Source organism: Noviherbaspirillum sp. FW303-A3 (genome assembly GCF_058788695.1).
This window is the reverse complement of sequence record NZ_JBYTAZ010000001.1, coordinates 1-57,487: the sequence shown is the minus strand read 5'-3', so window position 1 is coordinate 57,487 and position 57,487 is coordinate 1. Positions and strand designations below refer to the sequence as shown.

Here is a 57,487-nt window from a genome sequence, read left to right as displayed (position 1 = left end):
GTCCGGTGACGATGGAGCCCAGGATGGAACCCATGCCGCCGATCACCACTACCGCGAACACGACGATGATCAGGTTCGAGCCCATCAGCGGCGACACCTGGATCACCGGTGCGGCGAGCACGCCGGCGAAGGCAGCGAGCGCCACGCCGAAGCCGTAGGTCAGCGTCACCATCATCGGCACGTTGATGCCGAAGGCTTCCACCAGTTTCGGGTTTTCCGTACCTGCGCGCAGGTAGGCGCCGAGCTTGGTCTTCTCGATCACGAACCAGGTGGCAAGGCAGACCACCAGCGAAGCCAGCACCACCCAGGCGCGGTACTTCGGCAGGATCATGAAGCCGAGGTTGAATGCGCCGGAAAGTGCCTCAGGCACCGAATACGGCTGCCCCGACACGCCGTAGAAGGAGCGGAACAGGCCTTCCAGCATCAGGGTGATGCCGAAGGTCAGCAGCAAGCCGTACAGGTGGTCGAGCTTGTACAGGTGCTTGAGCATGGTCTTTTCGATGACCACGCCGAAAGCGCCGGTCAGGACCGGGGCAGCCGCGAGCATCACCCAGTAGTTGGCGTCGAAATAGGTGAGCCCCATCCAGGCGAGGAAGGCGCCGACCATGTACAACGCGCCATGGGCGAAGTTGATGACGTTGAGCAAGCCGAAGATGACCGCCAGTCCGAGCGAAAGCATGGCGTAGAAGGACCCGTTGACCAGGCCGAGCAGAAGCTGGCTCAGCATGGCCTGCAGGGGAATGCCGAATATTTCCATGTTAGTAAACCCTAATGAGAGATCGCGGACAGCGTTACACGCCGAGCAATTCGTTGAGCACATCCATCTTGCTGTCCAGCTGGCTGGCTGCAAAGTGCTCGACGATCTGGCCGTGCTCCATCACGTAGAAGCGGTCGGCCAGCGGGGCGGCAAAGCGGAAGTTTTGCTCGACCATCACGATGGTGTAACCCTTGGCCTTGAGCGTCGTGATCATGCGCGCCAAGGCTTGCACAATGACCGGGGCCAGGCCTTCCGAGATTTCATCGAGAAGCAGCAATCTCGCTCCGGTGCGGAGGATACGCGCGACTGCCAGCATCTGCTGTTCGCCGCCTGACAGGCGTGTTCCCTGGCTATGGCGCCGTTCGGCGAGATTCGGGAACATCGCGTAGATCTCTTCGACCGGCATCCCCTTGTCGGTCCTGGATACCAGTGGCGGCAGCATCAGGTTCTCTTCTGTCGAGAGCGAGGAAAAGATGCCGCGCTCTTCCGGACAATACCCCACTCCCAGGTGCGCCACCTGGAAGGTCGGCAAGGAGATGGATTCGACGCCATTCACCTTGACGGAGCCGGTGCGGCGTCCGGTCAGGCCCATGATCGCGCGCAAGGTGGAGGTGCGGCCGGCGCCATTGCGCCCCAGCAGCGTCACTACCTCGCCGCGTTGCACGCTCAGGTTCACGTCATGCAGGATGTGCGATTCGCCATACCATGCCTTGAGATCCTTGATTTCGAGGGCATTGAGCCTGCTCTCGCAGCGGCCGGCGGTGAAATTTTCAGTGACGGCATTCATCAATGCGCTCCTTCCAGTACGCCGGTGGTTGTGCCCATATAAGCTTCCATGACTTGGGCATTGCCGGACACGTCGGCATAACTGCCTTCCGCCAGTACTGCGCCGCGCTGCAGTACAGTGATGCGGTCGCAAATGCCTGACACGACCGCCATGTTGTGTTCGACCATCAGGATGGTCCGCCCGGCCGACACTTTTTTGATCAGCTCGGTGACGCGGTGCACGTCTTCATGCCCCATGCCTTGCGTCGGCTCGTCCAGCAGCATCAGTTCGGGTTCCATCGACAGCGTGGTAGCGATTTCCAGCGCACGCTTGCGGCCATAGGGCAAGTCCACCGTCAATGCGTCTGCAAAGCGCTCAAGATCGACCTCGGCCAGAAGTTGCATCGCACGGTCATTCAACTGCGTCAGCGTTGCCTCGCTCTTCCAGAAGTGAAAGGTCGTGCCCAATGTACGTTGCAGCCCGACCCGCACGTTCTCCAGCACGGTCAGATGCGGGAACACGGCTGAAATTTGGAACGACCGGATGATTCCGCGCCGGGCGATCTGTGCTGCAGGAACGTCGGTGATGTCCTCTCCGTTGAACAAGATCCGGCCTTCAGTCGCGGTCAAGAACCGCGTGAGCAAGTTGAAGCAGGTCGTCTTGCCCGCCCCGTTGGGTCCGATCAACGCGTGGATGTCACCACGCCGCACCCGCAGGTTCACATCGTTTACCGCTGTGAACCCCTTGAATTCCTTGGTGAGATTCCTCGTCTCCAAGATGATGTCTTCTACCATCACTTCTCCTGTTCTCTCTCTTGATACATATTGCTTGCAGCTAAGCCGATGCCGGGATTGCAACAAGCATGCCAGCGCCGAGAGCAATATGCCGTCACCTCTTCCTCGATTGGCGTCATCAGCGGTGGCGGCTTTTGACGTTGCGCATCCCCAAGGCAGCGATCCAAGGGAAGTGTCATCTCCGTGAACATACAGCCAACATGAATGTGTATGCGCCAAACACACTTGCCGCATATCGAAGCCGAAAACTGGCGATTTACCGTGGTTCCGGCGGATGGAACGGTATTTGCAAACCATCACGGCAGGCAACTGCCTCAAGCCAGGCGGCGCCGAACTTCCTGAGGAACGCAGGAGACATCGCGGATAAGGTGCCGGGCATCCGCGAACGGATCGCGCGAGAAAACGCTGGCAAGCTGCACCATCTCGCGCAAGCACCCACTCAACTACAACACGGAGAGCACTTCATGAAGCAGGTCGCACGTATCGCAATGACCGCAATGGCCACTGCAGCCGCCACCCTTGTATCGGGTACCGCAGCAGCACAGATTTCCGACGATGTCGTGAAGATCGGCGTCATCGTCGACAAGACCGGCGTCTATTCCGCCAATGGAGGTCCGGGCGGCGTGAGGGCCGTCGAAATGGCAGTCAAGGACTTTGGCGGCATGGTCAACGGCAAGAAGATCGAGATTGTGTCAGCCGACTACCAGAACAAGGTCGACATCGCCCTGTCCAAGGCCCGCGAGTGGCTCGATGTCGACAAGATGGACATGATCATTGAATCCACCGATTCGGCGGCTTCCATCGCGATGCAGAAGCTGGGCGCCGAAAAGAAGCGCGTCATGATCTTTGCCGGTTCGGCCACCACCGCACTCACGAACAAGGAATGCTCGCCATACGGCGTGCACTATGTGTATGACACCTATGCATTGGCTACCGGCACCGGGCGCGCGGTCGTCCAGGACGGCGGCGACAGCTGGTATTTCATCACCGCCGATTATGCCTTTGGCTCCTCGCTCGAGAAGGACACCACGCGCGTCGTCCAGGACCTGAAAGGCAAGGTTCTGGGCACCATCAAGCATCCATTGTCGGCCCCGGACTTTTCCTCCTTCTTGCTGCAGGCGCAGGCGTCCAAGGCCAAGGTGATCGGCCTGGCCAACGCCGGCAAGGACACACAGAATTCAGTGCGTCAGGCTGCCGAGTTCGGCATCGTCAATAGCGGGCAGAAACTGGCCACGCTGCTGGTTTTCGATACCGACATCAAGGGACTCGGCCTGAAGACCGCACAGGGGCTGCTGTTTACCACAGGCTTCTACTGGGACTACAACGACGAGACGCGGAAGTGGTCACGCCGCTTCTATGATGTGCACAAGGCGATGCCTACCATGATCCAGGCCGGCATGTATTCCGCCACCATGCACTATCTGAAGTCCATCCAGGCAACCGGCACCGACAACGCCGATGCGGTGATGAAGAAGATGAAAGAGACCGAGATCAATGACTTCTTCGCCAAGGGCGGCCGTATCCGGGAAGACGGACGCATGATCCACGATATGTATCTCGCCGAAGCCAAGAAGCCCAGCGAGTCCAAGGAAGAGTGGGACATCATGAAGATCAAGAGCGTCATCCCGCGCGACCAGGCTTTCCAGCCCCTGTCGGAGAGCACCTGCCCGCTGGTCAAGAAGTAATCCAATTGACGGCGGCGCAAGGCGCCGCCGTCATCTTATCGATTGCACGCCATCGAATGAAGACGAAAATTTCGACACCACCACCGAGCAAGGAGCAGGTCAGGAACTGGTTGTGCCAGCGCCGCCTCTCCGCCGTCCCGCTGCCCGATCCGGAGCAGATACGCCGTGAGCTTGGATGGGTAGTGCGGGTGGAACATACTTCAACGGGGGAAATGCATGGGCATGGTCGAAGCGAATGTTGACGCCCCGCCATCCACGTCAGGACAACACCGCCGGCCGGGCGTGCTGTTTGTGTTGAATGACGTCCCGAAAGGGATGGATGAGGAATTTACGCGCTGGTACCAGCAGGAACACCTGACTGAGCGCCTCGCACTTCCTGGTTTCCGGCGAGCGAGGCGTTATCGCTCGGTCGACGGACAGCCCAATTACATGGTCGTCTATGACTGCGATACCGTACAGACACTGGCGTCGCAACCGTACCTCAATCGTCTTGCGCACCCCTCGTCGTGGACGCAGAAAATCATGCCGCATTTTCTCAACATGGAGCGATCCGCCTGCAGCGAGACCTGGTCAACCGGCGAGGGCATGGGTGGCTCGGCAATCGTCACCCACTGCAAGCCCATTCACGGCCGGGAAGAAGATGCCCGGCGCTTTATCCGCGACGAGCTCGGACCGCGCCTGATGCAGAACCCCTGTATCGTCCGCCTCGCATTGTGGGAAACCGATGCCGGCGTGACCGGCAAGCCGAGCGGGGAGCGCAAACTGCGCCCCGGCAAAGATGCCATCGCCGACTGGGTGCTGTTTATCGAGTGTACCGATCTCGGCCAGGTCGCGCTGGCCCTGCATACCCACGTGCTGGCAGGCGAGGGCGCCCGCACAGGACTGCTGCTGGGATCCTGGCTGCGTTACCAGTTGATTTACGAGCGCCATTCGACCGGTGCGTCGCCTGCATAGCAAGGCTGGCAGCATCGGTACGCCTACAACCTAACTTCGTTATTGCAAAGGAACGCCATGAACAAGGAACTCTTCGACAAAGGCCTGCAGACGCGCCGTGAAGTGCTCGGCGCGGAATATGTTGATGCTTCGATCAAGAATGCGGACGACTTCAACATGCCCATGCAGGAACTCGTCACGCAATACTGCTGGGGGGATGTCTGGAACCGTCCCGGCCTCGACCGCCGCACGCGCAGCTTCCTCAATCTCGCGATGTTGACAGCCCTCAACCGTCCGCACGAACTCAAGCTGCATGTGCGCGGAGCAATCAATAATGGCCTCACCAGGGAAGAGATCAAGGAAGTGTTCCTCCAGACCGCGATTTACTGCGGCGTGCCGGCGGCCATCGATGCCTTCCGCACTGCGAAGGAAGTGTTCAAGGAAATGGGCATCTGATGAATATCGGCTTTATCGGACTGGGCATGATGGGCGCCCCGATGGCCCATTTGCTGGCGCTGGGTGGGCACAGGTTGCGCGTGATGGATTTGAACGCAGCAGCGACGGCGCGCTTTGTGGCGGAGCACGAGGGGGCCAGTGCGGCTGCCACGCTTCAGGATTTCAGCGACGCGCAGGTTCTCATCACCATGCTGCCCGACTCCAATGCCGTGGAGTCTGTCGTGCTGGGCAAGGATGGGATGCAAGGACTGGATGGCATCCTGCGTCCGGGAAGCGTCATCATCGACATGAGCTCGTCCGAACCGGTCCGCTCGCGCCAGCTGGCAGGACTCCTGGCTGGCCGCGGCTTCCGCTTTCTTGACGCGCCGGTCTCGGGCGGCGTGAAGAGGGCGGTGGCGGGCACCCTGGCTATTATGGTCGGAGGCGACGAAGAGGTTCTGGCGGCCATGGCGCCGGTGCTGAACCTGCTGGGAAAATGCACCCACGTCGGCGCCGCGGGCGCCGGCCATGCGATGAAGGCGTTGAACAATTATGTATCGGCTGCCGGCCTCGTGGCCACGGTGGAGGCATTGCATGCGGGCCAAGCCTTCGGTCTGGACCCGCGCGTGATGGTATCGGTGCTCAATGCATCGACCGGCAAGAACAATACCACCGAAAACAAGGTCAACCAGTTCATGCTCTCTGGCGCGTACAACTCGGGCTTTTCCCTGGCCCTGATGGCCAAGGATCTCGGCATTGCCGTGGACCTTGGGAAGTCGCTGGGCGAGCCCATGCCGCTCGGCGAAGAGGTGCTGCAGATCTGGCGGGATGCCAATGAGGCGCTGGGCAAGGCCGCCGATCACACCGAGATGTATCGCTACTCTCCACCGAAAAATTGACCGAACCATGGCGACCGGCCTGCCAGTCTATGAAGTGTTCGCACTGCGTTACGCGACGGTAGCGCGGCGACGTCCCGAAAATTTCATGGTGCATGACCCGCACGATGGGCCGATGCCAATGGACTACTATGTCTGGGTCATCAGGGGGGATGGGCGCACTTTGCTGGTGGACACCGGTTTCAACAAGGCAGCCGCCGACGCCCGCAAGCGGATCTTCCTGCGTTGCCCGATCGGTGCGTTGTCGGCGCTTGGCCTTTCGGCGGCACAGGTGAGCGATGTGATCATCACCCACCTGCATTACGACCATGCAGGCAACGTCAACCTGCTGCCGGGAGCGCGCATTCATCTTCAGGAAAAGGAACTGCAATACGCCACCGGCCGCTACATGACGCATCCGCTCCTGCGCCACGCGTTCGCGGTGGACGATGTCGTGGAGGTCGTGAGGGGCGTGTTCAGCGACCGCATCTGCTTCCATGACGGCGATGCAGAGGTCGCGGCAGGGATCCAGCTCGTGCTGGTTGGCGGGCATACTGCCGGATTGCAGGCCGTGCGGGTGCATACCGCGCGTGGCTGGGTAGTGCTGGCGTCGGATGCCTCGCATTTCTACGAGAATATCCATTGCGCTTCGCCTTTCCCTATCGTGCTGCACGTGGGCGAAATGCTTGACGGTTATCGCCGTCTGCTGTCGTTGGCGGAAACGCCGGACCACCTCGTGCCCGGCCATGATCCACTGGTGCTCACGCGCTATCCGCGCGTCGGCGACCCCGCCAACGAGGTGGTGAAACTGCATGCACCACCGCTTGCGCCGTTAGAGGGTGTTATGAACTAGGGAAGGGGGCGCGTTCGGTCGAGAAGGGATGCAGTGCTAGGCGCGGCGCGCCGCTCAGACTGGGCGTCTGAGCAAGCGGCGCAACAACGCAATGCGTCCCTTCTCGACCGAACCCGGAGGGCAGCCCCGAGAACCGGCCGCCTGCGGTGTTGCAGCTCCTTGCCGTGGAACCACCACGGCGCGTCGCTGCGCCTTGCATTCGGCCGGTTCTCGGGGCTGCGCGCCCCCTTCCCTAGTTCATAACACCCTCCAGAACTGCTCAGCTAGGTTCCGCCTCTTCGTCCGAGAGCTTCTTGTAGAGGTAGGCGCGCGAGATCCCGAGTTCCTCCGCGACCTTTTTCTTGTTGCCCTTGTGCCTGATCATTGCATCGCGGATCATCGTCTTTTCCATTTCATCGATGGCATCCTGGATCTTTCCTGGGGCGGCGGTTCGCGGGGCGGCATCCGCAGCCGGTGCCGGACGTTCGATGACCTCCTGGGACATCAGGCGGAAGTTGTCGAGCGTAATTTCCGGACCATCGCAGAAGATGGCTGCCTTTTCGACTTCATGCAGCAACTGGCGCACATTGCCCGGCCACGGCAATTCCTTGAGGTAAGCATAGACGCGCGCGTCTACCCCCTTGATCGAGGTGCGATGTCGATCGGCAAATGCGGCCAGGAAGCTCTGCACCAGTTCCGGAATGTCTTCCGGGCGCTCGCGCAGGCTCGGCATGCGGATGGTGACGCCACTGATGCGGTAGTACAGGTCGAGGCGGAACTCGCCGTTGGCAATCATTTCCTGGAAATTGCGGTTGGTCGCGCTGATGAGGCGGAAGTCCGAGTGGCGCGGGCGGTCGCCGCCCACACGCTCGAAGATGCCGTCCTGCAGGACGCGCAACAGCTTGACCTGCACCTCGGCCGGCATATCGCCAATCTCGTCGAAGAACAGCGAGCTCTGGTCGGCGAGTTCGAACTTGCCCTTGCGGCCCTTCTTCTCGGCGCCGGTGAAGGCGCCGGCTTCATAGCCGAACAGTTCGCTTTCGACCAGCGAGGCGGGCAGGGCGGCGGCATTCACGAACACCATAGGATTTTCGCTGCGCTGGCTCAACGCATGGATCGCGTGCGCGGCCAGTTCCTTGCCGGTACCGCTCTCGCCGATGATCAGCACCGGTACAGCCAGCGGCGCAACCTTGGCAATGTCCGCCTTGAGCTGGCGTATGGCGTCACTCTTGCCGACCATCTTGTCCAGGCCGAAGGTCCGGCGTTTGAGACCGGTAAGTTCGCTGCGGTAAAACTCGACCTCCGAGCGCAGCTTGACCACTTCCTTGCTGAGTTCGACCAGGGTTTCCGGGCCCTTGAACATCACCCGGCCCAGCGCGCCGACTATCTTGCCGTTGTCAGTCAGAGGGATGCGCGCGACGACCCGCGTAATGCCCCCCATTTCCTGCAGCTTGCCGATCTCGGCCTTGCCGGTACGCACCACCTCATGCAGGTTGGTGTTCTCGATGACGTCGGTGACCTTCTTGCCGATTGCCTCGCCATGTTCGATGCCGAAGAAGCGTTCATGGACCGGCGGGATGTACCGGAGCCGCGCCTGGTCATCGACCACCACGACCGACTCGTAGGGATTGTTCAGGAAGTAGTCGAAGACCACGTGCGCGAAGTCGACGTTGGCGACGAAATCAAACAAGGTGGACTTGCTGGATGCATTCTGAATGAAGAACAGCGTCGCATCCTCGCTCGACCGGAAGCTTGCAATCAGCTTCGGATCGCCATCGATTGCCATCATTCCCCGGCGGCGACCATCGTTGCGGTAGCGCATGAGAACGCGCTGCTGGACGGCATCGTCGCGTGCAAAGCCGGTGGCGCACGTTACTTCGCCCTTGTTATCCAGAACCAGCACGCCGAAGGCGAAGGGATCGATGTTTTTTGTCTCCATGTTTATACGACTGTCTTTATTGAATACAGAACGGGTTGCGATGATTGTCTCCCAAAAAGACACTTTCTGCTGTTGCTCCGATCGCTCGCGGGACGGATTCACTCCGGGAACGCCATCTCCGCAGGGCGTCATTCCGCGTATTTGCAGTGAAAACAGGCAGTTTTCATGCCACGCACAGCAAAGCCTGGATCCGGTGGCATGGACGTTGCAATGCAAGGGTGAACACACACCCGACACACACTCTCATGCTACCTGCCGATCAACTCGCTCCTGCTCCAGACTCCACCCCGCTTGACCTGCTTGGCGGTATCCGTGTCCTCGACCTCACGACCTCTATCGCCGGCCCATATGCTTCCCTCCTGCTGGCCGACCTCGGCGCCGAGGTACTCAAGATCGAGCGCCCGGGACGCGGTGACGATGCCCGAGCCTGGGGGCCGCCCTTCCTGGACGGCGAATCCCTGTGGTTCCTCAGCGTCAACCGGAACAAGCACAGTGTTACCCTCGATTACGCGCAACCGGCCGGACTCGAAGCACTCCATGCGCTGGTGAAGGTGGCCGACGTCATCCTCATCAACCAGGTCGGCCGCAGTCAAAAAAAGCTTGGCATCGACTATCCGCGATTGAAGGAGATCAATCCGCGCCTGGTACACGTATCGATCACAGGCTTCGGACTCGGCGGAGCGAAAAGCGACCAGCCTTGCTATGATCTGATCGCGGAGGGGTACAGCGGCGTGATGGACCTGACCGGCGAGGCCCCCGACCGCGATCCGCAAAAAGTGGGCACCCCGGCCGCCGACCTGCTGTCGGGCGCCGACGCGGCGATGGCCGCGATGGCCGCCCTGATCGACCGGAACCGTACCGGACAGGGACACGAGATCGATATCGCGATGGTCGAGAGCATGACACGATTCATGACGCCGAGGATCATTCCCTATCTTGGTTCGGGCGAACTGCCGCGGCGCAGCGGCGGGACGGACAGCGTGATCGCGATCTACCAGACCTTCCATACCGCGGATCACCCGATCACGCTCGGCCTCGGCAACGATGCGATCTGGAAGCGTTTCTGCGAATCAATCGAACGTACCGACATGGCCGAGGATGCCCGCTTTGCCGACAACGTCGGCCGCCGCGCCTGCCGTTCCGAAATCGTGCGGGAAGTGCAGGCCATCCTGCTCAAGAAACCGCGTGCGCACTGGCTCGATCTCTTCGCCAGCGCACGCATCCCTTCCGGCCCGATCAACCGCCTCGACCAGGTCGTCACCGACTCCGCACTCACCGAACGCGGCCTGTTTTATGCGACCCGGCGCAATGGCGTCGCCATACCGCAGGTCGGCCTCGGCATCCGGATCGACGGCAATTTCAACACATACCGCAAGGACCCGCCCCGCCTGGGCGAAGACACCCGCCGCGCCTTTTCATCGTGGCTGGGCTGGAACGACGAAGCGATTCAAAAGCTGGACGACGCGGGACTGCTTTGAAACGGAAACGCACCCCGATCCATACATATCCTAGGAGAACGACACCATGACACGCGAGTTCGAGACCATCATCTATACCGAAGACGGCCCCATCGGCACCATCACGCTGAACCGTCCCGACAACGGCAACATGTTCAACGAAACGATGTGCCATGAAATCCGCGACTGCATCAACGACATCCGTCGCGAGACCCGTACGCGCGTCATCGTCATCACCGGTGCCGGTGAACGCTTCTTCTGCATCGGCGGCGAAAAGACCGGCATGCCCGACACCCACCTGTATCCCGGCGTGCTGCCGGTGCTCGACATGTACGAAGCCATCGACCGCCTGCAAAAGCCGGTGATCGCCGCAGTGAACGGCTTCGCCGTCGGCGGAGGCAACGTGCTGCAGGTGATGTGCGACATCACCATTGCCAAGGAAAGCGCGGTCTTCCGGCAGGTCGGCCCGATGATGGGAAGTTTCGATGCGGGATTCGGCACGTGGTACCTCGAAGACCTGGTCGGAAAGAAGAAGGCCAAGGAAATCTGGTTCCGCAACCCGAAGATCAGCGCAAGAGAAGCGCTGGAGATGGGGCTGATCAACAAGGTCGTTCCAGATGACCAGCTCGCCGCGGCCACGCGCGAAATGGCGCTGGAAATTGCTGACCGCGGCGCCTTCGCGCTGGCCTCGATCAAGGCAGCCTTCGGAGCGCGCCATGGCGGCGTGGGCGGTTTGTCGCGCGTGACGCATGACCTGCTGCTGCGCCTGAACCTGGATACAGAGGAGTCGAAGGAACTGTCGAAGTCCTTCAACGAGAAACGCGCTCCGGACGCCTCCAAGTTCGGCCATTGAGCGGGAGCCACGGAATGAACACGGTTCTTACCCTCCATGATCCGCAACAGGCCCGCGCCTACTATGCGCAGGGTGTCTGGCAGGAGCAAACGCTGTACATGCTGCTGCAGTCGCATGCGCAAGCGCGCCCGGATGCATGGGCACTGCGTGACAGCGCCCGCCGCCTGACATGGAGCCAGCTCCTGGAATGGACGGATGCGGTTGCCGCCGATCTTGCGGCGGGAGGACTGCGCAAGGGCTCGCGAGTGTCGGTGTGGCTGCCCAGCAGGGTAGAGTCGGTCATCATCTTCCTCGCCTGTTCGCGCAACGGCTACATCTGCAACCCCTCGCTGCACCAGAACTACACCGTGGCCGAGATCGTGCGCCTGATCGAGCGCATCGACTGTGAAGCCTTCTTCGGGCAGAAAGGCTACGGCGCCGATGCGAGCCGCGACGGCGTGGCCGGCGAGATCGGAGCGGTCAAGAGCCTGCGCCGGTCTTATTGGCTCGAACCATCGCGCGACGGCGCCGGGGAGTTTCCGCGTGCGGGCGGAACCCGTCCGCAGGCTGCTCCCGATGCCAATCCCGACAAGGTGGTTTATCTGGCCTTCACTTCCGGCACCACCGGCCTGCCGAAGGCGGTCATGCACAGCGACAACACCTTGTTGGCCAACGGGCGGGCCATGGTGAAAGACTGGGGGCATGATTCCGGCACCGTCCTGTTCAGCCTGAGCCCGGTGAGCCATCACATTGCCACCGTCTCCATCGAGCAAATGCTGGTCGCCGGCCTGGAACTGGTGGTGAACGACCTGCCGGCCGGAATGAAGCCGATCGACTGGATTCTCGAGACCGGCGCGACGTATGTGATGGGTGTGCCGACGCATGCCATGGACATCCTGGCCGAGGCCAAACGCCGCGGCCTCGAAAAGCTCGGCAAGGTGAAGGTGTTCTACATGGCCGGCGCTGCCATCCCGCGCGAGATCGCCCAAGGCTTCCTCAACCGGGGCATCCTGCCGCAGAACGTGTACGGCATGACCGAGAACGGCTCGCACCAGTACACCTTGCCCGGCGACAGCGCCGACACCATTGTCGGCACTTGCGGTCGCGCCTGCGACGCCTACGAAATCAAGCTCTGGAACCAGGAAAACCCCGACATCGAGGCGAAGCCCGGCGAAATCGGCGAGATCGCCGGACGCGGTGCCTGCCTCATGCTCGGCTACTTCAACAACCAGTCGGCGACGGAGAAGTCGTTCAACGCGCACGGCTGGTTCCTGAGCGGCGACCTCGGCATGCTCGACAGCAACGGCTGCCTGGTCATCATGGGCCGCAAGAAGGACCTGATCATCCGTGGCGGCCACAACATCCATCCGTCGACCATCGAAGACCTCGCGATCACGCATCCGGCAGTGCTCAAGGCGGCGGCCTTCCCGGTGGCGGACGACCGGCTCGGGGAAAAGGTCTGCCTGTCGGTCACCTGCACCGAAGGCGCGACGCCGCCGACGGGCGACGAAATCCTGCAGCACCTGCACGGCGCCGGGCTGTCGAAGTTCGACATGCCGGAGTACTACATCGCCCTCGATGAGTTTCCGCAAACCGCCAGCGGCAAGATCCTGAAGCGCGAGCTGGTCGAGTGGGTCAAGCAGGGAAGGGTGAATCCCGCTCCGGTGCGATGGGCCGGCGGCGACAGCAAGACGAACGACAAGGGGAACTGACCATGCCCATCACATTAAGCTATCGCGACGAGTTCGCCATCCTCACCCTCGACCGCCAGGAGGCGCTCAATGCGCTGAGCTTCTCGCTCATCGGCGACATCGGCCGTTGCCTCGATGAAGTCGGGCAGTCGACAGCACGCGCACTGCTGGTCACCGGCGCCGGATCGAAGGCATTCTGTGCCGGCGCCGATATCGCCGAGCTGACCAACCGCGACCTCGAGGCCCAGAAGCGCGGCGCCGAGTTTGGCCAGCAGGTATTCGCCCGTCTCGACACCTTGCCCATGCCTTCCGTCGCCATCCTGAACGGCTATGCCTTCGGCGGCGGCCTGGAACTGGCGCTGGCCTGCACGTTCCGCCTCGCCACGGCGAATGTCAAGGTCGGCCTGCCGGAGATCAAGCTGGGCCTCATCCCGGGCTACGGCGGCACGCAGCGACTGCCGCGGGTCGTCGGCGAGGCGCGCGCGCTGGAAATGATCATGACCGGCCGTACCGTCGCCGCCGAGGAGGCCGCCCGCATCGGCCTCGTCAACCGGATTGTCGAAGGCGATCCGGTCGAAGCCGGCATCGCGTTTGCCCGCGAGTTCAGCGGCCACGGCATGGTGGCGCTGCGCCTGGCGCGCGGCGCCGTGCAGCGCGCGCTGCAAACATCCCTTACCGAAGGTCTCAAGGTCGAGGCCGATCTCTCCACGCTTGCTTACCAGACGAAGGATGCCAACGAAGGCATGGCGGCCTTCCTCGAAAAGCGCAAGCCCCAGTTCAAGGATTGCTGACCATGGCAGAAAAAGGAACCATCATCGTCACCGGCGCCAGCCGCGGCATCGGCGCCGCCATCGCGATCGCGCTGGCGGAACTCGGCTACACCGTCGCCTGCCTGTCGCGCCGCGGCGAACTGCCGGCCGTGACGGGCGTGAGCGAAGAAGTGCTTGCGCGCTGCAAAGGCTTCACCTGCGACGTCACCAGCAGCGACAGCCTGCGCGATGCGTTCGCCGAGGCGGCAAAGCTGGGCGGACCGATTGCAGGCCTGGTCAACAACGCCGGCGTCCACCTGGAAGGACCGAGCACCACGTTCTCCCGCGAGGATTACGAAACGGTGTTCGCCACCAACACCACTTCGGTCTTCATGAGCTGCCAGCACATCTATCCGCACCTGGTGGCGTCCGGCGGCGGCCTGATCGTCAACATCGGCTCCTTCTTCGACAAGATGGGCGTCAAGCGCAACCTGGCCTATTGCGCGTCGAAAGCGGCGGTGGGTGCGATCACCCGTTGCCTGGCGGTGGAGTGGGCGGGGAAGGGCATCCGCGTGATCGACGTCGCCCCGGGGTACATCGAGACCGACCTGAACAAGGAGGCCATGTCCGCAGGGCCGCTGCGCGAATACCTGGAAAAGCGCATTCCCGGCCGCACGCCGGGCACCTCGGCGGATGTGGCGAAGCTGGTCAAGGCGCTGTTCCTGGCAGATTCGCCGTTCCTGTCGGGGGAAACCATTTACATCGACGGCGCGCAGGGCGTCGCACACTAGAAGGTGCCATGAACATTTTTGAACGGCTCGATGCGAGCATTGAACTCTCGGACGACGAAAATCAGCTGCTGGACAGTGTGCGCGCATTGGCGCGCACCGAGCTGATGGCCCGTGCCGAGCATTACGACAAGACGGGCGAGTTCCCCTGGGAAAACGTCAATGCGATCAACAACCTCGGCTTGAATGCGATGTTCATTCCGGAGGAGTACGGCGGCGCCAGACTTTCCTACACCGCCTACCTCGAGTGCGTGCGCGAAATCACGAAGGCGTGCGCCTCGACCGGCATCATCTGGGCAACCAACTTCCATGCCATCAAGCCACTGATCGATTTCGGTTCGGAAGAGCAGAAGCAGCGCCTGCTGCCGCGCATCGCCGAAGGCGGGCTTGCGGCGCTGGCGATCACGGAACCGGATGCCGGCTCGGACGCAACCGGCATGCGCACCCGGTTCACTCCCGATGGGGACGACATCATCATCGATGGCGGGAAAACCTTCATTACCAACGGTGACGTGGCGGACGTCTATGTGCTCTTCGGCAAATGGAGCGAGATCGACGATCCGAAGAAGGCCATCTCGGTGGTGATCCTGGAAAAGGGCACGCCCGGGCTGTCTGTCGTGCGCACCGAGCAGAAGATGGGACACCGTGCATCCAGCACCGCGACCATTTCGTTCGATGGCTGCCGGGTGCCGCGCGCCAACCTGCTGCGCAATCCGGGAGACGGTCTGAACATCCTGTTCTCCTCGCTCAACAAGTCGCGTCCCAGCGTGGCTGCGCATGCGCTGGGCATCGCCCGCGCCGCGTTCGAGGACGGCGTCGCCTACATCAACGAACGCAAGCAGTCGGGCCGCAAGATCATCGAATTCCAGGGCATCCAGTTCATGCTGGCCGACATGGCCACCGACCTCGCCATGTGCGAATCCTGGCTGTGGCGCCTGGCCAGTCTGGTAGACAGTGGCGGCACCGATTTCAGCATTGACGCCTCGATGCTGAAAATGCGTGCCTCCGACATCGCCATGCGGATCACCACCGATGTGGTGCAGCTCTTCGGCGGCTATGGCTATTGCCAGGATTTCCGCGTCGAGCGCCTGATGCGGGACGCCAAGATTACGCAGATCTGGGAAGGTACCAATCAGGTGCATCGCCAGCTGATTGGCCGCAGTTTCCTGACTAAATGAGAGGAATCCAATGAGTGAAATCAAAACGATCGGTGTCGCCGGTTGCGGCACCATGGGGGCTGGCATTGCCATCGTTGCCGCCCGCGCCGGTTTCCGCACGGTTGTGTACGACACGCGGCAAGAGGCGCTCGACAAGGCGCTCAAGCAGACGCGCGACTTCTTCGCGAAGTCGGTCCAGCGCGGCAAGATGACCGAGGAAAAGATGGCCGTGGCGATCGCCAACCTCGTGGTGACCACTTCACTGGATGGCCTGGAGAAATGCGACCTGGTGATCGATGCGGTATTCGAGGACCTGAAGGTGAAGCACGACCTGTTCTCGAAGCTTGACAAGGTTTGCCCGCCGCACACCATTTTCGCGTCCAACACCTCCACGCTGTCGATCACCGAGATCGCCGCCGGTTCCGGCCGCGACGACCGCTTTGTCGGGATGCACTTCTGCCTGCCGGCGCAGCTGATGAAGCTGGTCGAGATGTCGCCCGGCCTGAACACTTCCGAGGAGACGTTTGCCAGGACCTGGGCGGCATGCGAGGCGATGGGCCAGCGTCCGGTCAAGACCAAGGACAACCCCGGCTTCATCCTGAACTACTTCCTGATCCCCTACAACAACGATGCGATCCGCCTTGTCGAGGCGGGCGTCGCCGCGCCGGCCGACATCGACCGCGCCATCAAGGAAGGCCTCGGCTATCCGATGGGACCGCTGGAACTGCTCGACCTGATCGGGCTCGACACCCAGCTGCTGCTGTGCGAGGCCATGGTCGGCATCACCAACGAGCCGCGCGCCGCCTGCCCGCCGCTGGTCAAGCGCATGATCGCCGCCGGCCACCTGGGCCGCAAGTCGGGACGCGGATTCTATACCTATGAAGGCAACGCGATGTTCGGGAGCTGATAGATGACTTATTCCATTATTGATACCGGCAACAGCCGCTCTTTCCCCGCGAGCCATGCGCTGCTGGAAGGCAAGTCCGCAGACGGCGACGTCGTCATCCTGATCGGCGAGAAGGCCGGCGAAGCGCTCGCCAAAGTCGACGCCGGAAGCAAGACGGCCGTCCTGATCGAACTGGGCAGCGAATGCCTCGGTGTGCATACCGGCGAAAGCCGCGCGAAGGAAGGCTCCAATGTCCTCGGATTCGCACGCTTCCGCCTCGGCGACGGCGATCCTTCCAATCTCGTCGAACTGGTCCGGCAACCCAATACTCCTGACTCGGCGATCAATGCCGCCAAGGCCGTCCTGGAAGGCGCGGGCCTGAAGGTGGCGGTCTGCTTCGACTTCGCCGGCCGTATCATCGACCGTCTCGTCCGCCCGTACTACAACGCCGCGCTGCGCCGCCTCGATGAAGGCCTGGCAACCGCCGACGACATGGACCTGACGCTCAGGCTCGGCCTCGGCTATCCGGAAGGGCCGATCGCGCTGCTGGAGCGAACCGGCCTCGCGCATCACTTCGATGTCACGCAGTCCTTGTTCGAGGCGTATGGCGAATCGCCTTATGCCCCCGCACGCCGCGCCCGCGTCGCCAAGGCCCGCGCGGAAAAGAAGGCGGGCTGACATGATGCGACCACTGGAAGGCGTCCGCGTCCTCGATTTCAGCACGCTTCTGCCCGGACCGATGGCCACCCTCATCCTCGCCGAGGCGGGCGCCGATGTCATCAAGATCGAGCGCCCGGGGCAGGGCGACGAGATGCGCAGCTACACGCCGAAGTTCGGCGACGACAGCATCAACTTCGCCCTGCTCAACCGCGGCAAGCGCAGTCTCGCCATCAATCTCAAGGAGGCGGGTATCGTCGACCGGCTGCGCGGACTCATCGAAAGCGCGGATGTCGTGGTGGAACAGTTCCGCCCCGGCGTGATGGACAGGCTGGACCTCGGCTACGAGGCGCTGTCGAAGATCAATCCCGGGATCATCTACTGCGCGATCACCGGCTACGGCCAGTCCGGCCCGAAGGCCGACATGGCGGCGCATGACCTCAACTATGTCGCCGACGCCGGCATGCTCGGCCTGTCGGCGGGCAGCGACGGCGCGCCCGTCCTGCCGCCCGCGCTGATTGCCGATATCGCCGGCGGGACCTATCCCGCCGTGGTCAACATCCTGCTGGCGCTTCGCCAGCGCGACCGCACCGGCAAGGGCTGCAAGCTCGACATCGCCATGGCCGACAACCTGTTCTCCTTCCTGTACTGGGCCATCGGCAACGGCCAGGTGGCAGGGCAATGGCCGGTGCCGGGCGGCGAACTCGTCACCGGCGGTTCGCCCCGCTACCAGGTCTACCGCACCAGCGACGCCCGCTTCGTTGCGGCCGGTCCGCTGGAAGAAAAGTTCTGGAGCAATTTCATCGACGCTATCGACGCACCGCGCGAACTGCTGGATGACAGCAAGGACCCGGCCGGTGTGCGTGCCGCGATTGCCGCCATCATCGCTGCCAAACCGGCTTCCCACTGGCGTGCCTGCTTTGCCGGCAAGGACGTTTGCAGCGTCGTCGTTGCCTCCATGCAGGAAGCAATGCAGGACGAGCACTTCCGCGCGCGCGGCCTGTTTGCCAGGGAACTGGAAAGCAATGGCCGGCGCACCACGGCATTGCCGGTACCGGTGGCGGGGAATTTCCGCTCGGATGCCACCTGCGCGACTTACCCGAAGCTCGGTGAAGCCAACCGGGACTTCGGCTTCGACTAGGCCCACATCCCATACAACCCGGGCGGCATTGCCGCCCGTCGAACCCTGTAAAGAAAGAACCATGCGAGCCATTCTCATTCGGGAGCACGGAGAACCCGAGTCCCTCAAGATCGAAGAAATCCCCACTCGCGCGGTCGGCGGCGACGAGGTACTGGTCGATGTTCATGCAATCGGCATCAACTACCCCGACCTTCTGGTCATCAGGGGCCAGTATCAGATCCTGCCGCCGCGCCCTTTTTCTCCCGGCAAGGATGCGGCCGGCGTCGTCAGGGCGGTAGGGAAGAACGTGACAACATGCAAACCCGGCGACCGCGTGGTGGCGCAGGTGGAATACGGCGCGTATGCCGAGCAGCTGGTGACCCGCGAGTCGAATTGCTTCGTGATCCCGGATGCCATGCCCTTCACCGACGCTGCCGCCATGGGACTGGTCTACCAGACGGCGCATTTCGCGCTGGTCGAACGGGGGCAGTTCCGCCCCGGCGAGACGGTGCTGGTCAACGGCGCCGGCGGCGGCGTCGGGCTTGCCGCGGTCCAGATTGCCAAGGCGCTTGGCGCAACCGTCCTGGCTGGCGTGAGGAACGAAGGCCACGCCCGGCTGGCGCGCGAGAACGGCGCCGACCACATCATCGACCTTGGCGTGGACAACCTGCATGACGAATTGCGCCGGCAGGTTCATCAGGCCACCAACGGCCACGGTGCGGACGTCGTGCTTGACCCGCTTGGCGGCGATGCCTTCGATGCCAGCCTGCGCGCCATGGCATGGCGCGGACGCATGGTGGTGATCGGCTTCGCGGCGGGCCGCATTCCGGTCATCAAGGCCAATTACCTGCTGGTGAAAAACATCGCCGTGTCGGGATTGCAGTGGAGCGACTATCGCGAGCGCGATCCGGCCTGGATGCGCCGCGTACAGGATGAAATTTTTGCCCTCTACAGCGCCGGCAAGCTCAAACCCAACGTGATGCAGGTCTTACCGATGAATCGGTTCGCAGAGGCGCTTTCCCTGGTCGAGAACGGCAAGGTGCACGGCAAAGTGGTCCTCTCGACCGGCAACAGCAAGTCCTGAGGAGGAAGCCATGAGCACCGCATTAACTGCATCTTCCATCGTTGCCGTTGTCGGCAGTGGCGCGATGGGCGCGGGAATCGCCCAGATCGCTGCGGCGGCCGGTCATCAAGTGAAGCTGTACGACACCCGCCCCGAAGCGGTGGAAAAGGCGATTGCCGGCATCCGCAAGACTTTCGGCATGCTCGCGGAAAAGGGAAAGATGAAACCGGAGGATGCCGACGCGGCCGGAAGCCGCTTGCAGGTGGCAGGCACGCTCGGCGACCTGGCCGACGCCAGGCTGGTGGTCGAGGCCATCGTCGAGAATCTCGACGTCAAGCGCCAGCTGTTTGCAGACCTGGAAAAGGTGGTTGCCGAGGACTGCATCCTCGCCACCAATACCTCGTCGATTTCGGTGACGGCATTGGCCGCCAGGCTGGCATTGCCCGGCCGCTTCGTCGGCATGCATTTCTTCAATCCGGTGCCGCTGATGGCGCTGGTGGAGGTGATCAGCGGCCTCGCGACCGACGCGCAGATCGCCGCCCGCATCTTCGATACGGCTGTTGCCTGGGGCAAGGCGCCGGTACATGCAAAGTCGACCCCCGGGTTCATCGTCAACCGCGTTGCACGTCCCTACTATGCCGAGGCGCTGCGCCTGTTGAACGAGCAGGCCGCCAGCGCGGCCACGATCGACGCCGTCATGCGCGAAGCCGGTGGCTTCCGCATGGGGCCGTTCGAGCTGATGGACCTGATCGGGCATGACGTGAACTTTACTGTTACGCAATCGGTATTCAATGCCTACTTCAACGATCCGCGCTTCACGCCGTCGCTGGTGCAACAGGAGCTGGTGAATGCCGGTTTCCTCGGACGAAAGACCGGACGCGGCTTCTATCGTTACGACGATGGCAGCAAGCCGGAGCCCGGCAGTGAGGAAGCCGTGGCTCTGCCGGGACGCGTAACGGTATCGGGCCAGAATTCCTTGATCGATGCCATCGTCTCGCGCGCAACGGCCGCGGGCGTGGCAGTGACGCAGGCGGGAAGCGCGGGCGATGATGCACTGATTCAATGTGACAACGCCATTCTCTGTCTCACCGACGGCCGCAGCGCAACACAGCGGGCGGCAGAGCAAGGCACACCCAACCTTGTGCTGCTCGATCTCGCGCTCGACTACCGCAAGGCCACGAGGCTGGCGGTGGCTGCGGCCGAGCAGTGCGACCCGCAGGCCTATCGCGCGGCGGTCGGTTTCCTGCAGGCGGCCGGCTATGCGGTGTCGCAGATTGCCGACGTGCCTGGCATGGCGGTAATGCGCACGGTGGCGATGCTGGCCAACGAGGCTGCCGATGCGGTGAACCAGGGCGTATGCGACGCGTTCGGCGCGGATATCGCCATGCAGAAAGGCGTGAACTATCCGCGCGGCCCGCTGGCCTGGGCGGATAGCATCGGCCTGGACACCGTGATGCGCGTTCTGGACAATCTCGCCCAGGTATACGGCGAGGACCGGTATCGGGTTTCGCCCCTTATCCAAAAGAAGGTGTGGAGCGGCAAGCGCTTCCATCAATAATTATCCAGAACTCCCCATCAAGAGGAACCAGTATGAAATCCGCATTCATTTGCGACGCTGTACGTACCCCTTTCGGCCGCTACGGCGGTACCCTGTCCCAGACACGAGCCGATGACTTGGGGGCGTTGCCGATCAAGGCACTGATCGAACGCAATACTGCCGTCGACTGGCAGGCCGTCGATGACGTGCATTACGGCTGCGCCAACCAGGCCGGCGAGGACAACCGCAATGTCGGCCGGATGGCAGCATTGCTGGCCGGTCTTCCGGTGGAGGTGCCGGGGAATACCATCAACCGTCTGTGCGGTTCGAGCCTCGATGCGGTCGGCACAGCCGCCCGCGCCGTGCGTTCCGGCGAAGTGGAGTTGGTCATTGCCGGCGGGGTGGAAAGCATGAGCCGCGCGCCCTTTGTGATGAGCAAGGCCGACGCCGCCTTCTCGCGCAGCATGAAGATCGAGGACACCACCATTGGCTGGCGCTTCATCAATGCCCGGATGAAGGCAATGTATGGCGTGGATTCCATGCCGGAGACGGCAGAGAACGTGGCGGTTGAATTCGCCATCGCACGGGAAGACCAGGATGCGTTTGCCTGGCGGAGCCAGCAGCGATGGGCGACGGCCCACACGGCAGGCTTCTTTGCGCGTGAAATCATCCCGGTCTCCATTCCCCAGAAAAAGGGCGACCCGAAGCTGTTTGACACCGACGAACATCCGCGTGCCGAAACCACCCTGGAGGCGCTGGCCAGGCTCAAGGGCGTGGTCAGGCCGGACGGTTCCGTCACCGCCGGCAATGCGTCCGGCGTGAATGACGGTGCATGCGCACTCCTGATTGCCTCCGAGGCGGCAGCGTCCCGGCACGGACTCACGCCGCGCGCGCGCATCCTCGGCATGGCGACGGCGGCCCTGGCTCCCCGCATCATGGGCTTCGGTCCGTCCCCGGCTACGCGCAAGGTGCTGGCCCTGACCGGCTTGCGTATCGAGCAGATGGATGTAATCGAGCTCAACGAGGCATTTGCGGCCCAGGCACTCGCCGTGACCCGCGACCTCGGCTTGCCCGACGACGCGCCGCATGTGAATCCCAACGGCGGCGCGATTGCGATCGGCCATCCGCTTGGCGCATCCGGCGCGCGGCTGGTGACGACCGCATTGAACCAGCTCGAACACGTCAACGGGCGCTATGGGTTGTGCACCATGTGCATCGGCGTAGGGCAGGGCGTCGCCCTCATCATCGAGCGCATCTGAGAAGGTGCGGATGCCTCGGGCGTCCATCGAGTGTGACGTTGTGGGTGATGCAGGACATCTTGGCAGAAGGGTTCTATCAGTACTGAGAGGCTTCCAATGATGGATAACCGCTATTTCATGTTCCAGCAATTACTCAGGGACTCCGATGCGATCACTGGAAGTATCCGCCGGCATTCCGAGGGACGGCCGGCATTCGTGTTTTTTTCGCCAAAGTTAAGTTAAGTCAATGATCTAAAAGGGAAAACCAGACTTTCAATTCTTCTCTGCATGTGGCGATGCAGACGGTTACGCCGGTGCCAAGCCAAGACAGTATTCACGTATCAGCTCCCGAGCATTTTCCAATGCGGCCTCATAAATTTCGCCGGACGCCTGACGCAAATTTCCGACGACTTTGCGGTGGATTTCGCTACTGATCTCGAATTCGATTGCGCCGAAGCGAGGGGCGGCCGATATTACGGTTTTTTTCGCAAAAACCTACCTAACCCACTGATCTGAAGAAGAAATACGAAATCTAGAACGTCCGTTTAGTTGCGAAGACGATGCGCCTGTATCAGGTCCATGGCGTCCTTTCGTACCGTCTCGTAGACGTCATTGGAGGACTGTCGAATTTTCTCGATAACCCGGCGATGCTCAGCGCTGCTAACTTTGAATTCGATCACCCCGAAACGGCTCGCTATGGCTTCGACCGAGGACTTTCCCCAAACATCCTCGGCCATACCGTCTGGATGCAGGACAACACTGTGGAAAAAGCCACTTTCACTGCGCCAAGTATTTTCAAAGAGCGGTGAAAATCGTACCGCCAAGAGAGCTGCCGGCTGCAGTCCGGTCAGTTCACGCATCGCTTCAGCAAACGCCGCGCAATGGCCGTAGGAGTACTGAGCTGCGTTATGCGCTGGAATACAGGGCTGCGTCCTCGCGGGGATCGCAGCAAGAAAGCGAGGATTAGCTCGAATCTCCTCGATTGCGCGCGAAATCTCTGCTTCATTGGGTTGGCATCGTAGAGGCAGCGAAGAGAGCTTTTTTTCGTCGTAGAACCGAGTGTAAACACCCCCATTCCCTAATCCGCGCGTGCGGATCAATTTGAACAGTATCTTCTCGCTGAACTCGCGAATAGACCTGGTCCCGCGAACATCGAAAATCTGATCGTGGTTATCCGCCACATACACCCTTAACGGCCTGAGTTGGTCGAGCGGAATGTCCTCCCTGTGTTCGGTCGAGGTCGACCACCAGTCCACGTGCAGCAGCCACCCGGTCAACCGCGCCAGTCCAACGGCGAAGTTGACACAATCGTCGGCCTCCCATTCCTCGATCAGCTGCGGCGCAAAGGCCGTGCGCTGCTTGATCTTCGCTTGCCCCATTTCTAAATCCTCACAAAAGCAGTCGCAAATTGACCTCAGTCCTGCCATCTGCTATTACCGGCCGGCGCTGAATAACTCGCGGTGCACGCAAAAACAGCATCATGCGCGACTTGATGGATAGACGCATCGACGTTAGCATGATTCCGTTATGAAACCAATCATTGCTCTCGATGCCGACGGCGTCTTGCTCGACTACCATCAGGCGTATGCCAAAGCCTGGGCCAAGGCCTTCGGCGCACTGCCGGCGGTGCGCGATCCACTCGCCTATTGGCCGATCGACCGATGGAACGTGCGGCGGCTTGCCGGCGCCGAACTGGCGCAGTTCCGCGCATGCTTCGATCATCAGTATTGGTCGACTATTCCGGCGATGCCCGGCGCACAGGACGCGTGTTGCGCCTTGGCGGCAGCCGGCTACGAGCTGGTGTGCGTGAGCGCGATTCAGGCGCAGTTTGAAGCGGCGCGGCTGGACAACTTGCGGCAATGTGGCTTTCCGATCGAGCGCGTGATTGCCACGGCTAATGCCGGAGTCGACGTCAGTCCCAAGGCGGCCGCGCTGCGGGAGCTGCGCCCGGTCGTCTTTGTCGACGATTTTCTACCGTACCTGCGCGGTATTCCGGTGGACATCCACGCGGCGCTGGTCTTGCGCGAGCCAAACGGATCTCCGAACGCGGGCGACGATCTGGCATGGGCGCATTCCCGGCATGCCGATCTGGCGAGCTTTACGACATGGTGGCTGAACCGCTAAGCGTTGCGGTTTTCGGTTCCGCGGACTGCGCGCGATGCTCAAGCATGGCACGCTCCTGCAGCCAGGCGAGCTTTTCTTCGTTCAACTGATCGGCCCGTGTTTCGGCCCGCCGGGCTTGATCGGCCAGCATGACTGCTTCCCGCTCCTTGGCGGCCAGCGCACTGCGGACGTCCGACAACTGCTGTTGTGCGGCTGCGAGCTGCACCGCCAGGCTGTCTTTTGCCGCAGTTGCATCTTCCAGCCGGTCGGCCAGGCGCTCCCGCATTGAGCGTTCGGCCGCCAACGCTTCCTGCGATTCCCGCAAGGCCTGCTTCTGATTGGACAGATCAGCGGCGAGATGCGCAAACTTCGCCTCCTGCTGACCAAGCGTCGTCTGTTGGGAAGCGTTGTGCCGGTTGGCGTCCGCTACCTCCTGGTGGAGGCGCGCGACGCGCTGCTCGTACGCTTGCCGCTCCTCGGCGCGCTGGGTGGCGGTGGCTTCCTGGTAATGCTCGAACTGGGCGCGCGTCTGCGTGAGCTGGTGATCGAGCGTCGCCACTTCGGCGCCGCGATCGGCCAGGCGCTGCTGCAAGCCGGCGCTTTCTGCCTGCACGGTGGCCAGCGCGACGGTCTGCGCATGGTGCGCGGTGCTCAATTGCGACAGCGTTTCCCTTGCGCGCGCCAATTCCTCGGTCAAAGCGGCATTGGCGGCCAGCGCTGCCTGGTGTCCGGTGCGCAGTTGCTTTTCCCGTTCAGCAGCCTCGCCCATCGCGATGCCATGTGCCTGCCGCGCCTGTTCGATCTGTTGACTGGCCTCGGCCTGCATGTGCTGGTGCAAGCCCTTTACGGCTTGCAGGAGGGGCGCCGGCAAGCCGGATTCGGCTTCGGCGATGGCATCCTGCTGTTCGGCTTTCCAGCGTTTTAGGAAAGGGGCGATGGTGCTCTTGCTGCCGGTGCTACCCAGCGCCTCGCGCACGCTGTCGACGGTGGGATTTTTGCCGTCTTGAAGCAGCGTTGCCGCCGCTTGGGCGACATGGGAATAGAGAATGCCGGCGCGTGCCATCAAGACCTCGAAATAAAGTTATGTATTACGTGTCACGTAATATTATCTTATATAACGATAAAGACAGTCTGAAAGTTTGAATTTAAAAGGCGCGATAAGAAGGATTATCGCAGGTTATGATGGCCGCTGCATGCTATGCTTAGTAACTCGCTGGTACAAATCTCGAATTTGAGCGACAAAATTGCATGACTGAAAATCCGCCTCTTCCCCCAAATTCATCTATCGAGGTAGCTCAGGAAATCGTTGTTCGTAACGCAGGTACAGTTATAGATGGCGATTTGACTGCACAGCACCGCGCGTTTCTAGCCGCCGCCACGGCCGAGAACACTCGCCGCGCCTACCGATCGGCGATTCGTCATTTCCATGCCTGGGGCGGTGTGCTGCCCTGCGATGAGCCGGCTTTGATCCGGTATCTACTGGCCTATGCGGCGTCGTTGAATCCCCGCACGCTGGCACTGCGGCTGACCGCGCTGTCGCAGTGGCACCTTCACCAAGGCTTTGCCGATCCGGCGTCGACGCCGACCGTGCGCAAAACACTGGCCGGCATAGAGCGCGTGCACGGAAAGCCGAAAAAGAAGGCCAAGGCGCTGCCGCTGGAAGATCTGGATCGTATCGCTGTGCATCTGGCTAGCCTCGACACCTTGAAAGCCAAGCGCGACAATGCCCTGCTGCAGGTCGGCTATTTCGGTGGATTTCGCCGCAGCGAAATAGTGGCTCTGGAAATCCCTCATATAGTGTGGGAGCCGGAAGGCATCGTCATCACGTTGCCGCGCTCGAAAACCGATCAGCAGGGTCGAGGCATCGTCAAGGCGATTCCCTACGGCAGCGGCCCTTGTTGCCCAGCCAGCGCGCTGCGCGCTTGGTTGGCAGCCGCCGGCATTACGTCCGGACCGCTATTCCGTCCGATCACTAAATGGGGCGAGCTCGGCCCCGAAGCATTGCACGAAGCGAGCGTCAACACCATACTGGCGACGTGCGCAACGCTGCTTCAACTAGACTATGCCCCGCAGCTCTCCAGTCATAGCCTGCGTCGTGGCATGGCCACCAGTGCGCACCGTGCCGGTGCAGACTTCCGTGATATCAAGCGGCAAGGCGGCTGGCGCCACGATGGCACTGTCCAGGGTTATATTGAGGAGGCGGGCCAGTTTGAAGAAAATGCAGCGCGCATTCTATTGCGACGCAAGCCATGAACCTATTGCGAATCCAGGGTGCGTTAGTTAGGGCGTTACGTTGATGGTCGACGGCGATTCACTTCAACCGAGATATGAACCAGTTCTTCGTGAATGCGCAGCTGCTGCCTGAAGTAGTCGGGTTCGACCTCATCCATGGTCGCTAGAGCAAGAATGCAGGCGTATTTGCCCTTGCCAACACGCCACACATGCAAATCACAGATATCGGCCTTGATTGGGCTGGCCTCAATTACCTCTCTGATTTCAGCCACGACAGGAGCATTCATCTCGGCATCGAGCAGCACACGTCCGGAGTCCCGCAGTAACCCATAGGCCCAAACCGCAACCAGTCCTGCGCCGACAATACCCATGAGGGGGTCCCTTTGATTTCCGTGCATTTTACGACGGTAGCCGCCCCTAGCATTCATGCGGGTTCCAGCCGATCGTCTCTCGCAAATCCTTTTTAAATCAGGCACTTGCTGTCTGGGTCTTTTACCTCGCCAATTCTCGCCCTGCGCACATCACGTTTCGGCACTTCTGGCCGTCGCCCCTCCGGTTTCTGCCAGTTTTACCACGATAATAATTGTTATCGTCGATCGATACATTTATATCTAACGTTTATGGCTTACGTAACGTTATAAATGAATGTAAGATTAGCGCCGACTCCCCGCATCCGGAGCCCATCATGCCGCGCGCCGCCATCGCCACACCCGACCAAATCCGCTCCACGATCCTCGCCATGCTCGCCGAGGCGCACGACGCCGCGCCCGCAACGGGCGAGCGCTTCCGCCGCATCGTGTCAGTGCGCAAGCTCAAGGACCGCCTCGGCGGCGGTGACCCGGCCACGCTCGGCCGCGCGATCAACGCGGTCGAATCCGAAATCGTGACAGCCGGTTTGACCGACATCGCGCTGCCCGACATCCCGGCCGAGATCGCCGAGCAGATGCGTCAGCTCTGGCACGCCGCGGTAGCGGTCCAGCTTGACGACGTCGTCAAGCTCAAGGCCGAGGCCAGGCAGACCGTCGAAGCGGCGCAGGCGACCTTGACCGAATCGAGCTTGCGGGTCGACATGCTTCGCGAAGAACTGGACGCTGTGCGCGGCCTCCTGGCGGCGCGCGATGCCGACCTGGCGCAGGCGCGCACCGATTCGGCCGCCGCCAACATGCAGCTGGCATCGCTCCAGGAAAGCCAGGAGGCACTTCAGGCGGAATTACGGGCGGCGCGCCTGCACGCCGCCGCCCTGGCACAATCCCATACGGAAAGCCTGGCGTCCGCCCAGCAGCGTTACGACGGATTGTCCAAGCAATTGCTTCAAGAAACCGCGCAGCAGCGGCAAGCACTGCAGCAGGAACAAAGCCGCATCGCCTCACAGATGAAATTCGCCGAACGGCGCATCGCGACGCTGGAAGAAGCGGTCGCGCATGCCGAGGCTGACGCGGCGGCCGAGCGCGACAAGCGACAGGTGGCTGTCGGCGAAGCGAATGCGCTGAAAGCGATCAACGCCAGCCAGCGGGCGCAGCTCGATGAGCTGATGCGTGCCGCGATCGCCAAGACGCCGGTGCCGAAACAGCGCGCCGCCGCGCCGGCCGAGAAGCCCAGCGGCAAGCGTGCGGCGCCGCGACGCAAGGGAGGCTGACCATGCAGTGCTGGCTCGACCACGGCGTCACGCCGCCGGCACCATTGCCGGAGACCGTCGACGCCGCGCTCGCCTACCTGACCCATGTGCTCGGCCATGCCTGTTACGAACGGTGGACGCTGCCCCGGATCAAGCAAGTCTTCCCGTCGTTCGGCGAGGCGAAAGCCGCCAAGCCGGTCGTGTTCGAGCTGCTGCTCGACTATCCCGACGCCGTCGAGTGGTGGGAAGGCGGCCGGCTCCGCACAGCGGCTGCCGTCGACGCGCCGGAACCGGAGAATGTCCTGGAGCGATTGCTGCACGCGCACCGCCGGCGCTTCCGGCGCATGGACGGCTCGATGTCGGTACTGCAGAACGTCGATAGCGGGAACGCGTGCCTGGCCGCGATCGAGCCCCACCATACAGGTGCGCTGGTTGCATGGCTATTCCGGAGCGGCCGGTTCGTGAACCGTGACGCCGCGACGAACACGCTGGCGGTCTTCGACGACGCCCAGGCCGTCGCGCTGTTCCTGCGCGAGCTCGCGAACCGGTCGCGTCACACGCTGCGCGCGTACGCGGCCGATCTGCGCCGACTGATCGGATGGTGCCGCGACCGGCATCTCGGGCCACTGTCCGACCTCACGCGCAACGATCTACTTGCCTACCGCGATCACCTCCGCACGGCGCACGCCATTGTCACGCCAACCGGGCGGCAGCGCGCGACGGCGCCTGGCGAACGCACCTTGGCGCGGGCGCTGGCCGTGGTCGCGAGCCTGTACCAATACTGGTTCGAGACCGGCTACCTGATTGCGAACCCGGCCGCGGGTCTCGTGACCGGAACGCAGGCGCGGACCGGATTTTCACCGCAGCGTTTTCTGGCGCCGGCGGCGCTCGCCGCGTGCGATGCCTGGATGGCCGCGATGTCGTCCGGCGCAGATAACATTGCCTCATTGCGCCGGCGCGCCATCTGGGCGCTGTACCGTTATGGCGGCGTGCGCCTGGCGGAGCTGGCATGGTCGATCGACACCAATCTGCCGCGCGTCGAGGTCGAAGACGGCGGACAATGGACGTTGTATGTGCATGGCAAGGGCGACAAGCCTCGCGCCATTCCCTTGCCGGCCGTGGCAGTCGGGCCGCTGGCCGCCTATCGTCTGGCGCGCGGGCTGCCGGCGGATCCGGCCGCGCACGAGGTGCTGCCGCTGATCCACGGTTTCAAGGGCGGCTCGCTCCAGGAAGGCGGGCTGTACGCCGAGGTGAAGGCAATCTTCGCGGCGGTCGCCGCCGGCCTGCAGGCGGACCACCCGGCGCGAGCGGTGCTGCTGCGCGCCGCGTCGCCGCACTGGCTGCGCCACGCCTATGCCAAAGCGTTGGTGGTCGACCACCAGGTGCCTCTGCCGGTCGCGCAAGCCTTGCTCGGACACGCGTCGGTACAGACGACGGCCGCTTACGCGAAGACGGACCTGTCCCTGCTTCGGGCATTCGTGGAGGGGAGTTTTGCCGATGGAAGCAAATAGTGCCGCTCGCCTGTGATTTCAGGATTTCTCCAGCAAGCCACTGGATATTGGTTCGGACGGCAGCATCAGCTTCATTGACGGGAAAGGATGCTCGATTTCCTTATGATACTTAAGTATCGCGCTTTCATCGCACCTCAGGAACACGTCGCATTTGTTTTCGATGGCCAGCACGACGTGATGGGCATCGCTACGGTCCAGGTCAATATGCGGGATTTTCGGCTTATTTCGTGCAAGTCGAGCAAATGCCGTATAGGGAAAGCGAATGTTCCTGAAGCACAAAGCCGAGATCTTTCGCAATCTCTTCCTGACGGCGCTCGATCTCGTTATCGACGAATTCTTCCACTTTACCGCACGATGTGCAGATCAGGTGGTCGTGATGGTGCCCCTCATTCAGTTCGAATACCGCTGCGCCGGACTCGAAATGGCGACGACTGAGAATGCCCGCTTCGGCGAACTGCATCAATACGCGATAAATGGTGGCAAGTCCAACATCGATTTTTTCGTCCAGCAAGAAACGATAAATCTCTTCTGCAGACAGATGTTTGATTTGGCGTTCATGAAATAACTGCAAGATACGCAATCTTGGCAATGTCGCTTTCAGACCGGAGTCGCGTAGTTCTTTGGGTATGTCCATTTGCGCGCTCATCAAAACCGCTTTTGTTCCAAAGGGCTTCTTCTCATTTTTTCTTGTTACCAGCATCAGTTTATTGCGCCAGGACGGATAGTCCATTGTCAACGCCATCAGAGTGCATGTCGAATGGGGTGAAATGCAGTTCAACTCAACGACAAGTTTGGTTTTCAGAAATTCTTGCATCACCAATCACCAGTTACAGGCGCACATGGATAACTTCCCGCAAGTCTCGCAGCTATCGAAGCTTGAAGTTTAGATGAGAACAATTATTATTTGCAAATGATTCTCATTTGACTTATGATGGCGTCAATGGATGTCATGTCGAACAGGTAACAACCTGCTGTTTCAGTCATATATCCAGTAGTCCGTTCAGCCAGCCAGCTTTCCTGTCTTCGGAAAGCAGCCAGTCAATGATGCTTGCAAGGGTATGCACTACGCGTCCCGTGATCGGCTGGCAACACGCTCTTCCCGTTTGCCTCCGTCTGTTCCGTTGCTTCGTCCGGACTGATGGGTGCCGTCATGGTCGGCGTTTTCTTGCATTCGTCATGTTTACTGTGTCCTGACCGGGAGCCGTAATCGTCACGCCTATTCGTACTTCAAGAAAGCCAATCATGTTAGCGATGCCTCAGCCCGACTCCATAACTCGCCCTTCCATCTCTTCGCCTGATACCGGTGCCATGCTTCTCAAACCGCTGGCGTTTGCCATGCGCATGGCTTTCGCCGGCATGCTGGTGACCGGATTTGCTGCTCAAGCACAGACCAAGCAAGGGGAGCAACAGGCGGCGGTTGAAGACGCGCGAACACTCTCCGAGATCAAGGTGAGCGCCGAGCGGTCCGGCGGTCTTCCGCAGGCCTACGCCGGCGGCCAAGCTGCGCGCGGCGCACGGCTGGGGCTGCTCGGTAACGCGGACGCCATGAAGGCGCCGTTCAGCATCAGCAGCTATACCTCACAGATGATCCAGGACCAGCAGGCCGCCACTGTGGCGGATGTTGTGGCCAAGGATGCGTCAGTGCGCGCGACCGGCCAGACAGGCGGCATCCTTGACGCCTTCTTCATTCGCGGATTTCCGATTGGCGAAGGCAACCTGGGCGAAATCGCGTTTGACGGGCAATACGGCGTGGCGCCCAATTTCCGCGTGCTGTCCGATTATGTCGAGCGCGTCGAGGTGATCAAGGGGCCCGCGGCACTGCTGTACGGCATGTCCCCGAACAGCGGCATCGGCGGCGTCATCAACATTGTTCCCAAGCGCGCGTTGAATACCGACCTCACGCGGTTCACGGCCGATTATGCATCGAGCTCCCAGGGTGGCGGCCATCTCGATGTGAGCCGGCGCTTCGGCGCGGATCGCCAGTTCGGCGTGCGATTCAACGGCAGTCATCACCAGGGCGACACGCCGGTGGACAACCAGTCCCGGAAAGCGACCGTCGGCGCCGTGGCGCTCGACTACCAGGGCGAACGGCTGCGGGCATCGCTCGATGTGATCGATCAGCGGGAGCGCTTCGATGCTCCCTCGCGCCCGTTTACCATTGCGGCGGGAGTCGCCGTGCCCGACGCGCCGGACGGCCGCCGCAATGTCTCCCAGGCATGGGAATGGGCGAAGATCGATGACCAGTCGGTCTTGCTGCGCGCCGAATATGACGTGAACGACAAGCTGACGCTGTTCGCCAACGCCGGCGGCAGTCAGACCGACGTTAACCGTCTTTTCGGAGGCCCGCAGATTCTGAATGCGGCCGGCGATGTACGCACGACCCCCGCTCACTTCATCTTCGACATCGAACGGTCGACCGCCGACGCCGGCCTGCGTACCCGCTTCGATACCGGGGCGGTACGCCATACCGTCACGCTGCAGGCAAGCACTTATCGCGATCAGCTGGATCGGGGTTCCAGAAACGGCACAGCGGTAACCTCCAACATCTATACGCCGGCGGCATATCCCAGCCAGGCTGTCGCGGCGCCGGCTCTGGTATCGAAAATCTCGGAAACGAAGCTTTCCGGTGTTGCGCTCGCCGATACCTTGTCCATGCTGAACGATCGCGTGCTGCTTTCCCTCGGAGCGCGTCACCAGCAGGTCGAGTCGGACAATTTCAATCCGACCACCGGCGCGGTCACTTCTTCCTACGACAAGAGCGCCGTCACCCCCCTGGTCGGCCTGGTCTTCAAACCCTGGCAGAACGTCTCGCTCTACACCAACTACATCGAAGGGCTGAGCAAGGGCGATACCGCCCCGTCGACGGCGGCCAATGCGGGCGAGGTCTTCGCGCCGTACAAGGCCAAGCAGCACGAGATCGGCGTCAAGTTCGATCATGGCCGCGTGATGACCACGGTGAGCCTCTTCCAGATCGCCAAGCCCAGCGGACAGATGACCGGCAACGTCTTCGGCGTCGATGGCGAGCAGCGCAACCGCGGCCTGGAGATCAACGTGCTGGGTGAGGCAGCCCGCGGCGTCAGGCTGCTTGGCGGCGTGACGCTGATCGATGCGGAACTGACGAAGACCAACAGCGCCGCCACGCTCGGCAAGACACCGATCGGCGTGCCGTCGGTGCAAGCCAACGTTGGCGCCGAATGGGACACGCCTTGGGTAACCGGACTCACCTTGACCGGCGGCATTGCATACACCGGGAAGCAATACGTCAACCAGGCGAACACGGCACGCCTTCCCGCGTGGACCAAGGTTGATCTTGGCGCGCGTTATGCCACCAAGGTCGCCGGCAAATCCACGACCTTCCGGGCCAATCTCCTCAATGCATTTGACCGCGACTACTGGTCGGGCGTGGCATCGTGGGGCGGCTTCGTGCAGGGGGCGCCGCGTACCGTGCTGTTGTCCGCCTCGGTGGATTTCTGATCCCACCTGCAATCGCAATACTGGAAAAGGGAGGCGGCCTATGCGAAGCGACAAGCCATTGACCGAAACAGGCATGGGACGGATACAGATCCGGGAGCCGATGTCGCTCAAGCCCATACTCGACCGGTCGATCGCCGACCTTGTCCATTCCTCGCCGGAGACGCTGCTGGCCTTGGCCGACCGATATGGATCGCCGCTCAACATTGTCTGGCCGCATATCCTGAAGCAAAACGTGGAAGCGTTTCGTTCCGTATTGCGCGCGCATCAGGTGCGATTCGAGATCTTCTACGGCGCGAAGGTCAACAAGTCGCAGGCGCTGGTCAGCGCCGCCGTGGAATCCGGCATCGGCGTGGACGTGTCCAGCATCCATGAAATGAGGGATTCGCTGCGTGCCGGAGCGAATCCGGCAAGACTCTGCGCAACCGGCCCGGCGAAGACGGCGGCGTTCCATGCCGAACTGATCGCCAACGGCGCACTGATTTCGATCGATTCCGCCGAAGAGCTTGCGGAACTGGAAGAATCCGTCCGCAGGCTCGCACCGGATCGCCGGGCGCGGATTCTTCTCCGGTATCGTCCCGACGCCTCCCGCGCGAGCCGGTTCGGGATGGGGGGAGAGGATCTCATGCGATGCCTGCATCGCCTCGTTGAGGCGAGGAAGCAGTTTGCATTCGAGGGATTCCATTTCCATCTCGGCGGCTATGCGCATGAAACGCGGGCACAGGCGCTGCGCGAACTTGTCCGTTATATCGATGCGGCGCGCGGCTTGGGCCTCGGCCCGCGGATGATCGACATCGGCGGCGGACTGCCGATCCGGTATGTGGACAGCGACGAGTACGAGGCGTTCCTGCAATACCCGTGCAAGGAGCATTACCGCAACGGCAAGGTACCCGAATCCTTCTATCCCTATGGCGGACGCATCGGCGCCTGCGAATGGCTGGACCGCCTGCTGAAGTCGCCGTGCGCGGATGGCCAGTCGGTCGCCGAATATCTGAACGCGATGGATCTCACTCTGGCGCTCGAACCGGGGCGCAGCCTCGCCGACCAGGCCGCCATTTCCGTATTCAAGGTTACCCGCGTGAAGCCGCTGGCAGCGGGAAACCATGTGATTTTCGTCGAAGGAAGCAGCTTCAGCGCGTGCGAAACCTGGTTCGCCTCCGAATTCCTGGTCGACCCGATACTCGTGGCGACAGAGAAATCCGGCGACAACGGTGCAGCGCCAGGTCAGGCCTATATCGCGGGGCACAGCTGCCTCGACGACGACGTCATCACCAATCGGCTGATCGGCTTCGACAGGATGCCGGAGGCCGGCGACCTGCTCGTGTATGCCAACACGGCCGGTTACCAGATGGACTTGCTGGAGAACGAATTTCACCGTCATCCGATGCCGCGGAGGATTGCCGCCGCTTACGACGCAGCTGGAAAGATGACTATTTCACCTGACGATAGTACGGAGAATTGAGATGATTCTGAACAAAGTGACTGATTTGATCGGCAATACCCCTATCCTGAGCATTCCGATTCCTGCAAAGAACTCCAGGTTGCTGCTCAAGATCGAGAAAAACAATCCGGGTGGCAGCATCAAGGACAGGATGGCTCGCAACATGGTCATTGCGGCGCTCAAATCCGGGCGCCTCAAACCGGGTGGCGTGATTGTCGAGTCGTCTTCCGGCAATACCGGGATCGGCCTTGCCATCACGGCCATCGAATTCGGCCTGCGCTTCATCGCGGTGGTCGACCACCATGCGGCCCAGGACAAGATCGCCGTGATGCGCGCACTCGGCGCGGAGATCCGTTACGTCGCAGGAGACTATCGGGAGGACGAAGTTGCCGTCGTCGAACGCCAGCGCATGGCCGCCGAACTGGCCAGCCAGATTCCGGGCGCCGTGTTCATGAACCAGTCGGACAATATCGCCAATGCCGGCGGATATTTCGATTTTGTACGGGAAGTCATCGAGCAGATCGGCGGCCCCGTGGATGCCTATGTCGGTTGCGTCGGAACGGGCGGATCGATGACAGGGATCGCACGCGGACTGAAGCTGCATAATCCCCACACCAAGACAATCGCTGTCGAGCCGGACGGCTCGATCGTGTTCGGCCAGCCGGGCCGCCCCTATTATCAATCGGGAACCGGCACGCCCAAGGGCGATACCGTCGGACTGGTGCTCGACTACAGTTGCATCGACATGGGGGTGCAGGTCACCGATTCGCAGGCCTTCGAGACAGCCCGGTATGTCGCCAAACACACCGGGCTGCTCGTGGGCGGTTCGACGGGTGGCGTCATCTACAAGGCGCTGGAATTCATTCACAGCGGACTGATTGGCGGCAATGTTGTGGCCGCGGTGGCGGATGGCGGAGAAAAATATCTCCACACCGTGTTCAATGAGGACTGGCTGAAAGAGCGCAACCTGCTGGATCCGGGTATCTGGGAGAGTCTCGACGCCTGGCTATCCCAGGAAAGCGTGAGCGAACCAGCGCCGCGCGCGGTCCCACGTCTGAGCGTGGCATGACTCCGGAAAGGGATTGCAGGATGAAGCCGTTGAACGTGGTCGTTTGCGGCGGGGGCAGAACCGGGCACCTGAATGCCGTGCTGTTCAAGCAGCTTCCCGGCGTGCGCGTATCCCTGCTCACGAGCCGTCAGGACGTGATTGACCGGCATTGCCGTGACGAAGGCCTTGTCACGGCAATCCTGCCAGACGGGAAAACGCTCGACGCCCGCCTGGATGCCGTCGCGCGTGAACCGGAAGGCATCATGGCGGACGCGGATGTTGTCGTCATCACGGTGCCGGCGCAGGCGCGGCCGGACCTGCTGCAGTCGATCGCATCCAGCCTGCCGTCGCACAAGCCCGTCTATGTGGGAGCGATTCCCGGCTTCTGCGGCTTCGACTGGCTGGCGGAGAAGGCCCTGGCCGAGCGGCCCAATGCCGTCATCTGGGGCATGAAGGACGTGCCCCATACTGCCTACGACCTGACGCCTGGCGTGTCGGTCAAGATGGGCGGGGCAAAGAGCACGCTTTACATCGGGACGCATGTGCGCGAGACCGAAGCGGCGCGCCAAACCCTCCTGGCACATTTGCAGCGGCTGTACGAATCTCCCGTCGAGCTGCTGAACCACTACTTGGAAATCACCCTCACGCCCGGCAACCCGATCATGCACCCCTCGGTGGTATACGGGCTGGTCGGGCCATACGGCCAGTGGCACAACAAGACGTTTTCGTCGCCCATCTGCTGGTGGACCGATTGCCCCGAATTGGGCGCGTACTTCCTGGAACGCAGCGACGAAGAGAGCCAGCTTCTTTGCAAGGCCATCGAGCAGCGCCTGGGCGTGGACCTGTCTTCGGTGAAGCCGTTGAAGCAGGAAATCATCGAGGCCTACGAAGACCAGATACGCGATCACGGCACGATGCTGTCGGTATTGCGAACCAACCGGGCCTATGACGAGATCCAGGCGCCGCTGGTGCCTGCGGACGGCAATGCCGGCTACGTCATCGACAAGGAAAGCCGCGCATTCCATGAGGACGTGGCCTACGGTCTCGCGCTGCTCGTCAAGATGGCGAAGCGGCTGAATCTGAATGTCCCGCATATCGAAGAAATATTCAACTGGAATGTCGCCTACATGGGTGGTCTGCGCGGGTCCGCGCTCGACTACTTTCCCGAAACCTGGCCAGCCTGACACCTCTATCCTATGAAAACCAATCCGATTTTGTTGCAACCCGACAGCGCTTTCTATGTGGAGCGCAAGAATGACGCGCTGGCATTCGCACACCGCAATGCCTTGCGGCGCGTCGTCCGCTGCCTGTTCGCCGAGAAAATCCTCGACAAGAGCCTGCTCATATTCGCTCCTCAGGGATGCTGTGCATGGTTTCCACTCTGGCACAAGCACGCGCTCGTTTTCTTCGAAGACCTGTGGGCGGCGCCTGCGGATACCTTCATCAACCGTGGAGCCATCACCCTCATCGAATCCAGCGGTGCGCGCACTGCCATCGACACGTCCGATCAACTGATCGATCTGCTGCGCCCCTGCTTCGATTTTTCCCTCAGCGAAGAAGGCGTTGCCGGCCTGAAGGCGGATATCGAGAACAGTATCGCCAACGATGCGCTTGCCCGTATCCACCGGGATGCGTGGGCTGCGGACCTGAACAAACTCATCGATTCCGCCGGTGCCGGCGGCCTTGCGGATTACCTGCACAAGCACGCCACCATCAAGGACGCCGCGATGCTGCTGGACCAATGGGGTTCGCTCGAAGGCCACCCGTTCTACCCGACCTGGAAATCCAAGCCGGACCTGAGCCCCGAGGAAGTGGCCCTGCTGTCGCCGGAGTTCAATGCGAAGGTCCGGGTACGCATCGCGTCCTTGCGTGCGGACATGGCCTATATCGAACGCATGCCCCACGTACACAGTTACCAGGACTGGTTCGCCGACAACTTTCCCGACTTGTGGAACAGCTGGAAAGACGGATTGAACGCGAAACGGTTGAATGAACGGGACTGGCTTCCGCTGCCTATCCATTCCTGGCACCTCGAAAATTATGTGGGGAAGGAGTATGCCGCAGAGATTGAGGAGGGCATTTTGATCCTGGATGGCCCGGACGTCGAGACGCTGCCGACCATGTCGTTCCGGACCATGATGCCGCAGGAGCCTGAAGCCGCCCCGTTCATCAAACTGCCCATTGCGTTGTGGCTCACGAGCGAACAGCGCAGCCTGCAGGCGAAATCGATCCATATGGGGCCGCGCATCAGCACGGTGATCAAAAGCATTCTTGCCGCCGACAAGGAACTCGGCAAGGCGCTCGACATCTTCCCGGAAGAAGTGGCATTCCACTACAAGCATGCGGTGAAGCAGGAAGACCGGCCCGGGCGCCATTTGTCGGTCGCGTATCGCGCGAGCCGGGATGCCTTCGAGCGGACCGATGGCCTTCTTCCAGTCACGGTCGCTGCGTTATTCACCGGTTCGCCTGCGAACGGCAGGCCGCTCGTAACGGAACTGATCGAGCGCAATGGGACTCGTCCTGCTCCGGAAGTGGTGGAAACCTGGTTCAAGCAGTATGCGCGAGCAGTTACGCGTCCAGTGATCGCCATCTATCTGCTCTACGGAATCGGACTTGAAGCGCATCAGCAGAACACTTCCGTGCTGTTCGCCGCAGATGGGACGCCAAGAAGCCTTCTGATACGGGATTTCGGGGATGGCCGCACCTATGCGCCTCTGCTTTCCGAGCGTGGATACGGGCTCGAGCCCTATGTCCATCCAGGAATTCTCCCTACCGTCTTCACCGACGATATCGAACCGGTTCGCACTTTCGTGCTGGATGCCTGCTTCGTCTGTCACCTGCACGAACTGGCGATGCTGCTGACGCGCGAGTATGAACTCGGCTCGGCTCGCCTGTGGGAAATCCTGCGTGAAGAGACGGCGGGTGCCTTCGACGTGCTGGCACCGCGGGTATCCCAGGCGCTATGGGCAACGGAGCGAGAGGCGTTTCTCGAGCAGCCCTGGCCGACGCGCTCGGTACTGCGAATGCATCTGCTCAAGTACTCCAATTACCGTCTGCAGCATGATCTGCCCAACCCGCTGGTATCGGCGGACGGCGGGATCTGACCGATGTCGAACGCCGCCATAGCGCCGAGCCAAGCGTCGCGTCTGATTCACGTTCTCTTCGTGATTCAGCTCACTTCCATGGGCGCCATGGAAATGAGCGGCCCCTTCTGGCCCCTTCATTTGAAGTCGCTCGACGCCTCTGAGCTCTTGTTAGGTTTTGCCGGCATTGCAGTCTACGTGGGGCCGATGCTCGGCATCGTGTTGACCGGCGCATTCTGGGGGAGGATCGGCGACCGGTTCGGGCACAAGCCGATGATGATCCGGGCCTTGCTCGGCTTGTCCCTGACCCAATTGGCATTGGCCTACACGAGCGATATCTGGATGATCCTCGCGCTGCGCTTCGTCCAGGGCGCCTGCGCAGGATACATCGCCCCTGCGCAAGCCTATGGAGTCACCATCGAATCGCCGTCGCGCCGGGCCCGCCTGTTCGCCTACCTGCAGGTATCGACCAATGTCGGATCACTCGCCGGTGCGGTCGTCGGCGGCCTGATTCTCGATTACACGACCTTTTTCTGGATCAATGCTGCTGCATCGGCCCTGTGCGCCTTGTGTGCCTTGGCCGCGTGGCTGATATTGCCGAACGTACCACCGGCAGCGAAGGCAGCACCAGCAGCCGCGCAAACGGCCGTCGGTCCGGCGGACGCCGGCGCGCTGCTCACCTGGCGCTCGCCGCCCATTCTTGGCCTGCTTGGCGTCATCGGCATACTGCTCGTGAGCCGTATGATTACCCAGACCCCGTTCTCCCTGTATGTCCGCTCGATCTTTGATGTGAGCAACTGGGTGGTGGGCTTGTGCTACGGCTTGCTCGCGCTGGGCTTCATTCTGTCGGCGGCGATGTGGGCGAAGCATTTCGAGAAGAAATCCCTGTCCGAGACGATCCGCTGGATCGCTTGCATCGCCGGCGCTTGCGCAGGCTTGACGGCGGTCGCTGGCGCCACGCGCAATATCGGCGTATTTATCGGCGTGCATTTCGCCTGGGGCATCCTGCTGGGAGCGACCACGCCGGTATTGATGTCGCAGATATCCAGGGTGGCTGGCAGCCTGCGGCAGGGCTATATCCTCGGCGTCGCGTACAGCACATCGCAATTATCATCGATCGGCGGCATTGTGCTGGGTGGCTGGCTGAGTCAGGCCGTCGGGCTGGAATACACCTACTTCTTCGTTGCGTTTTTCTACGCCATGGCCGCGGTTGCCGCGCTGGCCATGAGACGGGGACACGCTGTGATTCAACCCGCCGGCATGACGCGGCAGTAATCCTTTTCATTCGCAAGAGTCTTTATCATGGCATTTCAACGTCGCTGGGCCGTAGCCCTCATTCTCCTCGTACCGGTCTGTCTTCTCGCCGGATTCTTCTTCTTTTTTAATCCGGCAAAGGGAGGTGAGGCCGTTGCCGACGCCGCACCCGGCACGGTCACGGTAACCGATCTTCTCGGGCGGCAGGTGCAGGTCCGCGTGCCCGTACAACGCGTTATCCTGGGAGAGGGGCGCCAGCTGTATCTGGTTGCGGCGCTGGATACGGATAATCCGATCCAACGCATCGTCGGCTGGCGCAAGGACCTGATCCAGGCCGATCCGGATACCTACGCGTTGTATCTGCAAAAGTTTCCAAAGATCGCCGACATTCCCACCTTCGGCGGCTTTGAAGACGGCACGGTCGATATCGAACAGACGATTGCGCAAAGGCCCGATGTCGTTTTCCTGAACATCGAGGCCGAACGCGCCAGCCAGGACGCGCGTACCATCGAGAAGCTCGGCGCACTGGGTATCCCGGTGGTCTACATCGATTTCCGCCACTATCCGATCGAAAACACCGAGCCGACCATGCGGCTGTTTGGCAAACTGTTCGGAAAGGAGCAGCGCGCCGAGGAGTTCATTGCCTTCCGCGCTAGGCAGATTCAACGCGTCACCGACGTCATCCAGGCCCGCCAGCCGACACGCCCGAAGGTATTCATCGAACGGATTGGCGGATATACCCAGGACTGCTGCCTGAGCTTTGGACATGAAAACTTCGGCAAGTTCGTCGAGATGGCCGGCGGCGTGAACATCGCCAAGGACGTCATTCGCGGCACGTTCGGTCAGTTGAATCCGGAACAGGTCGTGGCGGTCAATCCCGACCAGGTGGTGGTCACCAGCGCCAACTGGGAAGCGTATGTGCCGGGCGGAAGCTGGGTAGGAGTCGGACCGGGTGCAGACCTGACGGAAGCGGCGCGAAAACTCGAAACCTACACAAAGCGGCCGGCTTATGCGGGTATCAAGGCGAACCGGAATCAGGAATTTCACGCGATCTGGCACCAGTTCTACAACAGTCCTTACCAGTTCGTCGCGATCCAGCAGTTTGCAAAATGGTTCCATCCGACGCTCTTCCCCGACCTCGACCCGGATGCAACCTTCCGCGAACTGCATCAGCGCTTTCTGCCCTTTGAACACAGGCCCGGTTACTTCGTGAGCTTGAAAAACAAGATGGAGGCCCACCAATGAGCGCGGTCTGTTTGACGGAAAGCGGGCAGCGCACCGTCTATCGGGCAATCGTCAGGCGCAAGCGGCTGCTGATTGCGGCGTTCATCGTTCTGCTGCTGTTGAGCCTCCTGCTCGACTTGGCGCTCGGACCAGCACGGTACAGCCTCGACGAAGTCGTGCGCGCCTTGTTTCTTCCCGACAGCACTTCCTTGCAGGTAAGGGTCGTGATGTGGGAGATCCGCATGCCCGTCGCCCTGATGGCGATCGTCGTTGGCGCTGCGCTGTCGCTCGCCGGCGCCCAGATGCAAACGATACTGAACAATCCGCTGGCAAGTCCTTTCACGCTGGGCATTTCAGCCGCCGCAAGTTTCGGCGCTGCAATGGGACTCGCTTTCGGGGTCAAGCTTTTCCCGGTGGCGACTGAATACCTCGTCCCGCTCAATGCATTTGCGATGGCAATGTTGTCCGCCTTGTTGATCCATCTGCTCTCGATGCGCCGTGGCGTGACCGCCGAAACGGTCGTGCTGCTGGGGATTGCCCTGGTGTTTACCTTCAATGCCCTGCTTGCACTCGTCCAGTACTTTGCGACTGAACAGGCAGTTGCCGCTGTCGTGTTCTGGACCATGGGTAGCCTGACCAAGGCCACATGGCCGAAGCTGGCCGTGACCTGTCTCGTCATTGCGGTCACGCTGCCGATCTTTGCACGCCGGGCTTGGGCATTGACTGCGCTGCGCTTGGGAGACGACAAGGCTGCCAGTTTCGGGGTCGATGTGCCGCGCCTTCGGTTCCAGACCCTGGTAATGGTCAGCCTGTTGGCCGCGATTCCGGTTGCTTTCGTTGGCACGATCGGTTTCGTCGGTCTCGTGGGGCCGCATATTGCCCGCATGCTGATCGGGGAAGACCAGCGCTTTTTCCTGCCTGCTTCGTTGCTGACTGGAGCGCTTGTACTTTCGCTGAGCTCAGTGGTGAGTAAAACCCTGATGCCAGGCGCCATCTTCCCGATCGGGGTGGTAACGTCGCTCATCGGTGTGCCGTTCTTCATTTCGCTCATTCTTGGCAGCAAGAGGAACGCATGGTGAGACTACGACTGGAAAATATCGGTGCGCTTTACGGGCGACACTTGGTCATTTCCGGAATCAATACCCCCGCATTCCACGGCGGGGAGGTTGTTTCGGTCATCGGCCCCAATGCAGCGGGGAAGTCGACATTGTTCAAGCGCTTGGCCGGACTGCTTAAAGGGCCGGGTAACATTCATCTCGAAGGCTCTCGCAAGGGGCTCGACGGGATCTGCTACATGCCGCAGGAAATCAACGCCAATGCGAGACTGACGGTCTACGAATCTGTCCTTTTGGCACGCAAGCAGCAGACGCCAAGCTGGGCGGTGCATGACGACGATCTGAAGGTAATTGATGCCACCATGGCATCACTCGGTATCGCCGACCTTGCGTTTCGCAACCTGGGCGAACTGAGCGGAGGACAGCGTCAACTGGTGTCGATCGCGCAGACACTTGCGCGCGAACCGGAAATCCTGCTCATGGACGAACCCACCAGTGCGCTCGATTTGCACCGGCAGATCCAGGTGCTCGATTTCATGCGGCGCTTGGCCAGGGAGAAGGGGATGCTTGTGTTCATCGCCATCCACGATCTCAACCAAGCGTTGCGATTTTCCGACCAGACGCTCGTGATCGCGAGCGGCACTGCAAGGGCGAGCGGCCTAGCCCGCGAGGTTATCACGGAGAGAATGCTGCGCGAAGTGTACAGAATCGATGCCCGCATCGAGTGCTGCTCGATGGGGGTTGGGCACGTGATTGTCGACGGCGTTGTTTGAATTTCAGATCGAGGAACGGATGCTCAACGTAGCGCAACTGCGGGCCGACACGCCAGGAGTAAATGAGGCCATTCATTTCAACAATGCGGGGGCCGCCCTGATGCCTCGCGTCGTGCTGAATACAGTCATTGACCACCTCGAGTTGGAAGGCCGCCTCGGCGGGTACGAGGCTGCGGATGCGGCAGGCGACCGCCTGGAAAAAGTCTATGGTTCGGTCGCGCGCATGCTCAACGCGCATCCGGACGAGATCGCCGTGGTCGAGAATGCGACGCGCGCATGGGATATGGTGTTCTATTCCCTTCCACTTGCGAAGGGGGATGTCATTCTAACCTCGACGACGGAATATGCCGGCAACTATATCCCGTATCTTCAGCTGCAACGGAATCGGGGAATTGAGATCAGGATCATTCCAAACGACGAGCAGGGACAGGTATCCGTGCGTGCATTGCGCGAGATGTTGAACGACAAGCGCGTGAAGCTCATTTCACTGCCATTTATCGCATCGAATGGCGGCCCCATCCAACCGATCGGCGCGATCGGACCGATCGCCAGGGCAGCCGGTGTATGGTTCTTGGTCGATGCCTGCCAGGGAGTCGGCCACTTGCCGATCGATGTCAAGAAGATCGGCTGTCACATGCTCTCGGCCACCAGCCGCAAGTATCTGCGCGGGCCGCGTGGCATGGGATTTCTTTATGTCGAAAAGGACTTGTGCCAGCAGCTCGAGCCGGCTTTCCTCCATCTGCATGCAGCGACGTTGCAATCGCCAGACAAGTTCGAGATACGCCACGACGCGCGGCGCTTCGAGAACTGGGAGTGCAACATCGCCGCCAAACTGGGGATGGGAGCGGCCGTCGACTACGCACTGGGACTAGGTGTCAACGCGATTTGGCTGCGCATTCAGGCGCTTGCCGATCGACTGCGCGCAAGGCTTGCGGAAATCGACGGAGTGAGGATTCGCGACGGCGGTCTGGTGAAGTCGGGTATCGTGACATTTACTGTCAAGGATCGCGAACCGAAAGAGTTACAGCGGATGCTTGCCTTGCAGCCGCAGCGCATCAATGTGACCACATCCACTTTTCGCTCCACCATGCTGGACATGCATGCGCGCGGATTGCACGAAGTCGTGCGTGCGTCAGTCCATGCCTACAACACCGAGCAAGAAATTGAGACGATCGCTGAAGCGATCGATCTATTTTTCAAGGGGAAGGCAAGTGCTCAATAACGAATCCTACCGCATCGCCATCAAGCCGATCACCTTCTTCCTTCCATCCGAACAAGTCGATCCGGAGGCCGTACAGATTCTCGCAACCGCCATCGAGCATGCCGATGTATGGACCACACCGGTCCCGGTCGAACGCGAAACCGGTATCGTCATGGATGGCAACCATAGAATACGCGCGGCGCAGATTCTGGGACTACGCTATTTACCATGCGTATTGCTGAGTTACCGGGATCCCAGGGTGACGGTCGTGAACTGGTGGACTGCGGAGCCGTTCTCCGTCGACCACATCTTTCGTTCAATTCTGTTCAACAAAGAAATACTTCCTTATAAAACAACCAGGCATCACTTTGCACCGGTCCTGCCGGAAACCGACGTGCCCTTGGCAGTACTTCGAGAAAAGGCGTTCGCTCCCGAGAACGATGTAGCGATTTTGTCAAGAAATCGTTGCTGCCGTAGCTGGGCTCGCAATTGACTTTTTGGCAAGAACTTAATAGGAGCGGCTCACGCTACGGCTGGCGTTGACCGTACGCGTGAAGCAGTTGCAATTGCTGGGTTTCAGCATCGATTCGACTTGCGGAGCGGTACCGCCGGTAAGCGCGTCGCTCGCGCGGCACAAGCCGAAGCGGGCATCCATGCCATGACTGTCGATTGAGAGAGTAGCGCCGATCTGCATGGATGCCATCACATTGACCGTGTCCTGGTTGTCTCCAGTGGGATGGACGCACTGCTGGGCAAGATGCGCAGCGCATAGTCCGCCAGCGGAAACTCGAACGTTCCGCGTAGGTTGATACCTTCTAGGTTGGTCGGCGCGATGCGGCGCAGGTCTTCCGGTGACAGTTTCTCGCCGCCGACCGTCTCGATCCGTTCGATGGTGCGCTGCATGTGCTGCGTGTTCCACGCCATCAGGGCATTCGTCAGCAGCGACAGGCTCGACGATACGGCCGCCAGCGACTCCGGCCGCTTGGCCAGCTCGGTCGGGATCTTGCCTGTGTGGACGGCGCGCTGCACCGCATGGACCGCTTCGCCGCGGTTCAGGGCGTGCCGCAATTCGCGCCGGAACGCCGGATTGGTGAAATAGTCGATCAGGAAGATCGAGCGCAGCAGGCGCCCGAGCTGCACGCCGCCGTCGTACACGTCCTGGCCGCGGGCGGCCGAGCCGAAGCGCTGCAAGGCCTGTACCGCGGTGCAGCGGCCGCTCTGGATCGACGCGACCACGCGCACGAATTCGTCGTAGATCGCCTCGATCGCGTGCAGGTTCACGTCGCCGGCGACCACGGGGAGCACTTCGCCCGGCACCAGGTGGCCGACCGGCACATGCAGGTAGCGGTCGCGCATGTGCTGCAGGACCGGGCACAGGTCGAATTTCAAGCCCTTGGCCACGGCGATACCGAAATCGGTGTAGCCATGGGTGTCGACTGCGAGCTGGGCGACGTCATTGGTGCCGCTCTGCCTCACGACGCCCTCGATGGCGGCGCCGACCTGGCGCTCCTTGAGCAGGATCGGCATGTCGTAAAAGATGCCCCAGCGGTCGCGCACATGGGTGTAGATGCCGATCGAGGCGGTGCGCCGGCGCGGATCGGCGCGCGCCTGCCAGATGGTGCGCGTCGTCTCCAGGCTCATCATGTCGGACGATGCCAAGTCGCCGCGTCCCCAATGGGCCGCGATCGGATGGCGGTGCATAAAGCCGAGCACAGCGTCGGCCGCCTCGCGCAGCTTCCGTTCGTCGGCGACCAGCTTCATCATCTGCCGGATCGCCGCCGGCTTCAATTCGGGAATCATGCGCGCAATATCGGCGGCCAACAGCGAGGTGCCGTGCGCGAAGACGGCGGCGTACACAAGCAGCAACTCGCTGCGCGAGCGCGGTTCGCGTCCCAGCAGCATCCAGGAATACCGTACCTCGCTGTCGATGTCGAGGATGATCTTCGGGAGTTGCCCGACCGGCCGGTCCTCGAAGATTGCGCGCCGCAGGGCGTCGAGATGCGGCTTCTTGTCTTCGGCCACGAGCGCTTCGTTGTGCACGCCGTCGTCCTCGATCCGGACCTCGCCGCGCAGATAGGCGTCGCGCAGGCGTTCGAGGCCCTGGTCGAGGTGGCCGACGATCTTGGCCAGGAAGATTTTCGGGTCCTGCGGCAGTTCGAGATGGCCGTAGTAGTGGTTGCGCTTGGCTTTCCATTCGTCCTCGGGAATGAGCAGCGTCGCGCGGCTGCGGAATGAAAAGCTGTGGTCGACGTAGACCGAGCCGTTGCGCAATGCCATGCGCAGCGCGGAGATCGTCGCCCACTCGAAGGCGCGCAACGCCTCGACGCGGTCCTTACCGTGGATGAGCTCGCGCCACACGCGCCCGAGTTTGGTCTCGGTGTCGGCCGGCAGCTCGTTGCCGCCGTTCGGACCGTACAGGCGGCGCAGGATGTTGATCGCGTCGATCACGGGATGCTGCGTCTCCGCCTCGAACGGCAGCTTGACCAGCTTGTGCAGCATGGCGCGCGCTTGGGCGCTCTTGGTCATCAGCTGCAGGCGGATCAGGCTGCGGCGGCTCGGCGCATGCTGCTTGAGCGTCTGGTCGGCCAGATCGGCAATCTTGTCCAGCGTCTCGTCGGCAGGAAGGGTCTTGTCCAGCGCCAGTGCCTTGACCGCCTCGGCGAAGCCACACAGCTGCTTCTTGAGATCGGGGCGGCCGGCGTCGACCTGCCTGCCGGCCTCGTTGGTGACGTCGATCGCCCAGCGCCGGAACATCGCCAGCAGCTGGTCCGTCGCCGAGCACAGTGCATAGCGCATGAAGCAGGCGGCTTCCAGCCGCCGCGATTGCGACTGAATGCGCTTGCTGACCGACGGCGGGCGGTTCGCGCAACGGCGCGCGTAATGGCGCACCAGGGTCTCGTTCACGTCCGCCGGCCAGGCCGCGGCCACCTTCAGCGCGTAGAGCCGGTCGATCTTGTCGAACAGTTCGGCCATCTGGACCGTCGAATGTTTCAGCGGTACCGCCCACAGCCATTGCTGCAGGCTGCCGTGCTCGCCCTCCGGCGCGGCGAGCTGCCGGCCCCACTCAGCGATCGTGGTATCGCCAACCGATTGCATGAGCGTCCTCTCCAGGAACGCCTCATGGCTGCGGATCGCCTCGGCAATCAAGCGCTTGAGCAGGCGGTCGTGCGCGATCAGGATGCGGTGCTCGTACAGCCAGCACTTGACCTGGGCGAGCAGTGTCGATGTGTCAGGCCGGCCGACCAGCGTTTCCTTCAGCCAGCGCACCAGGTAGCGGCGCTGGTGCTCGGTCATGGCGGCAAAGCCGAGCGCCTGGTACGCGAGTTGCTGGTGGTCGATCAACGTGCGCGGCCGGGTGTCGTACAGCGAACGCAGCGTGCCGATCTCGGGCGGCGCGATGCCCAGTTGTTCGCCAAGATGCGTCCACAGTGCCTTCGGGATCTGCCGGTACGCATCGAGCGTGCGGCCGGTCATGCGCACGAAACCGAGATGCAGGGCCAGAGCCAGGCGGTACAGGTCGCGGCGCCTTTCGTCGATCAGGACGCGCTCTTTGGAGGAAAATGTGAAGAACGTGTTGAGTTCGAACTCGTTGAGTTCAGGCGGGATGTGACGCAGGCCGAGGTAAGAGGCGTGCCAGTGGTCCATTGTTATTCTTGGCGAAAAGAACAATGCGCGCCATCATACCTGTCGAAAACGACAAACAGCAAGTGATTGATTTAAAAGGGAATGCTGCGACGCACACCGCTGGAACCCGCATGAATGCTAGAGGTGGCAACCGTCGTATAGTGCACGGAAATCAAAGGAACCCCATGAGTGGATCCCGCCAACTTGCCCTCCAGAGTTTTCCGCCAAACAGCGCCGCGATGGCCAGAACCGAGGTAGCGGCGTCGGCCACGACGTGCAGATACGCGGAGCGCAGATTCAAGTCGTGATGATGGTTGTGGGATTTGTGATCGTGATGTGCATGGTGATGCTCGTGACCATGCACATCCTTGAGTAGCTAGGCGCAGACGAGATTGACCAATAGTCCGACCACGGCAATCGCAATAGCCTGGTCGTAGTGAATCGGCGTCGGCGCGATCAATCGCTCAATCGACTGGTACAACATCAGTCCGGCAACCCCGACCAAGAAGAGCGCGCTCGTGTAGCCGCCCAGCACCTCTATCTTCCAGGTACCAAAGGCAAACCGCGCATCATGGGCGAATCGCCGCGCCGCTCCATAAGCGAGCACGGACAAGCCGAGCGCCAAGGCATGCGAACTCATGTGCCAACCATCGGCCAGCAGCGCCATTGAATTAAACATCCAGCCGCTGGTAATTTCGACACCCATCATGATGACGGTCAGCATAACTGCCCAGCGTGTATTTCTCTCGGCCAGCGGATTGCCCCCGTCAAAAACGTGGGAGTGGCGCCAGTCCTCAACAGAAGAAGAATGCATTGAATGGTGTCCTTTACCGCAAATCAATATACTATACCCCACTATACCTTGCTGCACTAAGAGCGCCATGCCACACACCATCAAAACGAAAAAGCATTTGCTCACCCGCGTACGCCGCATTGGGGGGCAGTCGGAGGCATTGGAGAAGGCGCTGGAACATGAGACTGAGTGCGTCGCCATACTGCAGCAAATCGCCGCGATTCGGGGGGCGGTGAACGGCCTGATGGCAGAGGTACTGGAGGGACATATCCGGGAACACCTCGGTCCGGATGCTGTTTCATCAAGGCAGCGAAATGAGGATTTGGAACAGGTAGTCGCCGTGCTCAAATCCTATCTCAAGTAGTGCTGGCCTAACGTGCAACTTCTTCCGAATTTCCTGCAAGTCGCTGCCGAGTGAAGAGGCGACCATAATTCAGCTATCTGGTGGTCTTGCGTTTTCGTTGAATCACTGCATACGGGCGGGTCAAGGCGATATTGGAGGCATGTGCAAAGCCGGTTCAGCTAGTGTCGCAGCTTTCCGATCACAGTCTGCACCAGGGAATGGCCACGAGTGCGCACCGCTCCGGTGCCCAATTCCACGACATCAAGTGGAAAGGCGGCTGGCACCACGACGGCACCGTGTAGCGCTATGAAGGAAGCCATCCAGTTCCAGGATAATGCGGCCGGCAGTTTGCTGCGAAAGGTGGAGTGGCGAAGTTCCCTCGACGCTGGGGCCACCACGTCCCTGACCATCGGCCATCTTGGCATAACCCAAGACCCGGCCGCCCCTCAGTCATGGCCGTGCGGTGAATCTCAATTGCCGTCAACGCGGGTATGTTCGAGGCCATCAGCATAGGAGTGCTTTCGTCCAAGCAAGTCTGCTTTTGGATCAGAAAGAATGCTTGCGCCGAGAATATCTGTTCTTTCGTATATAGTTCCACCAAAATCGCAGTGCGCTGTATTGGCAAATACAAAATTCATGAAACATCATAATGCGTGTTCTACTCGTTGAAGATAACCCCGATATCGTCGCAAACCTGTACGGTTTTCTTGAACCGCTCGGCTATACGCTGGATTGCGCCCGCAACGGCATCGTTGGACTTGAATATGCGGCCAAGGGCCATTACGACGCGATCGTCCTGGATCTGATGCTTCCCGGACTGGACGGCCTGGAACTGTGCCGGAAGCTGCGTAAGGAGTGGAGCCGGCCGACGCCGGTACTCATGCTGACCGCCAGGGACACCATACAGGATAAATTGACCGGTTTCGATTGCGGGGCGGATGATTACCTCGTGAAACCATTTTCGCTGATCGAACTCGATGCCCGGCTGAAGGCGCTGGTTCGCCGCGCCAGAAATGAGCACATCGACGCCATTCTGGAATTCGGCGACTTACGTTTCGACCTCGGTCGCGTCGAGGCGACACGTTCCGGCCACCGTCTCGAACTCACTCCAACCGGCTATAAACTGTTGGCTGCGCTGTTACGGGCAGCACCACACGTGCTGACGCGAGAAGCCTTGGAGCAAGCAATCTGGGGCGATGACCCGCCGGAGAGCGACGCGCTACGCTCGCATATGCACGCTCTGCGCCAGGCGCTGGATAAGCCTTTTCCAGTGCCGATGCTGAGAACGGTGCAGGGAGTGGGTTACCGATTGGTTGACGGCAATGAAGCATAAGTTGTCGTTGCGTAGCCGCATTGCCTGGTCGTATGTATTGCTTGCGCTCACACTCGGCATTTTTTTCTCCGGCGTCGCTTATATTTCCGTTGAAGTCGCAGAACAATATCTCGTCGATAAACGCCTTCAATCGCTCTCCACGCAATTGATCAGTCGACATCTGCGAGGCGAGCCCCTTGATACCCCTCCCGGGATTAGGTTTTATGTCGATGATGCAATCCCCCCGCGTTTGCGGCAATTAGAAGCAGGGTTTCATGATTTCTTCTTCGATGTAGAGGAACTGCATGCGTTTGTTCTGGTAGATGCGGGGCGGCGCTTTGTCGTAGTGGATGACCAGAGTGAGTTTGAGCATGTGGAGGAACTCATTCATATTGCGTTGGGTACAGGCTTTGTCGCCAGTCTGGCGCTCGCCATTTTTCTTGGCCTTGCAACCGCCAGACGCGTGATTGCGCCAGTTACCGCGTTAGCGCAGGCGATCAACCACAACGTCCCCCCAGGTACACTTCCATCACTTGAATCGGAAGACGAAATGGGTGTCCTCGCCCGTGCTTTTGCGACTCGCACCGATGAGTTACAACGCTTCTTGAACCGTGAGCGGCTTTTCACCGGCGATGTCAGCCACGAACTACGCACACCGCTGACGATTATTCTCGGCGCAGCCGAACTGTTAAAACTCCAGCTTGATGGCCGGCCGCAGCAGCTGGCGGTTGCAGAACGCATCCGGCGTGCCGCGGCCGACACGGCCGAGCGTGTGAGCGCGCTGCTGCTGTTGTCCCGTGCTCCAGAGACGCTCGATGCACCCAGAATAGAACTCAGATCCGTGGTTGAGCGGGAATTAACGCGCTACAAGCCTCTTCTGGTCGGCAAGCCTGTCAAGTGTCGCTTTGACGCACCGCATGAAGTGTGGGTCTATGCCCGGTCGGAGCTCGCCAGTATCGCCGTTGGGAACCTGCTTCGTAACGCTTGCCAATATACGGACGCCGGTGCCGTGCATATCCGGTTGACAGGCGGTCGTCTTGTCATCGAAGACAGTGGGGCCGGCATCCCCGATTCGGTACGCAACCGATTATTCGAGCGTTTCGTTCGCGGGGATCATGATCAACACACCGGCACGGGCTTGGGATTGGCTATCGTGAAACGCGTTGTCGACCACTTGAGGTGGGAAATCAATTTGGAAACGCGCACGGAAGGTGGAAGCCGTTTTGTCCTGTCCTTTCCGCTAACTTAGCTTTTTCCTGGCCATCTTTACACGATCTTCACACCGGACCGGCTATCGTTGAACGCTGGGCAGTCTGATTTGCATTAGGTCGTGATGGCATTTCTACGTTATTCCTTGGTCGGTTGCATTGCGACCGGCGTGCATTATTTCGTCCTGTTCCTCTTGGTGGAAGGCGGGCATTTACGTCCAGCCTATTCCGCAACGATCGGCTCCGGCTGCGGCGCCTTGGTCGCTTATTGGGGAAACAGGCGATTCACCTTCTCCAGTGCATCCCCGCACTGGTCCGCGCTCAGCCGATTTCTGGTGGTGGCGGCGATGGGCGCAAGTTTGAGTGCCGCTCTGGTCTGGGCCAGCACGGCCCTTTTTGCATGGCATTACATGATAGGCCAGATTGCGGCGACTTTGCTTGCCTTGTTTTTCACCTATGGCTTCAACCGTGTCTGGACATTTCGATGAACACCTCCCCCGCTCTACAGCGTTGATGCTGGCGAACCGCCTCCGCTCACGTTAACTGTTGTTGTGCCGGTATTCAATGAAGAAGAAGTATTGCCAGTATTCCATCGTCGCCTGGTGAACGCACTCACGGGTGTGCAAGGTGGTTGGGAAGTCGTCTACATTGATGATGGCAGCACCGATAACTCTCATCAGATTCTCAAGCAATTGCGTCTGCTGACTCCGCATGTCGGCATTGCACGCTTTAGCCGCAATTTCGGTAAGGAAGAAGCGATGAGCGCAGGGCTTCGACTCGCGCGGGGAGATGCCGTCATCATCATTGATGCCGATCTGCAAGATCCTCCGGAGCTGATCCCGGCCATGCTCGCCGCCTGGTCGAACGGCGCCGATATGGTGAACATGCGCAGACGTCACCGCCGCGGCGAATCATGGCTCAAAAAAGCCACGGCGCATGCGTTTTACCGCATCATCAATCGCTTGAGCGAAGTGCCGATTCCCGAAGATGTCGGCGACTTCCGCTTGTTGAGCCGGCGGGCGGTTGATGCGTTGAACTTGCTTTCGGAGCGCAATCGCTTCATGAAGGGGATGTTCGCCTGGATCGGTTACCCCCAAATCACCCTCGACTATGACCGGGACGGCCGCGCTGCGGGACAAACAAAATGGCGTTATTGGCGGTTATGGAACTTTGCCATTGAGGGCATCACGGGCTTTTCAATCGCACCCTTGAAAGCGGCGACTTACCTTGGATTCGCTTGCGCTGCTGCGGCATTTATTTACGGCTTGTACTTTTTATTCAAGACGCTCTTTTTGGGCGATGCTGTCAGGGGTTTTCCCACGTTAATTGTCACCGTCCTGTTTTTAGGCGGCTTGCAGTTAATGGCCATGGGCGTGATCGGCGAGTACCTGGGCCGGTTGTTTGTTGAAAGCAAGCGCCGCCCGCTCTATTTGCTTGAAGAATATCAACCTTCATCCATCGCGGATGCGCCACAACACGCCGAAGTTGTTGGGGCCTTCAAATGACGCAGACACTGTCAGTGTTGAAAAATCGATGGGTCGTGTCATGCCTCGTGGCGCTCGTATTGCTTCGATTGTTATCCCTTGGCATGTATCCATTGATGGATACAACAGAAGCCCGCTACGCCGAGATTGCCCGCAAGATGGTCGAACTTGGTAATTGGATAACGCCGTGGTTTGACTATGGCGTGCCGTTTTGGGGCAAACCGCCCTTGTCGTTCTGGCTGACTGCGGCGAGCTTTAAACTGTTTGGCGTCAATGAATTTGCCGCGCGTCTGCCCCATTGGGTGATGGGGATAGTCACGGTCTGGCTGGTATGGAAAACCGCTGCGCAACGGTCTCAACGTGAGGCACTTTACTCGGTGGTTCTGCTGACTGGGTCGGGTCTGTTTTTTTTATCGGCCGGCATGGTCATGACCGATATGGCATTAACGTTGAGTGCGGTCATTGCCATGCGTGGATGTTGGCTGGGCTTGCAGGGGACGCCCGAGCAGAAAACACGTCAACGCTGGCTGCTATTTGTCGGGCTCGGATTGGGACTGTTGGCCAAAGGCCCCGTCGCTCTCATTTTGATCGGGGCGCCGATCGCGTTATGGTCACTCGCCTCCAAAAGCTTCCTGACGGTCTGGCGCGCGTTGCCCTGGGTACGCGGGGCTGCTCTGTCTGCCGCCATTGTCTTTCCGTGGTACATCGCCGCTGAACTGCGTACGCCTGGCTTTCTCGACTATTTTTTAATCGGCGAGCACTGGCATCGGTTTGTGACTCCAGGCTGGACGGGGGATTTGTACGGCAGTGCGCATGAATATCCTCGCGGAACGATCTGGTTGTTCGCCTTGGCGGATTGGCTGCCATGGAGTCTTCTATTGCCAGCGGCGGCGATCGTTTGGCACCGGGATATCAGACTTGTCGGACACGGACGCAGCGACGAAGGATCGTGGCCGATTTACTTGTTGTGCTGGGGATTGATGCCCTGCGTGTTCTTCACGCTGGCGGGAAATATATTGTGGGCCTATGTCTTGCCGGGCATGCCAGCTCTGGCGCTATGGATTGCGACCTGCCTCTCTCGTTTACCGCAACAAAGGGTCGAAAAGCTGTTGACCCTGGGGTTGGTTATTACCGGTTTCGGCTACGCAGGATTCCTCATCAATTTGCGCGTGGCAGATCGGGATCAGTACAAGTCGGCCAAGTCACTGGTCGCCGCATACAAGGCCAGACGTCATGGCGACGAACCATTGGTTATTATCGGCGGCGGACGTCTGTATTCCGCCGCCTTTTATAGTCAGGGAAGAGCTGAGCGCCTTGCCCGCCCCGATCTGCTGTTGCGGCGTTTGGAAGAGGGGCCGGCGATGGTCGCCATGGAAAGCGAACAAATGAAGAACCTGCCGGAGGCAGCCGGGCGTATGTTGATGCCTGTCGGTCAATACGGGAAGTTTGCACTGCTCGCATTGAAGGAGAAGCCGGATTTAGGACCGCTCGCGGCACGAACCGGCAGGAATGATTCATCCCAAGAAACTGCAAGCCAGGCGCTTTTGCCTCAACCTGACAGCCGGAGGAGTTCTGGCGCGTCGGCTATGCAAAATGAATGACGCGGCGCCATGAAAGACCGGTCGGTTTTCGCGTTTTGCCTGCCATCATCTATGATTGCGCAATCGAAAGCCCGGTTCCGAGCAGTCAGTGAGTGGATGATCAGGGAACTGTCATACTACGCAGACGAAACGAAAGGCTGTGTCGATATGCGTGCTTGTGTCTGTCGGTGCCGGATATGACGATCGCTCGGTCCGGCAAACTATTCAAAAACCAGTAAAAGAAGTTTTAGCTATGTCGTTATTCGAGAAAATCAGCCTTTGGGCCCGTCGCATCAAGCGCGATGCGATCACGCTCTGGTTCGCGTACAGACATCCGGCGACGCCGTTGCTTGCCAAGGCGCTGTGTGTTTTTGTCGTTGCATATGCATTGAGCCCAATTGATTTGATTCCCGACTTCATTCCAATTTTGGGGTATGTGGATGACGCAATATTGTTACCCGGTCTTATCTGGATCGCGGTCAAGTTGGTACCTCCTGGTGTGCTGCAGGAATGCCGGGAACAAGGGGATGCATGGATGGCGCGCGAGGGGCGCAAGCCTCGCAATTATTGGGGCGCGGCCCTAGTCGTGGGGATTTGGGTTGCGCTCACTTGGGCTGTTTGGACATTTGCCGTCGCACCGCATATCTGATGGGGCTCGATGCGATCAGGAGTCATCATGCCTGATTATCTGATCGATCTCGTCAGCCGGTTGGGCCAGTGGAGCTACCTCGTGATCTTCTTGGGGGCGACCCTGGAGTCTGCCGCCTTTCTAGGGGTATTCGTGCCGGGGGAAAGCTTGGTGCTGGTGGCCGGCTTTCTCTCGGCACAAGGGATGCTGGACCTCGACGGCGTCGTGTTCATGGCCGTGATCGGCGCGATCCTGGGCGACAACATCGGTTACGAATTAGGCCGGCAGCTCGGCCGGCCATGGATTCTGCATCATGGCAACCGCATCGGCATAAGCGCTGCGCGGCTGCAACGGGCGCAGGAAGTCTTTTCGCGCCATGGCGGCAAAGCAGTCTTCTTTGGCCGGTTCATCGGTTTTGCGCGTGCGCTAGTGCCTTTTGTTGCAGGTTTCACCCGCATGCCCTATCGTCATTTTCTTTGCTATAACGCTCTCGGTGCCACGCTCTGGTCGGTCGGCTTTATCTTGCTGGGATATGTTCTGGGCAGGGGTTGGCGCTTCGCCGAGCATTGGATGGGGCGCGCGAGCGTGATCTTCGGCGGCGCGTTGCTGCTCGTCATCGTTTTTGGCTGGGTGTGGCGCTGGCTGGTACGCCATGAGGCAGGCATCAAGCGGAGCTGGGCGCGCATAGATCAGGGGCCACGCGTCAAGGCGCTGCGACGCCGTTTTTACCCGCAAATTGTCTGGTTGCAGGAACGACTGACGCCGGGCAGCTATTTGGGACTCCAATTGACGGTAGGCTTGGTGGTGCTCATTACCGCCACTTGGATGTTCGGCGGGATCGCCGAAGATGTCGTCACAAATGATTCCCTGACCCAGGTCGATCAGGCAGTCGCCATGTGGTTCCATGCGCATTCAAATGCGCCATTGACTGCATTTATGTCGTCTGTCAGCCGAGTCCATGATGTTACAGGGATCGGCCTTCTCGCCTTGCTGCTCGCGGCGTATCTAGGATGGAAACGCCTCTGGCATCGGCTGCTTGCGCTCGCTCTGACGGTGCCTGGCGGGATGCTGCTCAACGTGCTGCTGAAGTTCGCGTTTCACCGCGCGCGTCCTGCCTTGGGAAATGTCGACCTGAACCCGACCACGTACAGTTTTCCTAGTGGTCATACCATGGCCGCGACCGTGCTCTATGGATTTGCCGCCGCACTGATTGTCAGCATGGCAACGACATGGCAGTGGAAGGTGTTGGCAGTGCTCGTGGCCATAACGATGATCATGCTGGTTGGCTTTAGCCGGGTGTATTTGGGCGTCCATTATTTGAGTGATGTGCTCGCAGCAATCGCGGAAGGGGTGGCCTGGCTTGCCTTGTGCCTTACTGCCGTCAGGACCATGCAGCGGCGTTCATAGACACACTTAATTATTTATGGCGCATGAATAGGTACGTCTCCCTCCTTGACAGAGCTTGCCGGTATCGCCGTTGGTAACCTGCTTCGTAACGCTTGCCAATATACGGACGCCGGTGCCGTGCATATCCAGGTTGACAGGCGGTCGTCTTGTCATCGAAGACAGTGGGGCCGGCATCCCCGATTCGGTACGCAACCGATTATTCGAGCGTTTCGTTCGCGGGGATCATGATCAACACACCGGCACGGGCTTGGGATTGCCTATCGTGAAACGCGTTGTCGACCACTTGAGGTGGGAAATCAATTTGGAAACGCGCACGGAAGGTGGAAGCCGTTTTGTCCTGTCCTTTCCGCTAACTTAGCTTTTACCTGGCCATCTTTACACAATCTTCACATCGGGCCGGCTATCGTCGAAGCGCGATGCGATCACGCTATGGTTCGCGGACAAACGAGCTGAATGTGAGGACGTAGACAATGAGGGAAGCTGTGAAGGAAAATCAGGGCGCTTATCGCGTATCCCCCCTGCTGGAACGCCGCGGCGAGGAAGCCGATGTTCCGTATGCGCCGGCACCGTGGATATTGAAGAAATGCATGGAAACCGGTCTTGTGTTTCTGGCTAATCCTCCGGCGTATGAAGAGCTGGAAGTCGACTTTGCATATGAGGTAACGTACGAGAGGGAGTCGAATGCACGCAGACAGGCAGAACCGCTGAGATATGCGTTCAGCACTGCACTCAAGCGCTTGCGCGGCCGGGTCTTGAAGCGAAACAAAACCTTAAGATTGGTTCGCAGTTTGATTCAAACGATACCTGGCGAACGCATCAACATTCTCGACGTCGGGTGCGGATGGGGATCGCTGTTGAAGGAGCTCTTCAAGACATTGTCGCCAGCGCTGCAGCAGCGTTGCATCC

At 60.6% G+C, this 57,487-nt stretch carries 51 protein-coding genes and 3 pseudogenes (1 of these 54 cut by a window edge); 42 read left to right on the top strand and 12 right to left on the bottom strand.

Annotation, left to right across the window (positions count from 1 at the left end; all coding sequences use genetic code 11):
* The 3 genes in view from AC3WOY_RS00270 to AC3WOY_RS00260 are tightly spaced (at most 34 nt apart) and all read right to left on the bottom strand, a layout consistent with a single transcriptional unit that may run on beyond the window.
* Window positions 1-757 carry the 5' portion of a branched-chain amino acid ABC transporter permease gene (locus tag AC3WOY_RS00270; RefSeq protein WP_492420183.1) on the bottom strand. The gene continues 128 nt to the left of window position 1, outside the view, so the window shows 757 of its 885 coding nt (coding positions 1-757); the start codon lies at window positions 755-757; its stop codon lies off the left edge, out of view.
* 34 nt (window positions 758-791) lie between these two features.
* Window positions 792-1,544 carry an ABC transporter ATP-binding protein gene (locus tag AC3WOY_RS00265; RefSeq protein WP_492420181.1) on the bottom strand — a complete coding sequence of 251 codons (753 nt, stop codon included), beginning with the start codon at window positions 1,542-1,544 and terminating at the stop codon, window positions 792-794.
* Window positions 1,544-2,317 carry an ABC transporter ATP-binding protein gene (locus AC3WOY_RS00260; protein WP_492420179.1) on the bottom strand — a complete coding sequence of 258 codons (774 nt, stop codon included), beginning with the start codon at window positions 2,315-2,317 and terminating at the stop codon, window positions 1,544-1,546. The genes AC3WOY_RS00265 and AC3WOY_RS00260 overlap by 1 nt, the downstream gene beginning before the upstream one ends.
* 464 nt (window positions 2,318-2,781) lie before the next feature.
* Here AC3WOY_RS00260 and AC3WOY_RS00255 point away from each other — a divergent pair, with 464 nt between their 5' ends.
* The 5 genes from AC3WOY_RS00255 to AC3WOY_RS00235 all read left to right on the top strand — a co-directional run bounded on the left by AC3WOY_RS00255 (window position 2,782) and on the right by AC3WOY_RS00235 (window position 7,098).
* Entirely contained in the window at window positions 2,782-4,002 is a 1,221-nt protein-coding gene (locus tag AC3WOY_RS00255) for an ABC transporter substrate-binding protein (RefSeq protein ID WP_492420177.1), read from the top strand.
* A gap of 222 nt (window positions 4,003-4,224) precedes the next feature.
* Window positions 4,225-4,956 carry a hypothetical protein gene (locus tag AC3WOY_RS00250; RefSeq protein ID WP_492420176.1) on the top strand — a complete coding sequence of 244 codons (732 nt, stop codon included), beginning with the start codon at window positions 4,225-4,227 and terminating at the stop codon, window positions 4,954-4,956.
* Between the two features lie 57 nt (window positions 4,957-5,013).
* Complete coding sequence (gene pcaC / locus AC3WOY_RS00245; RefSeq protein ID WP_492420174.1) at window positions 5,014-5,391, top strand: 4-carboxymuconolactone decarboxylase; 378 nt, start codon at window positions 5,014-5,016, stop codon at window positions 5,389-5,391.
* Window positions 5,388-6,269 (top strand): NAD(P)-dependent oxidoreductase, encoded by an 882-nt coding sequence (locus AC3WOY_RS00240; protein WP_492429113.1) that lies wholly within the window; start codon window positions 5,388-5,390, stop codon window positions 6,267-6,269. The genes pcaC and AC3WOY_RS00240 overlap by 4 nt, the downstream gene beginning before the upstream one ends.
* Window positions 6,270-6,276: 7 nt before the next feature.
* A complete protein-coding gene (locus AC3WOY_RS00235) occupies window positions 6,277-7,098 on the top strand; it encodes an N-acyl homoserine lactonase family protein (protein WP_492420172.1) in 822 nt (273 codons plus the stop codon).
* 259 nt (window positions 7,099-7,357) lie between these two features.
* Here the strand turns inward: AC3WOY_RS00235 and AC3WOY_RS00230 are convergent, their stop codons facing one another.
* Window positions 7,358-9,016 carry a sigma-54 interaction domain-containing protein gene (locus AC3WOY_RS00230; RefSeq protein WP_492420170.1) on the bottom strand — a complete coding sequence of 553 codons (1,659 nt, stop codon included), beginning with the start codon at window positions 9,014-9,016 and terminating at the stop codon, window positions 7,358-7,360.
* 245 nt (window positions 9,017-9,261) lie between these two features.
* On the opposite strand from AC3WOY_RS00230, the gene AC3WOY_RS00225 reads away from it, so the two are divergent.
* The 12 genes from AC3WOY_RS00225 (at window position 9,262) to pcaF (ending at window position 22,212) form a co-directional block, all read left to right on the top strand.
* Window positions 9,262-10,494 carry a CaiB/BaiF CoA transferase family protein gene (locus tag AC3WOY_RS00225; RefSeq protein ID WP_492420168.1) on the top strand — a complete coding sequence of 411 codons (1,233 nt, stop codon included), beginning with the start codon at window positions 9,262-9,264 and terminating at the stop codon, window positions 10,492-10,494.
* 46 nt (window positions 10,495-10,540) lie between these two features.
* A complete protein-coding gene (locus tag AC3WOY_RS00220) occupies window positions 10,541-11,326 on the top strand; it encodes an enoyl-CoA hydratase-related protein (protein WP_492420166.1) in 786 nt (261 codons plus the stop codon).
* A 14-nt stretch (window positions 11,327-11,340) separates the two neighbouring features.
* Window positions 11,341-13,017, top strand: a complete 1,677-nt coding sequence (locus tag AC3WOY_RS00215) for a class I adenylate-forming enzyme family protein (protein ID WP_492420164.1) — start codon at window positions 11,341-11,343, stop codon at window positions 13,015-13,017.
* Window positions 13,018-13,019: 2 nt separating this feature from the next.
* On the top strand, window positions 13,020-13,787 hold the full coding sequence (locus AC3WOY_RS00210; protein ID WP_492420163.1) for an enoyl-CoA hydratase/isomerase family protein: 768 nt from the start codon (window positions 13,020-13,022) through the stop codon (window positions 13,785-13,787).
* 2 nt (window positions 13,788-13,789) lie between these two features.
* A complete protein-coding gene (locus tag AC3WOY_RS00205; RefSeq protein WP_492420161.1) occupies window positions 13,790-14,536 on the top strand; it encodes an SDR family NAD(P)-dependent oxidoreductase in 747 nt (248 codons plus the stop codon).
* An 8-nt stretch (window positions 14,537-14,544) separates the two neighbouring features.
* Entirely contained in the window at window positions 14,545-15,711 is a 1,167-nt protein-coding gene (locus AC3WOY_RS00200) for an acyl-CoA dehydrogenase family protein (protein WP_492420159.1), read from the top strand.
* A 10-nt stretch (window positions 15,712-15,721) separates the two neighbouring features.
* Window positions 15,722-16,597 (top strand): 3-hydroxyacyl-CoA dehydrogenase family protein, encoded by an 876-nt coding sequence (locus AC3WOY_RS00195; RefSeq protein WP_492420157.1) that lies wholly within the window; start codon window positions 15,722-15,724, stop codon window positions 16,595-16,597.
* A gap of 3 nt (window positions 16,598-16,600) precedes the next feature.
* Window positions 16,601-17,254 carry a 3-hydroxyacyl-CoA dehydrogenase family protein gene (locus AC3WOY_RS00190; protein ID WP_492420155.1) on the top strand — a complete coding sequence of 218 codons (654 nt, stop codon included), beginning with the start codon at window positions 16,601-16,603 and terminating at the stop codon, window positions 17,252-17,254.
* A gap of 1 nt (window position 17,255) precedes the next feature.
* Window positions 17,256-18,374: a CaiB/BaiF CoA transferase family protein gene (locus AC3WOY_RS00185; RefSeq protein WP_492420153.1), complete on the top strand. Its 1,119-nt coding sequence runs from the start codon at window positions 17,256-17,258 to the stop codon at window positions 18,372-18,374.
* Between the two features lie 61 nt (window positions 18,375-18,435).
* Entirely contained in the window at window positions 18,436-19,437 is a 1,002-nt protein-coding gene (locus AC3WOY_RS00180; protein WP_492420151.1) for an NADPH:quinone oxidoreductase family protein, read from the top strand.
* 10 nt (window positions 19,438-19,447) lie between these two features.
* Entirely contained in the window at window positions 19,448-20,974 is a 1,527-nt protein-coding gene (gene paaH / locus AC3WOY_RS00175; RefSeq protein ID WP_492420150.1) for a 3-hydroxyacyl-CoA dehydrogenase PaaH, read from the top strand.
* A gap of 32 nt (window positions 20,975-21,006) precedes the next feature.
* Window positions 21,007-22,212, top strand: coding sequence for a 3-oxoadipyl-CoA thiolase (gene pcaF, locus AC3WOY_RS00170; protein ID WP_492420148.1), 1,206 nt, complete (start codon window positions 21,007-21,009; stop codon window positions 22,210-22,212).
* Window positions 22,213-22,736: 524 nt separating this feature from the next.
* On the opposite strand, the gene AC3WOY_RS00165 is transcribed toward pcaF, so the two are convergent.
* Window positions 22,737-23,570, bottom strand: a complete 834-nt coding sequence (locus AC3WOY_RS00165) for a hypothetical protein (protein WP_492420146.1) — start codon at window positions 23,568-23,570, stop codon at window positions 22,737-22,739.
* Window positions 23,571-23,718: 148 nt separating this feature from the next.
* On the opposite strand from AC3WOY_RS00165, the gene AC3WOY_RS00160 reads away from it, so the two are divergent.
* Window positions 23,719-24,315, top strand: a complete 597-nt coding sequence (locus AC3WOY_RS00160; RefSeq protein ID WP_492420144.1) for an HAD family hydrolase — start codon at window positions 23,719-23,721, stop codon at window positions 24,313-24,315.
* On the opposite strand, the gene AC3WOY_RS00155 is transcribed toward AC3WOY_RS00160, so the two are convergent.
* Window positions 24,290-25,357: a DNA-binding protein gene (locus tag AC3WOY_RS00155; RefSeq protein WP_492420142.1), complete on the bottom strand. Its 1,068-nt coding sequence runs from the start codon at window positions 25,355-25,357 to the stop codon at window positions 24,290-24,292. The two genes, AC3WOY_RS00160 and AC3WOY_RS00155, sit on opposite strands and share 26 nt — an antisense overlap.
* Window positions 25,358-25,542: 185 nt before the next feature.
* Between AC3WOY_RS00155 and AC3WOY_RS00150 the strand changes: the two genes are divergently transcribed.
* The gene (locus AC3WOY_RS00150) at window positions 25,543-26,547 is read left to right on the top strand and encodes a site-specific integrase (RefSeq protein WP_492420140.1); all 1,005 of its coding nucleotides are present in this window, start codon (window positions 25,543-25,545) and stop codon (window positions 26,545-26,547) included.
* A gap of 35 nt (window positions 26,548-26,582) precedes the next feature.
* Here AC3WOY_RS00150 and AC3WOY_RS00145 read toward each other — a convergent pair.
* A pseudogene (locus AC3WOY_RS00145) lies at window positions 26,583-26,906 on the bottom strand (cation transporter); the annotation flags it as partial.
* A gap of 305 nt (window positions 26,907-27,211) precedes the next feature.
* On the opposite strand from AC3WOY_RS00145, the gene AC3WOY_RS00140 reads away from it, so the two are divergent.
* Together AC3WOY_RS00140 and AC3WOY_RS00135 are read left to right on the top strand one after the other, a co-directional pair.
* Window positions 27,212-28,162, top strand: coding sequence for a DNA-binding protein (locus AC3WOY_RS00140; protein ID WP_492420139.1), 951 nt, complete (start codon window positions 27,212-27,214; stop codon window positions 28,160-28,162).
* 2 nt (window positions 28,163-28,164) lie between these two features.
* Window positions 28,165-29,652, top strand: a complete 1,488-nt coding sequence (locus tag AC3WOY_RS00135) for a tyrosine-type recombinase/integrase (protein WP_492420137.1) — start codon at window positions 28,165-28,167, stop codon at window positions 29,650-29,652.
* 220 nt (window positions 29,653-29,872) lie between these two features.
* Here AC3WOY_RS00135 and fur read toward each other — a convergent pair whose 3' ends face one another.
* Window positions 29,873-30,286, bottom strand: coding sequence for a ferric iron uptake transcriptional regulator (gene fur / locus AC3WOY_RS00130; RefSeq protein ID WP_492429111.1), 414 nt, complete (start codon window positions 30,284-30,286; stop codon window positions 29,873-29,875).
* Between the two features lie 674 nt (window positions 30,287-30,960).
* Between fur and AC3WOY_RS00125 the strand changes: the two genes are divergently transcribed.
* From AC3WOY_RS00125 to AC3WOY_RS00075, 11 genes are read left to right on the top strand one after another with little or no spacing between them, the layout of a single operon-like run.
* Window positions 30,961-33,126 (top strand): TonB-dependent receptor, encoded by a 2,166-nt coding sequence (locus AC3WOY_RS00125; protein WP_492420135.1) that lies wholly within the window; start codon window positions 30,961-30,963, stop codon window positions 33,124-33,126.
* Between the two features lie 40 nt (window positions 33,127-33,166).
* Window positions 33,167-34,585 (top strand): Y4yA family PLP-dependent enzyme, encoded by a 1,419-nt coding sequence (locus tag AC3WOY_RS00120; protein WP_492420133.1) that lies wholly within the window; start codon window positions 33,167-33,169, stop codon window positions 34,583-34,585.
* 1 nt (window position 34,586) lies between these two features.
* Window positions 34,587-35,633 (top strand): PLP-dependent cysteine synthase family protein, encoded by a 1,047-nt coding sequence (locus tag AC3WOY_RS00115; RefSeq protein ID WP_492420131.1) that lies wholly within the window; start codon window positions 34,587-34,589, stop codon window positions 35,631-35,633.
* Window positions 35,634-35,653: 20 nt separating this feature from the next.
* On the top strand, window positions 35,654-36,796 hold the full coding sequence (locus AC3WOY_RS00110) for an NAD/NADP octopine/nopaline dehydrogenase family protein (RefSeq protein ID WP_492420129.1): 1,143 nt from the start codon (window positions 35,654-35,656) through the stop codon (window positions 36,794-36,796).
* 12 nt (window positions 36,797-36,808) lie between these two features.
* Entirely contained in the window at window positions 36,809-38,716 is a 1,908-nt protein-coding gene (locus tag AC3WOY_RS00105; RefSeq protein ID WP_492420127.1) for an IucA/IucC family protein, read from the top strand.
* Window positions 38,717-38,776: 60 nt separating this feature from the next.
* On the top strand, window positions 38,777-39,970 hold the full coding sequence (locus AC3WOY_RS00100) for an MFS transporter (RefSeq protein ID WP_492420125.1): 1,194 nt from the start codon (window positions 38,777-38,779) through the stop codon (window positions 39,968-39,970).
* 27 nt (window positions 39,971-39,997) lie between these two features.
* Window positions 39,998-41,194 carry an ABC transporter substrate-binding protein gene (locus AC3WOY_RS00095; RefSeq protein WP_492420123.1) on the top strand — a complete coding sequence of 399 codons (1,197 nt, stop codon included), beginning with the start codon at window positions 39,998-40,000 and terminating at the stop codon, window positions 41,192-41,194.
* Window positions 41,191-42,252 carry a FecCD family ABC transporter permease gene (locus tag AC3WOY_RS00090; protein ID WP_492420121.1) on the top strand — a complete coding sequence of 354 codons (1,062 nt, stop codon included), beginning with the start codon at window positions 41,191-41,193 and terminating at the stop codon, window positions 42,250-42,252. The genes AC3WOY_RS00095 and AC3WOY_RS00090 overlap by 4 nt, the downstream gene beginning before the upstream one ends.
* The gene (locus AC3WOY_RS00085) at window positions 42,246-43,001 is read left to right on the top strand and encodes an ABC transporter ATP-binding protein (RefSeq protein WP_492420119.1); all 756 of its coding nucleotides are present in this window, start codon (window positions 42,246-42,248) and stop codon (window positions 42,999-43,001) included. Before AC3WOY_RS00090 ends, AC3WOY_RS00085 begins: the two co-directional genes overlap by 7 nt.
* 19 nt (window positions 43,002-43,020) lie before the next feature.
* Window positions 43,021-44,223 carry an aminotransferase class V-fold PLP-dependent enzyme gene (locus tag AC3WOY_RS00080; protein WP_492420117.1) on the top strand — a complete coding sequence of 401 codons (1,203 nt, stop codon included), beginning with the start codon at window positions 43,021-43,023 and terminating at the stop codon, window positions 44,221-44,223.
* A complete protein-coding gene (locus AC3WOY_RS00075; RefSeq protein WP_492420115.1) occupies window positions 44,213-44,695 on the top strand; it encodes a ParB N-terminal domain-containing protein in 483 nt (160 codons plus the stop codon). The genes AC3WOY_RS00080 and AC3WOY_RS00075 overlap by 11 nt, the downstream gene beginning before the upstream one ends.
* Before the next feature lie 15 nt (window positions 44,696-44,710).
* On the opposite strand, the gene AC3WOY_RS00070 is transcribed toward AC3WOY_RS00075, so the two are convergent.
* From AC3WOY_RS00070 to AC3WOY_RS00060, 3 genes and pseudogenes are all read right to left on the bottom strand, one after another.
* The gene (locus AC3WOY_RS00070; protein ID WP_492420113.1) at window positions 44,711-44,908 is read right to left on the bottom strand and encodes a hypothetical protein; all 198 of its coding nucleotides are present in this window, start codon (window positions 44,906-44,908) and stop codon (window positions 44,711-44,713) included.
* Window positions 44,905-47,847, bottom strand: a complete 2,943-nt coding sequence (locus AC3WOY_RS00065; RefSeq protein ID WP_492420111.1) for a Tn3 family transposase — start codon at window positions 47,845-47,847, stop codon at window positions 44,905-44,907. The genes AC3WOY_RS00070 and AC3WOY_RS00065 overlap by 4 nt, the downstream gene beginning before the upstream one ends.
* Window positions 47,848-48,001: 154 nt before the next feature.
* Window positions 48,002-48,640, bottom strand: a pseudogene (locus AC3WOY_RS00060) (cation diffusion facilitator family transporter); the annotation flags it as partial.
* A 67-nt stretch (window positions 48,641-48,707) separates the two neighbouring features.
* Between AC3WOY_RS00060 and AC3WOY_RS00055 the strand changes: the two are divergent.
* Window positions 48,708-48,983, top strand: coding sequence for a metal/formaldehyde-sensitive transcriptional repressor (locus AC3WOY_RS00055; RefSeq protein ID WP_492420109.1), 276 nt, complete (start codon window positions 48,708-48,710; stop codon window positions 48,981-48,983).
* Between the two features lie 449 nt (window positions 48,984-49,432).
* On the opposite strand, the gene AC3WOY_RS00050 is transcribed toward AC3WOY_RS00055, so the two are convergent.
* Window positions 49,433-49,600, bottom strand: coding sequence for a hypothetical protein (locus AC3WOY_RS00050; protein ID WP_492420107.1), 168 nt, complete (start codon window positions 49,598-49,600; stop codon window positions 49,433-49,435).
* 11 nt (window positions 49,601-49,611) lie between these two features.
* On the opposite strand from AC3WOY_RS00050, the gene AC3WOY_RS00045 reads away from it, so the two are divergent.
* The 9 genes and pseudogenes from AC3WOY_RS00045 to AC3WOY_RS00005 form a co-directional block, all read left to right on the top strand.
* On the top strand, window positions 49,612-50,295 hold the full coding sequence (locus AC3WOY_RS00045; RefSeq protein WP_492420105.1) for a response regulator transcription factor: 684 nt from the start codon (window positions 49,612-49,614) through the stop codon (window positions 50,293-50,295).
* Window positions 50,285-51,523 (top strand): sensor histidine kinase, encoded by a 1,239-nt coding sequence (locus AC3WOY_RS00040; RefSeq protein WP_492420103.1) that lies wholly within the window; start codon window positions 50,285-50,287, stop codon window positions 51,521-51,523. Before AC3WOY_RS00045 ends, AC3WOY_RS00040 begins: the two co-directional genes overlap by 11 nt.
* A gap of 84 nt (window positions 51,524-51,607) precedes the next feature.
* Entirely contained in the window at window positions 51,608-51,970 is a 363-nt protein-coding gene (locus AC3WOY_RS00035; protein WP_492420102.1) for a GtrA family protein, read from the top strand.
* A gap of 51 nt (window positions 51,971-52,021) precedes the next feature.
* Window positions 52,022-52,987 (top strand): annotated as a pseudogene (locus AC3WOY_RS00030) (glycosyltransferase family 2 protein); the annotation flags it as partial.
* Window positions 52,984-54,567: an ArnT family glycosyltransferase gene (locus AC3WOY_RS00025; RefSeq protein ID WP_492420100.1), complete on the top strand. Its 1,584-nt coding sequence runs from the start codon at window positions 52,984-52,986 to the stop codon at window positions 54,565-54,567. The pseudogene AC3WOY_RS00030 and the gene AC3WOY_RS00025, both read left to right, overlap by 4 nt.
* Window positions 54,568-54,799: 232 nt before the next feature.
* A complete protein-coding gene (locus AC3WOY_RS00020; protein ID WP_492429109.1) occupies window positions 54,800-55,195 on the top strand; it encodes a YkvA family protein in 396 nt (131 codons plus the stop codon).
* Between the two features lie 27 nt (window positions 55,196-55,222).
* On the top strand, window positions 55,223-56,581 hold the full coding sequence (locus AC3WOY_RS00015; protein ID WP_492420098.1) for a bifunctional DedA family/phosphatase PAP2 family protein: 1,359 nt from the start codon (window positions 55,223-55,225) through the stop codon (window positions 56,579-56,581).
* 112 nt (window positions 56,582-56,693) lie between these two features.
* Window positions 56,694-56,939 carry a sensor histidine kinase gene (locus AC3WOY_RS00010; protein ID WP_492429107.1) on the top strand — a complete coding sequence of 82 codons (246 nt, stop codon included), beginning with the start codon at window positions 56,694-56,696 and terminating at the stop codon, window positions 56,937-56,939.
* A 112-nt stretch (window positions 56,940-57,051) separates the two neighbouring features.
* The coding region (locus AC3WOY_RS00005; RefSeq protein ID WP_492420096.1) for a hypothetical protein at window positions 57,052-57,487 on the top strand (436 nt) is incomplete at its 3' end.

Coding starts and splice junctions, on each gene's coding strand:
- AC3WOY_RS00020 (WP_492429109.1), top strand. CDS start 54,800: ATGTCGTTATTCGAGAAAATCAGCCTTTGGGCCCGTCGCATCAAGCGC.
- AC3WOY_RS00185 (WP_492420153.1), top strand. CDS start 17,256: ATGATGCGACCACTGGAAGGCGTCCGCGTCCTCGATTTCAGCACGCTT.
- AC3WOY_RS00235 (WP_492420172.1), top strand. CDS start 6,277: ATGGCGACCGGCCTGCCAGTCTATGAAGTGTTCGCACTGCGTTACGCG.
- AC3WOY_RS00220 (WP_492420166.1), top strand. CDS start 10,541: ATGACACGCGAGTTCGAGACCATCATCTATACCGAAGACGGCCCCATC.
- AC3WOY_RS00190 (WP_492420155.1), top strand. CDS start 16,601: ATGACTTATTCCATTATTGATACCGGCAACAGCCGCTCTTTCCCCGCG.
- AC3WOY_RS00115 (WP_492420131.1), top strand. CDS start 34,587: ATGATTCTGAACAAAGTGACTGATTTGATCGGCAATACCCCTATCCTG.
- AC3WOY_RS00180 (WP_492420151.1), top strand. CDS start 18,436: ATGCGAGCCATTCTCATTCGGGAGCACGGAGAACCCGAGTCCCTCAAG.
- AC3WOY_RS00040 (WP_492420103.1), top strand. CDS start 50,285: ATGAAGCATAAGTTGTCGTTGCGTAGCCGCATTGCCTGGTCGTATGTA.
- AC3WOY_RS00090 (WP_492420121.1), top strand. CDS start 41,191: ATGAGCGCGGTCTGTTTGACGGAAAGCGGGCAGCGCACCGTCTATCGG.
- AC3WOY_RS00120 (WP_492420133.1), top strand. CDS start 33,167: ATGCGAAGCGACAAGCCATTGACCGAAACAGGCATGGGACGGATACAG.
- AC3WOY_RS00015 (WP_492420098.1), top strand. CDS start 55,223: ATGCCTGATTATCTGATCGATCTCGTCAGCCGGTTGGGCCAGTGGAGC.
- AC3WOY_RS00265 (WP_492420181.1), bottom strand. CDS start 1,544: ATGAATGCCGTCACTGAAAATTTCACCGCCGGCCGCTGCGAGAGCAGG.
- pcaC (WP_492420174.1), top strand. CDS start 5,014: ATGAACAAGGAACTCTTCGACAAAGGCCTGCAGACGCGCCGTGAAGTG.
- AC3WOY_RS00255 (WP_492420177.1), top strand. CDS start 2,782: ATGAAGCAGGTCGCACGTATCGCAATGACCGCAATGGCCACTGCAGCC.
- AC3WOY_RS00085 (WP_492420119.1), top strand. CDS start 42,246: ATGGTGAGACTACGACTGGAAAATATCGGTGCGCTTTACGGGCGACAC.
- pcaF (WP_492420148.1), top strand. CDS start 21,007: ATGAAATCCGCATTCATTTGCGACGCTGTACGTACCCCTTTCGGCCGC.
- AC3WOY_RS00045 (WP_492420105.1), top strand. CDS start 49,612: ATGCGTGTTCTACTCGTTGAAGATAACCCCGATATCGTCGCAAACCTG.
- AC3WOY_RS00025 (WP_492420100.1), top strand. CDS start 52,984: ATGACGCAGACACTGTCAGTGTTGAAAAATCGATGGGTCGTGTCATGC.
- AC3WOY_RS00160 (WP_492420144.1), top strand. CDS start 23,719: ATGAAACCAATCATTGCTCTCGATGCCGACGGCGTCTTGCTCGACTAC.
- AC3WOY_RS00140 (WP_492420139.1), top strand. CDS start 27,212: ATGCCGCGCGCCGCCATCGCCACACCCGACCAAATCCGCTCCACGATC.
- AC3WOY_RS00250 (WP_492420176.1), top strand. CDS start 4,225: ATGGTCGAAGCGAATGTTGACGCCCCGCCATCCACGTCAGGACAACAC.
- AC3WOY_RS00050 (WP_492420107.1), bottom strand. CDS start 49,600: ATGAATTTTGTATTTGCCAATACAGCGCACTGCGATTTTGGTGGAACT.
- AC3WOY_RS00210 (WP_492420163.1), top strand. CDS start 13,020: ATGCCCATCACATTAAGCTATCGCGACGAGTTCGCCATCCTCACCCTC.
- AC3WOY_RS00200 (WP_492420159.1), top strand. CDS start 14,545: ATGAACATTTTTGAACGGCTCGATGCGAGCATTGAACTCTCGGACGAC.
- fur (WP_492429111.1), bottom strand. CDS start 30,286: ATGGACATACCCAAAGAACTACGCGACTCCGGTCTGAAAGCGACATTG.
- AC3WOY_RS00225 (WP_492420168.1), top strand. CDS start 9,262: ATGCTACCTGCCGATCAACTCGCTCCTGCTCCAGACTCCACCCCGCTT.
- AC3WOY_RS00215 (WP_492420164.1), top strand. CDS start 11,341: ATGAACACGGTTCTTACCCTCCATGATCCGCAACAGGCCCGCGCCTAC.
- AC3WOY_RS00260 (WP_492420179.1), bottom strand. CDS start 2,317: ATGGTAGAAGACATCATCTTGGAGACGAGGAATCTCACCAAGGAATTC.
- AC3WOY_RS00205 (WP_492420161.1), top strand. CDS start 13,790: ATGGCAGAAAAAGGAACCATCATCGTCACCGGCGCCAGCCGCGGCATC.
- AC3WOY_RS00055 (WP_492420109.1), top strand. CDS start 48,708: ATGCCACACACCATCAAAACGAAAAAGCATTTGCTCACCCGCGTACGC.
- AC3WOY_RS00095 (WP_492420123.1), top strand. CDS start 39,998: ATGGCATTTCAACGTCGCTGGGCCGTAGCCCTCATTCTCCTCGTACCG.
- AC3WOY_RS00135 (WP_492420137.1), top strand. CDS start 28,165: ATGCAGTGCTGGCTCGACCACGGCGTCACGCCGCCGGCACCATTGCCG.
- AC3WOY_RS00150 (WP_492420140.1), top strand. CDS start 25,543: ATGACTGAAAATCCGCCTCTTCCCCCAAATTCATCTATCGAGGTAGCT.
- paaH (WP_492420150.1), top strand. CDS start 19,448: ATGAGCACCGCATTAACTGCATCTTCCATCGTTGCCGTTGTCGGCAGT.
- AC3WOY_RS00125 (WP_492420135.1), top strand. CDS start 30,961: ATGCTTCTCAAACCGCTGGCGTTTGCCATGCGCATGGCTTTCGCCGGC.
- AC3WOY_RS00230 (WP_492420170.1), bottom strand. CDS start 9,016: ATGGAGACAAAAAACATCGATCCCTTCGCCTTCGGCGTGCTGGTTCTG.
- AC3WOY_RS00195 (WP_492420157.1), top strand. CDS start 15,722: ATGAGTGAAATCAAAACGATCGGTGTCGCCGGTTGCGGCACCATGGGG.
- AC3WOY_RS00080 (WP_492420117.1), top strand. CDS start 43,021: ATGCTCAACGTAGCGCAACTGCGGGCCGACACGCCAGGAGTAAATGAG.
- AC3WOY_RS00165 (WP_492420146.1), bottom strand. CDS start 23,570: ATGGGGCAAGCGAAGATCAAGCAGCGCACGGCCTTTGCGCCGCAGCTG.
- AC3WOY_RS00155 (WP_492420142.1), bottom strand. CDS start 25,357: ATGGCACGCGCCGGCATTCTCTATTCCCATGTCGCCCAAGCGGCGGCA.
- AC3WOY_RS00065 (WP_492420111.1), bottom strand. CDS start 47,847: ATGGACCACTGGCACGCCTCTTACCTCGGCCTGCGTCACATCCCGCCT.
- AC3WOY_RS00110 (WP_492420129.1), top strand. CDS start 35,654: ATGAAGCCGTTGAACGTGGTCGTTTGCGGCGGGGGCAGAACCGGGCAC.
- AC3WOY_RS00105 (WP_492420127.1), top strand. CDS start 36,809: ATGAAAACCAATCCGATTTTGTTGCAACCCGACAGCGCTTTCTATGTG.
- AC3WOY_RS00035 (WP_492420102.1), top strand. CDS start 51,608: ATGGCATTTCTACGTTATTCCTTGGTCGGTTGCATTGCGACCGGCGTG.